54 protein-coding genes and 2 pseudogenes (1 of these 56 cut by a window edge) are annotated in these 57,283 nt (G+C 65.0%); 23 read left to right on the plus strand and 33 right to left on the minus strand.

From position 1 onward, the window contains the following. A partial coding sequence (locus BRX43_RS13375) for a GGDEF domain-containing protein (protein WP_164523604.1) occupies positions 1-359 on the plus strand: 359 nt, incomplete at its 5' end. A 59-nt stretch (positions 360-418) separates the two neighbouring features. Here the strand turns inward: BRX43_RS13375 and BRX43_RS13380 are convergent. From BRX43_RS13380 to BRX43_RS20905, 4 genes are all read right to left on the minus strand, one after another. Then, the gene (locus BRX43_RS13380; protein WP_125995603.1) at positions 419-652 is read right to left on the minus strand and encodes a hypothetical protein; all 234 of its coding nucleotides are present in this window, start codon (positions 650-652) and stop codon (positions 419-421) included. Between the two features lie 119 nt (positions 653-771). Further along, a complete protein-coding gene (locus BRX43_RS13385) occupies positions 772-2,676 on the minus strand; it encodes a methyl-accepting chemotaxis protein (RefSeq protein ID WP_206433210.1) in 1,905 nt (634 codons plus the stop codon). Continuing rightward, positions 2,666-4,825 carry a TonB-dependent receptor gene (locus BRX43_RS13390; RefSeq protein WP_346962863.1) on the minus strand — a complete coding sequence of 720 codons (2,160 nt, stop codon included), beginning with the start codon at positions 4,823-4,825 and terminating at the stop codon, positions 2,666-2,668. The genes BRX43_RS13385 and BRX43_RS13390 overlap by 11 nt, the downstream gene beginning before the upstream one ends. Further along, positions 4,708-5,193: a YfiR/HmsC family protein gene (locus tag BRX43_RS20905; protein ID WP_125995606.1), complete on the minus strand. Its 486-nt coding sequence runs from the start codon at positions 5,191-5,193 to the stop codon at positions 4,708-4,710. Before BRX43_RS20905 ends, BRX43_RS13390 begins: the two co-directional genes overlap by 118 nt. Before the next feature lie 254 nt (positions 5,194-5,447). On the opposite strand from BRX43_RS20905, the pseudogene BRX43_RS13400 reads away from it, so the two are divergent. Further along, positions 5,448-5,951 (plus strand): annotated as a pseudogene (locus BRX43_RS13400) (IS110 family transposase); the annotation flags it as partial. Positions 5,952-6,151: 200 nt separating this feature from the next. Here BRX43_RS13400 and BRX43_RS13405 read toward each other — a convergent pair. Then, positions 6,152-7,165 (minus strand): AI-2E family transporter, encoded by a 1,014-nt coding sequence (locus BRX43_RS13405; RefSeq protein ID WP_164523607.1) that lies wholly within the window; start codon positions 7,163-7,165, stop codon positions 6,152-6,154. Next, complete coding sequence (locus BRX43_RS13410) at positions 7,162-8,055, minus strand: YihY/virulence factor BrkB family protein (RefSeq protein ID WP_164523608.1); 894 nt, start codon at positions 8,053-8,055, stop codon at positions 7,162-7,164. The genes BRX43_RS13405 and BRX43_RS13410 overlap by 4 nt, the downstream gene beginning before the upstream one ends. Before the next feature lie 167 nt (positions 8,056-8,222). Between BRX43_RS13410 and BRX43_RS13415 the strand changes: the two genes are divergently transcribed. Together BRX43_RS13415 and BRX43_RS13420 are read left to right on the plus strand one after the other, a co-directional pair. Further along, positions 8,223-9,209, plus strand: coding sequence for an SMP-30/gluconolactonase/LRE family protein (locus BRX43_RS13415; protein ID WP_125995609.1), 987 nt, complete (start codon positions 8,223-8,225; stop codon positions 9,207-9,209). Continuing rightward, positions 9,206-10,981: a glycoside hydrolase family 15 protein gene (locus BRX43_RS13420; RefSeq protein ID WP_125995610.1), complete on the plus strand. Its 1,776-nt coding sequence runs from the start codon at positions 9,206-9,208 to the stop codon at positions 10,979-10,981. Before BRX43_RS13415 ends, BRX43_RS13420 begins: the two co-directional genes overlap by 4 nt. On the opposite strand, the gene BRX43_RS13425 is transcribed toward BRX43_RS13420, so the two are convergent. Genes BRX43_RS13425 through BRX43_RS13440 form a run of 4 tightly spaced genes read right to left on the minus strand, consistent with a single transcriptional unit; the run spans position 10,982 to position 14,259 of the window. Further along, entirely contained in the window at positions 10,982-11,785 is an 804-nt protein-coding gene (locus tag BRX43_RS13425; RefSeq protein ID WP_125995611.1) for a VOC family protein, read from the minus strand. Further along, positions 11,782-12,171, minus strand: coding sequence for a hypothetical protein (locus BRX43_RS13430; RefSeq protein ID WP_206433211.1), 390 nt, complete (start codon positions 12,169-12,171; stop codon positions 11,782-11,784). Before BRX43_RS13430 ends, BRX43_RS13425 begins: the two co-directional genes overlap by 4 nt. A gap of 58 nt (positions 12,172-12,229) precedes the next feature. Then, positions 12,230-12,688, minus strand: a complete 459-nt coding sequence (locus BRX43_RS13435; protein WP_125995613.1) for a DoxX family membrane protein — start codon at positions 12,686-12,688, stop codon at positions 12,230-12,232. Further along, positions 12,685-14,259 (minus strand): GMC family oxidoreductase, encoded by a 1,575-nt coding sequence (locus BRX43_RS13440; protein WP_125995614.1) that lies wholly within the window; start codon positions 14,257-14,259, stop codon positions 12,685-12,687. The genes BRX43_RS13435 and BRX43_RS13440 overlap by 4 nt, the downstream gene beginning before the upstream one ends. 94 nt (positions 14,260-14,353) lie before the next feature. Between BRX43_RS13440 and BRX43_RS13445 the strand changes: the two genes are divergently transcribed. Further along, positions 14,354-15,343: an SDR family oxidoreductase gene (locus BRX43_RS13445; RefSeq protein ID WP_125995615.1), complete on the plus strand. Its 990-nt coding sequence runs from the start codon at positions 14,354-14,356 to the stop codon at positions 15,341-15,343. 15 nt (positions 15,344-15,358) lie between these two features. Here the strand turns inward: BRX43_RS13445 and BRX43_RS13450 are convergent, their stop codons facing one another. The 8 genes from BRX43_RS13450 to BRX43_RS13485 all read right to left on the minus strand — a co-directional run bounded on the left by BRX43_RS13450 (position 15,359) and on the right by BRX43_RS13485 (position 24,621). Next, positions 15,359-15,853 (minus strand): YetF domain-containing protein, encoded by a 495-nt coding sequence (locus BRX43_RS13450; RefSeq protein WP_125995616.1) that lies wholly within the window; start codon positions 15,851-15,853, stop codon positions 15,359-15,361. A gap of 2 nt (positions 15,854-15,855) precedes the next feature. After that, positions 15,856-16,158 carry a cytochrome C oxidase subunit IV family protein gene (locus BRX43_RS13455; protein ID WP_125995617.1) on the minus strand — a complete coding sequence of 101 codons (303 nt, stop codon included), beginning with the start codon at positions 16,156-16,158 and terminating at the stop codon, positions 15,856-15,858. Further along, complete coding sequence (locus BRX43_RS13460) at positions 16,155-16,781, minus strand: cytochrome c oxidase subunit 3 (protein ID WP_125995618.1); 627 nt, start codon at positions 16,779-16,781, stop codon at positions 16,155-16,157. The genes BRX43_RS13455 and BRX43_RS13460 overlap by 4 nt, the downstream gene beginning before the upstream one ends. After that, positions 16,778-18,868, minus strand: a complete 2,091-nt coding sequence (locus BRX43_RS13465; RefSeq protein ID WP_206433212.1) for a cbb3-type cytochrome c oxidase subunit I — start codon at positions 18,866-18,868, stop codon at positions 16,778-16,780. Before BRX43_RS13465 ends, BRX43_RS13460 begins: the two co-directional genes overlap by 4 nt. A 4-nt stretch (positions 18,869-18,872) precedes the next feature. Further along, on the minus strand, positions 18,873-19,712 hold the full coding sequence (locus tag BRX43_RS13470; RefSeq protein WP_241214959.1) for a cytochrome ubiquinol oxidase subunit II: 840 nt from the start codon (positions 19,710-19,712) through the stop codon (positions 18,873-18,875). Between the two features lie 496 nt (positions 19,713-20,208). Further along, positions 20,209-20,964 (minus strand): helix-turn-helix domain-containing protein, encoded by a 756-nt coding sequence (locus BRX43_RS13475; protein ID WP_125995620.1) that lies wholly within the window; start codon positions 20,962-20,964, stop codon positions 20,209-20,211. A 47-nt stretch (positions 20,965-21,011) separates the two neighbouring features. Then, positions 21,012-21,686 carry an RraA family protein gene (locus tag BRX43_RS13480; RefSeq protein ID WP_125995621.1) on the minus strand — a complete coding sequence of 225 codons (675 nt, stop codon included), beginning with the start codon at positions 21,684-21,686 and terminating at the stop codon, positions 21,012-21,014. A gap of 49 nt (positions 21,687-21,735) precedes the next feature. Next, positions 21,736-24,621, minus strand: a complete 2,886-nt coding sequence (locus tag BRX43_RS13485; protein ID WP_125995622.1) for a TonB-dependent receptor — start codon at positions 24,619-24,621, stop codon at positions 21,736-21,738. Between the two features lie 179 nt (positions 24,622-24,800). Here BRX43_RS13485 and BRX43_RS13490 point away from each other — a divergent pair, with 179 nt between their 5' ends. The 5 genes from BRX43_RS13490 to BRX43_RS13515 all read left to right on the plus strand — a co-directional run bounded on the left by BRX43_RS13490 (position 24,801) and on the right by BRX43_RS13515 (position 31,047). Beyond that, positions 24,801-25,775: a hydroxyacid dehydrogenase gene (locus tag BRX43_RS13490; protein WP_125995623.1), complete on the plus strand. Its 975-nt coding sequence runs from the start codon at positions 24,801-24,803 to the stop codon at positions 25,773-25,775. 103 nt (positions 25,776-25,878) lie between these two features. Next, a complete protein-coding gene (locus BRX43_RS13495) occupies positions 25,879-27,141 on the plus strand; it encodes an MFS transporter (RefSeq protein ID WP_241214954.1) in 1,263 nt (420 codons plus the stop codon). A gap of 38 nt (positions 27,142-27,179) precedes the next feature. Continuing rightward, positions 27,180-28,238: an MBL fold metallo-hydrolase gene (locus tag BRX43_RS13500; RefSeq protein WP_125995624.1), complete on the plus strand. Its 1,059-nt coding sequence runs from the start codon at positions 27,180-27,182 to the stop codon at positions 28,236-28,238. A gap of 758 nt (positions 28,239-28,996) precedes the next feature. Beyond that, positions 28,997-29,998, plus strand: a complete 1,002-nt coding sequence (locus tag BRX43_RS13510; protein ID WP_125995625.1) for an alpha/beta hydrolase — start codon at positions 28,997-28,999, stop codon at positions 29,996-29,998. Then, entirely contained in the window at positions 29,995-31,047 is a 1,053-nt protein-coding gene (locus BRX43_RS13515; RefSeq protein ID WP_164523610.1) for a serine hydrolase, read from the plus strand. Before BRX43_RS13510 ends, BRX43_RS13515 begins: the two co-directional genes overlap by 4 nt. A 13-nt stretch (positions 31,048-31,060) precedes the next feature. On the opposite strand, the gene BRX43_RS13520 is transcribed toward BRX43_RS13515, so the two are convergent. Then, complete coding sequence (locus BRX43_RS13520; RefSeq protein ID WP_125995626.1) at positions 31,061-32,233, minus strand: crosslink repair DNA glycosylase YcaQ family protein; 1,173 nt, start codon at positions 32,231-32,233, stop codon at positions 31,061-31,063. A gap of 86 nt (positions 32,234-32,319) precedes the next feature. Beyond that, on the minus strand, positions 32,320-33,213 hold the full coding sequence (locus tag BRX43_RS13525; RefSeq protein ID WP_125995627.1) for a LysR family transcriptional regulator: 894 nt from the start codon (positions 33,211-33,213) through the stop codon (positions 32,320-32,322). Between the two features lie 93 nt (positions 33,214-33,306). Here BRX43_RS13525 and BRX43_RS13530 point away from each other — a divergent pair, with 93 nt between their 5' ends. After that, entirely contained in the window at positions 33,307-34,311 is a 1,005-nt protein-coding gene (locus BRX43_RS13530) for a quinone oxidoreductase (protein ID WP_206433213.1), read from the plus strand. 216 nt (positions 34,312-34,527) lie between these two features. Here the strand turns inward: BRX43_RS13530 and BRX43_RS13535 are convergent, their stop codons facing one another. Further along, positions 34,528-35,544: an aldo/keto reductase gene (locus tag BRX43_RS13535; protein WP_125995628.1), complete on the minus strand. Its 1,017-nt coding sequence runs from the start codon at positions 35,542-35,544 to the stop codon at positions 34,528-34,530. 149 nt (positions 35,545-35,693) lie between these two features. Here BRX43_RS13535 and BRX43_RS13540 point away from each other — a divergent pair, with 149 nt between their 5' ends. Genes BRX43_RS13540 through BRX43_RS13550 form a run of 3 tightly spaced genes read left to right on the plus strand, consistent with a single transcriptional unit; the run spans position 35,694 to position 38,081 of the window. Continuing rightward, positions 35,694-36,590, plus strand: a complete 897-nt coding sequence (locus tag BRX43_RS13540) for an AraC family transcriptional regulator (RefSeq protein WP_125995629.1) — start codon at positions 35,694-35,696, stop codon at positions 36,588-36,590. Between the two features lie 40 nt (positions 36,591-36,630). Beyond that, a complete protein-coding gene (locus tag BRX43_RS13545; RefSeq protein WP_125995630.1) occupies positions 36,631-37,548 on the plus strand; it encodes a GNAT family N-acetyltransferase in 918 nt (305 codons plus the stop codon). Then, a complete protein-coding gene (locus tag BRX43_RS13550) occupies positions 37,545-38,081 on the plus strand; it encodes a GNAT family N-acetyltransferase (RefSeq protein WP_125995631.1) in 537 nt (178 codons plus the stop codon). The genes BRX43_RS13545 and BRX43_RS13550 overlap by 4 nt, the downstream gene beginning before the upstream one ends. 23 nt (positions 38,082-38,104) lie before the next feature. Here the strand turns inward: BRX43_RS13550 and BRX43_RS13555 are convergent, their stop codons facing one another. Beyond that, complete coding sequence (locus tag BRX43_RS13555) at positions 38,105-39,268, minus strand: MFS transporter (protein ID WP_125995632.1); 1,164 nt, start codon at positions 39,266-39,268, stop codon at positions 38,105-38,107. Positions 39,269-39,281: 13 nt separating this feature from the next. Continuing rightward, positions 39,282-40,316: an aldo/keto reductase gene (locus tag BRX43_RS13560; RefSeq protein ID WP_125995633.1), complete on the minus strand. Its 1,035-nt coding sequence runs from the start codon at positions 40,314-40,316 to the stop codon at positions 39,282-39,284. A gap of 92 nt (positions 40,317-40,408) precedes the next feature. Between BRX43_RS13560 and BRX43_RS13565 the strand changes: the two genes are divergently transcribed. After that, positions 40,409-41,326, plus strand: coding sequence for a LysR family transcriptional regulator (locus BRX43_RS13565; RefSeq protein WP_125995634.1), 918 nt, complete (start codon positions 40,409-40,411; stop codon positions 41,324-41,326). On the opposite strand, the gene BRX43_RS13570 is transcribed toward BRX43_RS13565, so the two are convergent. Next, positions 41,306-42,718 (minus strand): PLP-dependent aminotransferase family protein, encoded by a 1,413-nt coding sequence (locus tag BRX43_RS13570; RefSeq protein ID WP_125995635.1) that lies wholly within the window; start codon positions 42,716-42,718, stop codon positions 41,306-41,308. The two genes, BRX43_RS13565 and BRX43_RS13570, sit on opposite strands and share 21 nt — an antisense overlap. Before the next feature lie 106 nt (positions 42,719-42,824). Between BRX43_RS13570 and BRX43_RS13575 the strand changes: the two genes are divergently transcribed. Continuing rightward, positions 42,825-43,667, plus strand: a complete 843-nt coding sequence (locus BRX43_RS13575; protein WP_125995636.1) for a PhzF family phenazine biosynthesis protein — start codon at positions 42,825-42,827, stop codon at positions 43,665-43,667. After that, complete coding sequence (locus tag BRX43_RS13580) at positions 43,667-44,272, plus strand: DJ-1/PfpI family protein (protein ID WP_125995637.1); 606 nt, start codon at positions 43,667-43,669, stop codon at positions 44,270-44,272. The genes BRX43_RS13575 and BRX43_RS13580 overlap by 1 nt, the downstream gene beginning before the upstream one ends. Before the next feature lie 40 nt (positions 44,273-44,312). Here the strand turns inward: BRX43_RS13580 and BRX43_RS13585 are convergent, their stop codons facing one another. The 4 genes and pseudogenes from BRX43_RS13585 to BRX43_RS13595 form a co-directional block, all read right to left on the minus strand. Continuing rightward, a complete protein-coding gene (locus BRX43_RS13585; RefSeq protein WP_125995638.1) occupies positions 44,313-45,344 on the minus strand; it encodes a zinc-binding alcohol dehydrogenase family protein in 1,032 nt (343 codons plus the stop codon). 80 nt (positions 45,345-45,424) lie between these two features. Further along, a complete protein-coding gene (locus BRX43_RS20910; protein WP_241214955.1) occupies positions 45,425-45,895 on the minus strand; it encodes an IS5 family transposase in 471 nt (156 codons plus the stop codon). 5 nt (positions 45,896-45,900) lie between these two features. Then, positions 45,901-46,221, minus strand: a pseudogene (locus BRX43_RS20915) (transposase); the annotation flags it as partial. A 211-nt stretch (positions 46,222-46,432) separates the two neighbouring features. Next, positions 46,433-47,347: an IS701 family transposase gene (locus tag BRX43_RS13595; protein WP_125995639.1), complete on the minus strand. Its 915-nt coding sequence runs from the start codon at positions 47,345-47,347 to the stop codon at positions 46,433-46,435. Between the two features lie 530 nt (positions 47,348-47,877). Here BRX43_RS13595 and BRX43_RS13600 point away from each other — a divergent pair. The 6 genes from BRX43_RS13600 (at position 47,878) to BRX43_RS13625 (ending at position 51,451) form a co-directional block, all read left to right on the plus strand. Continuing rightward, positions 47,878-48,198, plus strand: coding sequence for a hypothetical protein (locus tag BRX43_RS13600; protein ID WP_125995640.1), 321 nt, complete (start codon positions 47,878-47,880; stop codon positions 48,196-48,198). A 39-nt stretch (positions 48,199-48,237) separates the two neighbouring features. After that, complete coding sequence (locus tag BRX43_RS13605; protein ID WP_125995641.1) at positions 48,238-48,603, plus strand: CsbD family protein; 366 nt, start codon at positions 48,238-48,240, stop codon at positions 48,601-48,603. 8 nt (positions 48,604-48,611) lie between these two features. Beyond that, entirely contained in the window at positions 48,612-50,132 is a 1,521-nt protein-coding gene (locus BRX43_RS13610; RefSeq protein ID WP_125995642.1) for a PAS domain S-box protein, read from the plus strand. Then, complete coding sequence (locus tag BRX43_RS13615; RefSeq protein ID WP_125995643.1) at positions 50,129-50,317, plus strand: CsbD family protein; 189 nt, start codon at positions 50,129-50,131, stop codon at positions 50,315-50,317. The genes BRX43_RS13610 and BRX43_RS13615 overlap by 4 nt, the downstream gene beginning before the upstream one ends. A 35-nt stretch (positions 50,318-50,352) precedes the next feature. Further along, positions 50,353-51,234 carry a hypothetical protein gene (locus BRX43_RS13620; RefSeq protein ID WP_125995644.1) on the plus strand — a complete coding sequence of 294 codons (882 nt, stop codon included), beginning with the start codon at positions 50,353-50,355 and terminating at the stop codon, positions 51,232-51,234. 73 nt (positions 51,235-51,307) lie between these two features. Beyond that, positions 51,308-51,451, plus strand: a complete 144-nt coding sequence (locus BRX43_RS13625) for an entericidin A/B family lipoprotein (protein WP_125995645.1) — start codon at positions 51,308-51,310, stop codon at positions 51,449-51,451. A gap of 202 nt (positions 51,452-51,653) precedes the next feature. On the opposite strand, the gene BRX43_RS13630 is transcribed toward BRX43_RS13625, so the two are convergent. From BRX43_RS13630 to BRX43_RS13650, 5 genes are all read right to left on the minus strand, one after another. Beyond that, positions 51,654-52,277: a methyltransferase domain-containing protein gene (locus tag BRX43_RS13630; RefSeq protein WP_125995646.1), complete on the minus strand. Its 624-nt coding sequence runs from the start codon at positions 52,275-52,277 to the stop codon at positions 51,654-51,656. Beyond that, complete coding sequence (locus BRX43_RS13635) at positions 52,274-53,254, minus strand: aldo/keto reductase (protein ID WP_125995647.1); 981 nt, start codon at positions 53,252-53,254, stop codon at positions 52,274-52,276. Before BRX43_RS13635 ends, BRX43_RS13630 begins: the two co-directional genes overlap by 4 nt. Before the next feature lie 108 nt (positions 53,255-53,362). Then, positions 53,363-54,280 carry an NAD(P)-binding protein gene (locus BRX43_RS13640; protein WP_125995648.1) on the minus strand — a complete coding sequence of 306 codons (918 nt, stop codon included), beginning with the start codon at positions 54,278-54,280 and terminating at the stop codon, positions 53,363-53,365. A gap of 174 nt (positions 54,281-54,454) precedes the next feature. Further along, positions 54,455-55,993: a GMC family oxidoreductase gene (locus BRX43_RS13645; RefSeq protein ID WP_125995649.1), complete on the minus strand. Its 1,539-nt coding sequence runs from the start codon at positions 55,991-55,993 to the stop codon at positions 54,455-54,457. Next, positions 55,990-57,283 carry the 3' portion of an alpha/beta hydrolase gene (locus tag BRX43_RS13650; RefSeq protein WP_125995650.1) on the minus strand. It continues 59 nt past the right edge of the window, so only the last 1,294 of its 1,353 coding nucleotides appear in the window; the start codon falls outside the window, past its right edge; it ends in the stop codon at positions 55,990-55,992. Before BRX43_RS13650 ends, BRX43_RS13645 begins: the two co-directional genes overlap by 4 nt.

Raw genomic sequence — 57,283 nt, forward strand, 5'->3', positions numbered from 1 at the left:
GCGACGCGGTTCTCCAGGCGGTATCGGCGGAGATGCGCAATCGCTTCCGCGACGGTGACGTGGTCTGCCGCTATGGCGGCGAGGAGTTCACGATCATCGCGCCCGGCACGAACGCGACGGCGCTGCTTAACCGGGTCGAACAGGTGCGACTGGCGATCGCCGAACTCAATATCCGCGCCGGGGGACAGAGGTTGGGCGCCACCAGCATGTCGTTTGGGATCGCAACCTGGACCGATGCGATGGATCGCGATGGTACGACCTTGATCAAGGCCGCGGACGCGGCGCTCTACGACGCCAAGCGCTCAGGTCGCAACCGCGCCAAGGTCAGCCTTGTCGAAGCGCAGCAAACGGCCGCCTGAGGGGATTAGGAGTCACGCACAGACCTGACGCATGGGGCTTGCCTGGACCGACGCTCAGGCTAGCGCTTGAGAGATGAGCGGTCCCGGTCGGCGCGCGTGTGAAGGGCGGGCACGGCTTTGATGTCGCTGCCGTTGCCCGGCGTCGGCATCAGCGCATGGGGACGGTCGATGGCGTCGGCGAGCGTTGGATCTTCGTCGTACAGCCGCTTCGGGATCGCCCGGTCGCTTGCGTCGAGCAATCTGAGCCAGAAGCCATGACGAAACCAGAGGTCGAATGGGGTGTAGATCGTCATCGATAGCTGCAATCGGCCGGGCAGCCACACCAGCGGTCGCCAACTCCAATCCATGCACGATCCCGGAGACTCTCCGCCGATCATCCAACCGTCCGCGAATCAGGACAATCCATCACCGTTCACAATGCGGATTGGGTTTCATCCCTATCAACAGGCTCCGGCTGAATATCGATCGGCCGCTCGCCATGCAGGAGGTCTCTCGTGAAACGCTGGGCGTCCAGCGCAAGGGATTCGAGAGTCCGCTTCAGGATTTCGGCGGTATCCTGAACCTGTTGTACCGATACGAGGTTAGAATCCGCAGATGTGCGTATCTCCATGCCGGCTTCGGCCAGGACCTGGCTGCGCTCCTCGACGGCGCTGATGCGGGCATTGAGCTGTTCGATCGCACTGGTCTGCCCCCGCGACATGGCCGCGACGCGGCCCGCCCCGTCGTTCATGCTGTCGATCAACGTGCTTAGGCTCTCCGTACTAGTGACCACGGAGCGGATTTGCCCCTGGACCGCCTCGATCTTGCCGCGGACATCACCGGCGCTGTCGCCGGTCTGCGACGCCAGGGTCTTCACCTCGGCGGCTACAACGGCAAAGCCGGCGCCCGCTGGTCCGACCCGCGCGGATTCGATTGTGGCGTTCAGCGCCAGCAGGTTCGTCTGCTTGGCGATCGCCGTGATGACGCCGACGATCTGCTCGATGCTCTCGGCCTGCTGCCGTGACAGCGCGACCGTCTCGCGTGCATCGCGGGCATGTTCGCTGATCGACTTGGCGGCAAGGCTGGTGTCCGTGATCTCCCGGTCGATACTGTCGAAGGCACGCGCCAGCGAGTGGGTTTCCTGGCCCGCCTCGATCATCTCGCTGGCGAAGCTCTTGGAGATCGTGTCGACCTTCTTCGCCAGGTCGCGGCTGCTAGTGATCGCCTTGCGCAGCATCGAAGCGTTCGTTTCGAGATGCGCCATCGCGTTCTGCGCGCTGCGGATGATTCCCGTCACCTGACGCTCGAACGCCTCGGCGAGCCTGGTGAGCGTGGCCTCGCGATCCAGGCGCGCCTGCTCCCGGACCGAGGCGATCGCGGAGGTCTGGCGCTCCGTTTGCGCCAATGCCTGGCGGCGCATCTCCTCCGCCTCATGCGCGACCAGCCTGGCCGCCGTGCGCTCGGCCTGGAACGATGCCAGCGCCGTGACGACCAGGCCAAGCTCATCCCGGCGTTGCAGTTCGGCAAAGTCGATGTCGCGATCATCCAATACCGCCTCGGTCGCGGCCGCGATGCTCGTGATGGACGACACGATCGATCGCCCGACCACATAGGCCAGGGCGAGACTCATCGCGGTGCTCACCACCAGCGCCAGCAACAGCATGGCGATGGTGAGGCGGGTGGCGAACAACGCCCCCATGGCCCGGTGCTCGGCACGCGCGATCCCGCCAGCAGCGACCTGGCGGATCTGCGCGTCGATCCGCTGTGCGTTGAGGCGGAACGGATCGATCATCGCGGCCGTGCTGGCAAAGTCGATGCTCAGCATCGACGTCAGCACGTCGACCGTGCCCGAGTAACGCTCCAACTCCACGATCGCCGGTTGCAGCGATGCGGCCTGGGCATGGTGGCTGCGCTGGAACGTCAGCAGGTCACCGCGCACGCCCGCCAGTTCGCGGTGGATGGAGGCAACCTGGCGATCGATCATCAGGGCCGGCGTCGCTGCCTTGGTGACCAGCAAGTGATAGACGCTGAGGTTCACCGCATCGAAACGCCGGGTGATGCTATTCAACTGGCCGATGTCGCGGATGTCGCGATTGACGATATGGTCCACGCGTTGACCCGCGAACAGCAGGGCGGCGGTGCTGGTCAGGGCCATCGCGACGAACAGGATCAGCATGATCGCCGGCGTTGCCGCGACCTTGTGCGTGATCGAACGGTCGGCCAGCCTCAACCGCTGCTCGAAGCAGGCGGTGAGCTTCGACTGCCGCCGGGCGTGGCCGTTGACGGTCCACCCGCGCTCGCGCCACCCAGTCATTGATCGAAGACGCTTAGAGAGCAAGGCGTACTCCTGCGCGCGCGCGTCGGTCCGCGGGAATGGGAGAGAGGGCCGCGCCGCGCGCCAGCGTCAGGTTTTCGGCAGCCGCGAACAGTTCGACCGCCGGGGTCAGACGGATCGCTGCACGTCCATCGATGGCGACGGCATCGTCGACCGGAAACAGCAACAGTCGCGGCGTGGTCGAAAACGCGAACTGCCGCGTGGCCGAGGTATAGCGCGCCACGCCGCTGACCGACACGCGACCGGTCGTATAGGTCAGGGTGAGGTTGGCCTTATGCTCCGGCGTTGTCGATGCCGGCGACAGGGCGAAGGGGATCGGCAGCGTCGTCCCGGCAAGCTGGTCGTCGCTATGCGTCCAAGTATAATTCGCCCGCCAGACGAGCCTGGCCAGGCTGCCCGACGCGGCGATTTCGGTGCCATAGGTAGTGAAGTCGCCGACCGCCTGGAACCGAGCCACCAGCGACGGCGACGGCGTCAGGAACAATTCGGTCTGCAGGCCGTCGCCGGGCGATGCGATGGCGTTCTTGGTGCGGGTGGCGAAGGCCGTCGCCTCCAGCTTCACCTGCCCGATCGGATGGGAATACCCGATCTCGCCGCTCCAGACCGCCACGGGGTTGGTTCGAGGCGAGCCCGCGACATAGATGGGAACCGGGGACGGCGTGACGATCGGCAGGCGGATGCCGAAATCGACCAGCGAGGGCAGCTGGTATCCGCGACCGCCATTGATGCGCAGCAGGCCTTCCGCTCCGGTGTGAACGAGCAATGCCGCATTGAAGCTGAAGCGCGTGAAGGCCCGCGCGAAGGCGGCGGGATCGTCATAGGCCGGTTGGGCGATCTCACCCGACTGGTGCAGCCAGAGCCTGTCGAGACGTCCGGCCGCCGTCAGCGAGATCAGTTCCGCCGGGTGCAGATCGAGCATCGCATTGGCCGATGCCACGTCATAGGAGATACGGTCGGAAAACTGGTATTCCGAACGCAGTCTGTTGTTGCGATACTCGGTTCCGACCCGCAGCGTATGCGCGGCGCCCAACCGTACCAGGGACGAGGCCTGGGCGACGATGATGCGGTTCTTGAACGTGATCGGTGCCGTCGCATCCGCCATGGCGCCGACGCCATAGTCCGCGTCCAGCCAATTGACGTAGCCGCCCAGCGTCAGCCCGCCCCAGTTCGTGTCGCGGGCCACGGAGCCATGTATATTGTCACTGCGGAAACGCTGGTTCGACAACAACTGGCTCGGAAGATATTCGACCTGACGATTATCGGCATGCCCGCCGCCCAGCGTCAGGTCCATGCCGCCCAATGCCCCGGTCAGATCGGCGGTGAGCTGGTCGCTCGCGACGGCATTGATCATCGCCGGGGTCAGCAGCGTGGCGGGGATCGCACGCTCATCCTCCCGCGCGCGTGCACCGGCCAGCTTCAGCCCGATCGTCGAGGTGACGGGCAGCAGGAGCGAACCGGAGACTTTGCCGATGCCGTGATTGCCGAGTTCGGCGGTTGCCACTGCGGACGGCGCCTGCCCGCCGCGTCGCGTGACGATGTTAACGACGCCGCTTGCCGCGTTGAAGCCGAACAGGGCGTTGGCTGGTCCCCGGACCAGTTCGATCTGCTGGATTTCCTCCAGCTGGACGCTGAGCAGGTTCCAATCTGTCATGCCGTAGTGATCGAGATAGACCTGACGCCCATCGACCAGCACCAGCAGCCGGGCGTTATAGGTTTGCACCCCGCCGCGCACGGCGACATCCGTCTGACCCGCGGTCCAGCGGTTCACATCGATACCGCCATAGGTCTTGAGCAGGCCGGGAACGTCGCGTGCGGGGGATTTGGCGATGTCGTCACGGGTGATGATGATCGCCGATGCAGGCAGTTCGGATGCGCGCTGAGGTTTGCCCGTGACACTGGTGGTCACCGGCTCGCCGATCGTTTCCTGCAAAGCCTGATAATCGACGGCCTGCGCTTCAACGACGGCAGGGGCTAGAATGGCAGAAGCCGCGAGCAGGCCGCGCAGCAAAGGGGTGCGGGTCGACGCCGACATGATCAGATTTCCTTGACCAGCATGAGGAACGCCGATCCGAAGCGGATGTTGGCGGCCCGCGCCGCGGCCCTGCTGACGGTGATCTGGGTCTTCGGCACCGTGCTGATGCCGACGACGCATCGTGCCGACTGCACGCAAGCGGCATCGGACGAGATCGTCAGCACCGAGGATTTCGCGGCGATGGCAGCGATGTCCCCTTGCTGGGATCGCAGACCGGCCGTCACGAACGCCACATGGTAGCCGCTCAACGCCCCCATGGCCCCGATCGGCACCCGCCGCACCCGGATGGCACCGCGACCGGCGGCCAGGCCATTGCCGATGGCGCGCTCGATGGCATTTGCCTCTGCTTCGGAGGCGGCATTGCCGGGTTCGAACAGGATGGCGGCCGCCATCGTGCCGCTGGGTGGCGGCTGCAGGAAAGACACGACGCGTGCGGCAATCGGTACATTCAGTTCAGCGGACAGCGGCGTGGCGCTGGTCAGCGCCACTGCACAGCAACTCCAAATCCAAGGCTTAATCACGAACACCCTCCCACCATGGGCTGCGCATGACAGGGCGGGACTATCCAAATAGTTAACGCCGGAGCTACAATGCTATATTCGCTCGCAAAAACCGCAAACTGGCCGCCGGCGAGGCGAAGCGCATGCGGTCAGATCGTCCGCGTCTGGTGATGGGGTGGACGCCCCCCGACGGCAGCGATGTGCCAGAGTGGAGGTGTTGAACACCACTGAGGGAGGCCTCCGTGTCAGAGGTTACCACGATCGGGTTGGATATCGCCAAGCAAGTTTTCCATGCGCACGGAGCTGATGCTGCTGGCCGGGCGGTGTTCAGTGGCCGTCTCACGCGTGGCAAGCTGCTCGACTTCTTCGTCGCGCACTCGCGCTGCCTGGTGGCGCTGGAGGCGTGCGGCGGTGCGCATCACTGGGCGCGCGAGCTGCAGGCGATAGGGCATGAGGTTCGGCTGATCCCGCCGGCGGACGTGAAGCCATTCGTGAAGCGGCACAAGAACGATGCGGTGGATGCCGAGGCGATCTGCGAGGCGGCGCAGCGGCCGAGCATGCGGTTCGTGGCGGTGAAGAGCGAGGAACAGCGGGCGGCAGCACTGGTGTTCCGCACGCGCGACCTGGCGGTGAAGGAGCGCACCCAGATCGGCAACGCGATCCGCGGGCACCTGGCCGAGTATGGCTGGGTAGCGCCCAAGGGCGTTGCCCACCTCGCGGTGCTGGCGGACCCGCTCGAGGGCGGCGAGATCGGGGACACGGCACCACGACCCCACCACATCACGACATTCGAAAACGCAAAGTCAGGCGCAAAAGCGGTCGTAACGCGGAGATTAACGGACGGCCGAAGTAGGGAGGTGGAGAAGGGTACGAAGTAGGGAGGTGGAGAAGGGGGTGTGAATGTCCGGCTTTGGGTCATCCGGTTCTTCCGCCGCCGCCGTCTGTTTTAAGTCGACAGCAATTTCGTGATCCATCGGCTGCGGTCAAATTGGCCGCAGATGATGACTATCGCGGCGGTAAGCGGCACGGCGATCAGGGCACCAGCGATGCCCCAGACCCAGCTCCAGAACGTCATGGCGATGATGATCGCCAGCGGTGACAGGGAAAGCTGCTTACCCTGGAGTAGCGGATAGACCACGTTGCTGATGGTCATCTGCAGGATGACGAAACCGACGAGCACCAGGGTCGGCATCTGCCACCCGCCGAACTGCACGAAGGCAAACAGCACGGGTGGCACGATACCGACGATGTTACCGATTACGGGCACGAAGTTGAGCAGGAAGTTCAGGATACCCCATACCAACGCCAGCTCAAGCCCGGTCATCCACGACCAAAGGGCGGACGCAACACCCGTCAGGATGCTGGTGGCAAGTGTAGTGCCGAGATACCGACGAACCTGGCCTGATATCTCCTCGCTCACTTCTAGCATATCGCGACGCGCGCCACCTTCAAACATCTCGTACAACCGACGCCGCAGCCGTGGCACTTCGGGCAAACCCAGCATTACAACGATGCCGATAAACCCGACATAGGTGACGAAGGCATAGGCGCCGCTTGCCAGCATCTGCAACAGCCCCATGATGCGCTGGCGGTTGATGGTTCCCGCGATCGGCACGCCGCGATCAGCCGCCCAGGCAGCAAGATGGGTATAGGCCTTCTCGAGCCCAGCCCATTGCGCCGACATCGCTCCGATGACCTGCCCGATCGACAGATATACCGCCGCGGCGAAGGCAGCGAGGATTGCAATCAACGACAGCAGCGTCAGCGTATAGGCGATCCATGACGGCATGTAGCGCGCAAGCCAGCGCTTGAGCGGCCATAAGGCTGCGACGATGATCGCGGCAAAGGCGATTGGCATGATCACCGCAAACCCTGCCCGCAGTGCCGCAATGAGCAGGAGCGCGGTGATGATAGTCAGCATGCGATTGCGGTAGCGGTCCTGCACCAGGTCTTGAGTCATTTGGGTCGCTCCTCGATGCGGGGCCCGGAATCGGCCATGACTTCGGCATTGAGGCGTGCGCCGAGCAGCATCGCCCATGCCGAGACCATCAGCCACAGCATCAACACGACCACAGCCGCGAGTGAGCCATAGGTGTCGTCGAACCGCGCAACGTGCGCGACATAGGTTCGGAACAACAGCGTAGCGGTAAGCCACATCGAGACGCCTGCGATTGTGCCCGGCAGGACGTGGTGCCAGGCGATCGGTTGCTCCGCCGCAGGAGCGTAGCGATAGATCAGGATTAGCCCCGCGCCCGCACCCAGTGTCAGCGAGCCGAACAGCGTGACTGTCGAGACGAGGCGGGCCCCGGGAAGGCCATCGGGAACATAGCTTTGCAGGAATGCTAAGACGGACAGGGATATTAATGCGGTCAGCACGAGCGCGGCGCAGCCCAGCACCAGCACGGTCGACGCCAATTGTCGGCGTAGGCCTTGGCGCTCCCGCTCGATCCGAAAGGCGAGGTTGATGCCGTGAAGCAGCGAACGCCCGGCGCGACGCGCACTAAACAGCGCGATGACGATGGAAAGGAGGAAGGTCGTGATGGAGGCGCGATCCGTCGCCAGCGCGCTGTTCAGACCCCTGGCAACGATCTGCCGCGCATCCACCGGCATGATCGCCGTCAAGGTCGACAGATTGTGCGCCACTGTCGCGGCAGGCACGAAAAAGCCATAAGCTCCCGTGATCAGGCTGATCAGAGGGATTATCGCGAGAAAAGCGGCAAAGGCGATCGAGCTCGCTGCGATGCCGAAATCGTCGTGCATACCGCTACGCAACGTCCGCCACGACAGGACGGTCCAGCGCAGCATGTCCGGCGAACCCACCCGCAGATGCACGTCGGTCGCTCTGTTCACCCCCCAAGCCATGTCCTCGCACCTCGACCGATTTCGACGCCCGTGTTCGGGTAACGGACCCATAACGATCGTGTTCGATTTAGCTCCCATCGATTGCAGGAAGGACCCAAAGCGCGGTGACAAATGCATGACGCCGACCATCACGCGCTCATATCAAGGAGCTTGTTGTGAGCCCGGTTGACTTTCTGCCCTGCCGCTTGCTTCGGCGTCCTGGCGCCATCAAGCACGCCGATTGGTTCCGCAGCTGTCAGATCGATGACGTCCGGCTTGCCGAGGTGCTATCGGCGGACACGCCCTTGCTCGTGCTGCACGAGGGGGCAATTCACGCAGAGGGTCCAGCATGGCAGGCGTCGCACGGCCGCCTCCTGTTCTCCGATGTCCCCAACCGCCGGCTGAACGCATGGTATGAAGAAGACGGCCGTGTCGAAGTCGCGATCGACGCGACCTGGTTCATGAACGGTAACGCTGTCGCGCCCGATGGGACGGTCTGGCACTGCGAACACGGTCGCCGCTGTATCAGCCGTTCTACCGCCGACCTGACGGGGGGTCCCGAACCGTTCATCACCCACTTCGAGGGCAAGCGTCTCAACTCGCCCAACGACGTGACGGTGGCACCTGACGGATCGATCTGGTTCACCGATCCGATCTTCGGCATCGTCATGCCGAGCCAGGGCGCGCTCGCTGAGCCCGAGCTTGATCACCGAAGTGTCTATCGGTTCGATCCCGCAAACGGCGAACTGACACGGGTCGCCGACTTCGAGCAGCCCAACGGCGTCGCGCTGTCTGCCGACGGTGGGACGCTGTACGTGTCGGACACGTCACTGTCGCTCGGCGAGGTGCCGGGCTTTACGGCGGGCACGAAGCATGAGGTGCTGCGCTTCCGCCATCAGCCGGACGGTAGCTGGGGGGAGCGAACACGCTTCTGCCGAACCGATCACGGCTATCGGGACGGGTTCACGACCGACGCACGCGGCTGGTTATGGGTGGGTGCAGCCGACGGTGTCCACGTCTGGTCGGCGGATGGCGACAGGCTGGGCTTCGTACCCATCGACGCGACCGTCTCCAATCTATGCTTCGGCGGCTCCGACGGGCGGCGCCTTTTCATCGCGGCGGAAAGCCGCTTGCTCGCACTCGATCTGAAGGCTGACGCATGACCTCTCCTATCGCGGACTATGCCCTGATCGGTGATGGGCGCACGGCTGCCATGGTTGCCCGCAACGGTTCGATCGACTTCCTGTGCCTGCCGAATTTCGACAGCGACGCATGCTTTGCGGCAATGCTCGGCGATCAGGGCAATGGCTGCTGGCAGATCGCCCCGACCGGGTTCGTGACAGCCGTGGAGCGCCGCTATCGGGGCGACACGTTGATCCTCGAGACCGATCATTCGACCGATAGCGGCGCAGTACGGGTCACCGACTTCATGCCGTGGCACGACGGCGAACCGATGGTCGTGCGGATCGTCGAGGGTCTGTCGGGTGAGGTCGAGATGGCCAGCCTGCTGCGCCCCCGTTTCGACTATGGCCGCGTGCCGCCATGGATGCGGCCGTTCGACGGTGGCCTGTGCGCCGATGCCGGGTCCCATCAACTCGTCCTGCATGCTCCCTGTGCGCTGGAGGCCGCCAACGGTGATGCGCGCGCGACCTTCAGCGTGAGGAAGGGGGAGCGGCTCGTCTTCGCGCTCTCCTACGCGCCCTCCTATGCCGAGCTGCCAAAGAAGCCGGACACGACGCGGCTGTTGAAGCAGACCGACAAGGCGTGGCGCGACTGGATCGGCCGCTTCGATGCCCCCGATCGCTGGGGTGCGCCGCTCAAGCGCTCGCTTCTCACGCTCAAAGCGCTCATCGACCGGCGCACCGGCGGGTTGGTCGCTGCGGCCACCATGGGTCTCCCCGAAGTGCCGGGCGGCGCGATGAACTGGGACTATCGCTACTGCTGGCTACGCGATGCGACCTTCACGTTGACCGCACTGCTGAACGCCGGCTTCGCTGACGAGGCTGTACGCTGGCGTGACTGGATCCTGCGCGCGATTGCGGGTGATCCGAAGGACATGCGCATCATGTACCGGATCGACGGCGGGCGTCGATTGCAGGAATATGAAGCGACATGGCTGAAGGGTCATGGCGGTGCGAAACCGGTCCTGGTCGGCAACGCTGCCTCGGACCAGACCCAACTCGACGTGTATGGCGAGTTGATCGACAGCTTCCATGTTGGCACCCGCGCTGGCGTGGAGCGCACGCCGCGTGACATCGCGGTGGAGATCGCGCTGATCGAATATCTGGAGGGCGCCTGGGACAAGCCCGGTGCCGATATCTGGGAGAGCCGCGGCGACCCGGGCTGCTATACCTATTCGCAGGCAATGGCGTGGGTCGGCATCAACCATTTCGTCGAGAGCGACGTCATGCGGGCCGCCGCAGGCGATGAACTGGTTGGGCGCATGCGCGGCCTAAGGACACAGATCCACCAGACCGTGTGCGAGCGAGGCTACTCAGCCGGCGCGGGGCATTTCGTGCAGCGCTATGACGGCGAGACGCTTGATGCCTCGCTGCTCCTGCTGCCCCTTGTCGGGTTCTTGCCTGCCGACGACCCGCGTATCGCTGGCACGATCGCGGCTGTGGAGCGCGAATTGATGGAAGGCGGGCTCGTTCGCCGCAAGGCGGCGAAGGGCGACGGCCACGATGAAGGCGTATTCCTCGCCTGCTCATGCTGGCTTGCCGACTGCCTGGCGATGCAGGGCCGGTGCGACGAGGCAGCGACGATGCTTGACCGGGTGATCGGCCTTAGTAACGACGTCGGACTGCTGAGTGAGGAGTTCCACGTCCCCACGCGCCGGCTGATCGGCAATGTGCCACAGGCCCTTACGCACCTGGGCGTAGTCAACTCCGCCCTGTTCCTATCACGCCCGGTGGTGCAGCGTGGCGCAGTCTGATCAACCGCCGGTCTGATGGAGGTGCCCGTCCGGATCCCGTAACAGAGCCGGCGGGCCCTGATGCCAGACGATCCGCGTCGCTGCGACGTCGTTGACAGCGACGGGCTCGTGCGACGCGCCGGATGGTTGGTGATAGTGCAGCAGTTCGACATGAGGAGGCGCCGTGGGGGGCTGCATTGGCACCACATCGGCGACGGGGTTTTCCAGACCGTCGAGCGCCGCCTGTTCGCTGCCCTGGTTGAGCGTGGCATCGCCGCAGGTCAGGCCATGCGCGGTATAGAAGGCCTCGCTCGCTGGAAGATCGCTCACGACGATTGCGCTGTGATCGATACCGAGTATCCCGCGGCCGCGCCAGCCTTTCTCCGCTGCGTCCGGTAAGCTGAGCAATTCGAGCGGGTGCCCTTCTGGATCGCGGAACTTGATCGCGGTCGCGCCGCCCGAGGACGCCGGTAACGTCACTGGTCCAGTATCGCTGATCGGCCTAGCGCCGGCCGACCGGGCGCGTGCCCAGGCCGCGTCGGCATCGTCGGTGACAAGGGCGAGATGCTGGAAGCATTGCGACGCGGCGTTCGCGTTGTCTGGATAGGGCTGACCCGGAACGTCGTAGCAATCGAGCTCGACGACCGCTTCGCCCAACCGCAACGGCCAGCGCCTGCCCGCACCGGCGATGCCAAGGACTGCTAATTCATCTCCGTCGATCGGTCGCGGATCGCCAACGGTGAAGCCCAGCGCGGCATAGAAGGCGACGAGAACTTCGGGCTGCTGCGTTACCAATCGGAACGCGGCGATGCGGGCAAAGGTCATTTGAGTTCGCACGGTCCGACCCGGTCACGGTGTAGCTGCACCGTCATCAGGCGGCAGGGCTCGTCACCGATCGTGCCGGACTTGTGGCCCTTCTTGCCGTCCTTCTCGATGCAATTTTGGTCACCGCCGAACGAGAATTCGCCCGGTCCCTGCTCGATGCGCGTGCCGTCCATGGCTTCGATCCACCAGCGGCCCGACAGCACCACGATCCACTGCGGCGCCGGATTCTCGTGCCAATCACCGACCCAACCGACCGGCTGCACGGTGAAGACGACGGTGGCTTCGCCGCGCTCCATTTTGTCGTTCCACTGAGGATCGGCATTGCCGACGCCCTTCAGTTCGTAATCGGTCAGCGCGCATTCGCTGAAGCGGCTGATGCCGTTCACGTCGGTGTAAAGATGCTGATAGGGGACGGAGGGCTTGGGACCGGCATCGGACATGGTGTTATCTTCCGTAGGGATGGCTGGAGGCGAAGGGCGCATCGAGGAAAGGCTGGAGCCCTGCCCCGTCGGTGCCGACGATGAGGAGGAGGAAACCGGCGCCAAGCGACAGGTTCTTGAGGAAGTCCCAGAACAGGGTGCGTCCCTTGCCGCCCGGATCGGTGAAGAAATCGCCCGGCTTCCAGAACTGCTTGTAGAGCACCGCCGTGACGGCGCAGTAGCCGGCAACAACGAAGGCGGCGGCACGATCCGCGATGCCGAGCACGATCGCGCCGCAGCACACGATCTCGATGAAGAGCCCGACCATCAGCACGGCGATGGCGAGCCAGCGCGGCGAGAAGACCTGCTGCGCCTGGCTGACCGCGTGATCGAACGAGAAGATCTTGTCGAGTGCGCTGAACGGCAGGAACAGCATGACGATGCCGTAGCGCACGATCAGCGCGGCGACGGCTGCGGTCGTCACAGCCGGGCCTCGATGATGCTGGCGACGCGAAGGGCATTGGCGATGATCGTCAGCGTCGGGTTCACCGCGCCGATCGAGGGAAAGAAGCTGGCATCGGTGACGTAGAGATTTTCGACTTCGTGCGCGCGGCAGTCGAGATCGAGGACCGAGGTCGACGGATCGGTGCCAAAGCGGCAGGTGCCCGCCTGGTGCGCAGTTCCCGACAAGGGGATGTCCTTGCCGAGATAGAGCGAGCGTTCGATCAGCATGGCCGGCCAGCCGATATCGGACAGCACCTGTTCCAGCTTTGCCTTCAACCGTTTGAGAGACTTTTCATTGGTCTCGGTGACGTCGAGATGGACCTGCCCATCCTGATAATAGACCCGGTTCTCCGGTATCGGCAGATCCTCGGTCTGGAGCCAGAAATCCATCGAGTGCCGTGCCATCTCGGCAAAGGGCATGTCGGGCAGATGCTTCATGAGCGAGGCCAACGGCGCCTCGCCCTTGATCTGGTCGGCATGGCTGGTGGCGCACATCTGGATGAGGCCGAGCGGATGCGGATAGTCGGGATCGCCACTGTCGAAGTAGAAGTCGCTCAGCGCCAGCGTCTTCTGGAACACGGTCTCGTTGACGTGTTTCATCACCGCCATGACGATCGACATCTCGTGGCGCATATAGTTGCGGCCGACCTGATCCGAGCCGTTGGCGAGACCGTTCGGGTGCTGCTCGTTGGCGGAGCGCAGCAGCAGCAGCGCTGAAGAAAGTGACCCACACGCGACGACCACCGTGTCCGCGCTATAACGTTCCTGCCGGCCGTCACGCTGGACCAGGATCGACTCCACCCGGCGTCCACTGGCATCCGTGTCCAACCGCTCGGCATAGGCCCCGGTCAGGAGCGTCACATTGGGGTAGTCGCGGATGGTCGGGTCGACGCACATCACCTGCGCGTCCGCCTTGCCGTTCAGCAGGCATGGAAAGCCGTCGAAATAGGAGCAGCGCATGCACACGCTGGTGGGCGTCGCGAAGCCGTCCTCCTTCTGGTCGAGCAGAATGCCGAGCGGCAGATGGAACGGGTGTAGCCCCAGCCCGGTCAGCTTGTCGGACAGCTCCTGCACCTTGGGTTCGTGCTTGACCGGCACGAAGGGGTAAGCGGTGCTGCCCGGATCGAGCGGGTCCTCGCCGCGGCGGCCATGGACATGAAACAGGGCCTCTGCCTCGTCGTACCAGGGCGCGAAATCCTGATAGGAGAGGGGCCAGGCAGGAGACACGCCACCAGCATGCTCGACCTCGTCGAAGTCGCGCTCGCGGAGACGAAACAGCGCCGAGCCGTACACCTTGGAATTGCCGCCGACATTGTAGTGGAGCTGCGGCGCGAAAGTGCCGCCATCCTTGTTCACCCACTGCTCGTCGGCCTGGTACTTGCCCTCGACGAACACCGCCTGACCGCTCCAGTTGGCCTCTTCGCGCGGCAGATAGTCGCCGCGCTCCAGGATCAGGATGCGCTTGCCCGTGGGAGCGAGCCGCTGTGCGAGTGCTGCACCGCCCGGCCCGCTGCCGATTACGATGAGGTCGTAGTGAGTGTTCTCGGCCATGCACGTATCCGCTGCGAAGTGATGCCATCATGGCAGAGGCCGGAACCCCGTTGATCGAGGGCTGTTCCCAACCTCGATCAATCAGGAGCCAGGCATGAGCAAAGTCGTCGTTGTCACCGGAGCCGGGGCAGGAGTAGGGCGCGCAACCGCCGAAAAGTTCGCGAGCGAAGGCTATGACGTCGCGTTGCTGTCACGCGACCCTGAACGACTGGAACGCGCAGCCGAGCAGCTGCGTCGGCACGGCGTTCGTGCCCTGCCGATCCCAACCGACGTCGCCGATGCCGCTGCAGTTGAGGCTGCAGCTGATCGCACCGAGCGCGAGCTTGGGCCGATCGACGTATGGGTCAATGTCGCCATGGCAACCGTCTTCGCGCCCGTCGCGAAGCTGACGCCCGAGGAAGTCGAGCGCGGCACCAAGGTCACCTACCTCGGCCAGGTCCACGGCATGATGAGCGCACTGAAGCGGATGCGAACGCGCCGTGGCACGATCGTCAACGTCGGCTCCGCGCTGGCTTACCGATCAGTGCCGCTCCAGTCGGTCTATTGCGGCGCGAAGGCGGCAATCCGGGGCTTCACGGACTCGTTGCGCTCCGAGATCATCCACGACAAGATCGACGTGCACCTGACGATGGTCGACCTTCCGGCGGTCAACACACCGCAGTTCGACTGGGCCTTGAACAAAATGGGCAAGAAGGCGCGCCCTGTTGCGCCGATCTTTGAGCCCGAAGTCCCTGCGCGAGCGATCTTCTACGCGGCCACCCACAAGCGGCGCGACGTGTGGCTGGGCTTCTCCTCGGTGAAGGCGATCCTAGGCAATCGTGTCGCGCCGGGACTGATAGACCGCTACCTCGCCAAGGCTGGCTATAAGGGGCAGCTGACGGACGAGCCTGCGCCGGCTGATGCCCCCTCGAATCTGTTCGAGCCGGTGCCCGGTGATTACAGCGCCCACGGCCGCTTCGACGACAGCTCGCGTCGCCGCAGCATGGAGTTCTTCACCGATCGTCACCGTACGGCCTTCTATGCGCTTGGGCTCGCCGGGCTGGGTTATCTAACGCACCGGGCCGCCAAGCGCCTGGACATCTGACACCCGCAGGGAAGATCAGCGTTTCAGGACGGTGATCTTCCCGCTTGGTTCAAGCGTGACCTGGCGTGCGTCGTTCACGCTCGACATCCCGGACCGACGCAGCGCTTCGTCAAGGTCAGCCTCAGACACCGAGTGACGTAGACGGGCGCCTTGATCGGCCTTGCCCTCCTTGAAGATCGTGATGGCTTGCCCCTCCAGAAGGCGGGACATGGCCGGGAAGCGCGCCGCCAGATGCGCCAGCAGCCAGTGGAGAAGCAGGAACACGGTGGTTGCCGCAAGCGTGCCCAGTAGCGGTGCGCTCCCGGTCAGCGCCCGGCTGAGGTTCGAGCCGATCACGATCGATACGACGATGTCGAGCGCCGACCATTTCCCGAAGATGCGCCGGCCGACCACGCGAACCGCCAGAAGGCCGTAGGCCAGTACCAGCACTGCACGCGCGCATTCCTGTGCCACGCTCAGGTCCTTGCCGTTGCCGAAGATCGATGCGCAAGTGGTTGCGATCCCCTCCATCGCTACATCATCCGGTCGCGCAGGTTGAACATGATCACCAGCGTGCCCGACACCATCAGCGTGACGATGAGGCTCGCAAACAGCACCAGGAGCAGATCATCGCGTGACGACTTGGCAAGGCTGATGTGGAGGAAGCAGCGGAACTGCACGATCACCTGCACGAGAGCCAAGCCCAGGATGATCCCAAATGTCGTGCCGGCCGCAGCCAGTGGCCATTTGACGACCGCGAAGGCGGCAAGCGTCAGTGCCAGGGCCAGCGCATAGCCGATCAGATACGTTCGGGTTTCGCGACGACGCTCGTTCACAGCACATGCCCCTGAAGATAGACGACGCTCAGGACGGCGATCCAGATGACGTCGAGGAAATGCCAGAATAGGCTAAGGCGCAGGATGTTGATCTTGACCCGCGTGTCGAAGCCATAGGCAAGGACCTGCCCGCCCATCACCAGCATCCAGACGCATCCCGCCAGGACGTGGAGGCCGTGAAGCGGCACCAGCGCGAAAAACGCCGACAGAAAGGCGCTTCGCGTGGGGTAGGCGCCATCCGAGAACATGGTGGTGAAATCATGCATCTCCATCGCCAGGAAGGCGACGCCGAGCAGGAAGGTGATGCCCATCCAGGCAAAGACGGGGCGCCGGGCGGCGTCGTATTTCATAGCAAGCACCGCCAGTCCGATCGTGAGGCTGCTGGTTAGCAGGAGCAGCGTTTCGGCGAAGGCGCTGCCGAGCTTGAACTCGCTCGCCGGGGTGGGGCCACCGGCTGTTGCCGCCACGGCGGTGCCGTAGACGGCAAAGAGCAGCGCGAAGATGATCGCATCGCTCATCAGGAACATCCAGAAGCCGAAGATGCCGCTCTCGGCATTGGCATTCGGATCCTGCTCGGTGCCGCCCAGATTGATGCCGGCGTGGCGAAGCGAAGGCTGGGTCATGCCGGGATCTCCGCCAGGCCGGTGTTGCGATGCGTCAGCTCCAGCGGACGCGGCGTTGGATCAGCCGCATCGATCGCTGCGTGCCAGCGATGCTCGGTCGCGGTAACTTCGGCCGCGGAGATGGTACGGTCGCTGTCACGCACGAAGCTGCGCAGGATGAGCGCCGAGACGACCGCCTGCATCGAGAGGCCGGCCAGCCACCACATATGCCAGACGAGGCCGAACGCGGCCGCCGTCGCACCGATACCGATCATCAGCCCGGTGATGCTGTTCTTGGGCACGGTGATCGCACCGTAATGGGCGTGGCGCTCGTAATACCCATCCTTGCGCTTGCCATCATAGAATGGATCGCGCCCCCCGACATGCGGTATGACGGCGAAGTTGTATTCCGGAGGAGGTGCCGAGGTCGACCATTCAAGCCCGCGACCATCCCAGGGATCGCCGGCGAACACCCGGTTCTGATCGCGTTCGCGGATGCTGACGACCAGCTGGATCACCAACGATGCCAGCGCCGCGAGCAGGATCAGCGCGCCAAAGCCGGCGACGTAGAGCCAGGGACGGAATTCGGGCTGGAAGATCTCGTGCGTCCGCCGTGCCATTCCGCTGGCACCCAGCACGTAAAGCGGCATGAAGGCGAGATAGAAGCCTGCAACCCAGCATCCGAAGGATACCCGGCCCCAGCGCTCGTTCAGGCGGAACCCGAAGGCCTTGGGGAACCAGTAGGTATACCCTGCGAGCATACCGTAGAGCAGACCCGGGATCAACATGTTGTGGAAGTGCGCGACCAGGAACAGCGTGTTGTGGAACACATAGTCGAGCGGCGGGATCGCCAGGATGATCCCGGTGAAGCCGCCGATGACGAAGGTGATCATGAACGCCAGCGAGTAGAGCATCGGCACGGCAAAGCGCACCTCGCCGCGGAACATGGTCCAGATCCAGTCATAGATCTTGACCCCGGTCGGCACCCCGATCGTCATCGTCGCGATGCCGAACACCGCGTTGATGTTCGCGGACTGCCCCATGGTGAAGAAGTGGTGCACCCAGACGGTGAAGCTCAGCACCGCGATCGCCATCGTCGCCAGCACCAGGGAGACGTAGCCGTACAGCTCCTTCGACGAGTAGGTCGAGACGACCTCGGAATAGACCCCGAAGGCGGGCAGGATCAGGATGTAGACCTCGGGGTGACCGAACAGCCAGAACAGGTTGGCGTAGTTCATCATGTTGCCGCCGAGATCGTTCGTGAAGAAGTGAAACCCGAGATAGCGGTCGAGTGCGAGGAGCGCGGTCGCGACGGTGAGTGCCGGCATCGCGAACAGCATCAGGATGCTGGTGCACAGGCTCGTCCAGCAGAACAGCGGCATCCGCATGTACGTCATGCCGGGCGCGCGGAACTTGAAGATGGTGCAGGCGATGTTGATCGCCGCCAATGTCGAGCCGATCGAGCCGAGCGTCACCGCCCATATCCAATAGTCGGGGCCGACGTCCGGGCTGAAGGCGAGACCGGTGTAAGGTGGGTAGCCGCTCCACCCGCCGGTCGAGAACTTTCCGATGACTAGGCTGATCATCATCAGGATCGCGCCGCCCCCGGTCAGCGAAAGCGCCACCGAGTTGGCCCAGGGGAACGCCATGTCGCGCGCGCCGATCTGGAGCGGCATGACATAGTTGATGATGCCGGTGAGGAAGGGCATCGCCATGAAGAAGATCATGATCGAGCCGTGGGTGGAGAATAGCTGCGAGAAGTGGTCGGACGACAGGAAGCCCGGATTGCCGACCGCCGCAGCCTGTTGCATCCGCATCAGCACCGCTTCGATCAACGCCCGTGACAGCATCACCAGCGCGATGACGACGTACATGATGCCGATCTTCTTATGATCGAGACTGGTCAGCCATTCGAGCAGCGTGCTCCAGCGCCGATACCGGGTCAGCAGTGTGACGGTGACGACGAAGCCGATGATGACGAGCGATGCGGCACCGGCGCCGATGATCTCGCTGGCGGTGGGGTTCTCCCAGGCGCGTACGAACGGCAGATCGTGCCAGGTGAAGCGGCCGAGGACTTCGGGCCAGATCGGAGGGTGAGCAGCTTGCACGGGCTCAGTGCGCCTTTCGTGTGGCGGGATGTTGACCGGAATGGGGGTGCGAAGCTCCACCCGTCGCGGTCACGACATAGTTGAAGAAGTTGCCTGGGACGCGAGAGTATGTCTCGGGCCCGGTGGTGTCACGGCGCGAAAGCCTCGCCCAGGTGGCGGCATCGAGCGCCTTGGTCCCCTGCCGGGCGTGGGCGATCCACGCCGCGTAGGCATCCGGGGTCATGCTCACTATGGGGAATTTCTGATGAGCGAACTTGCCGCCGTTGAACTGGACGTTCTCGCCGAGATAGCGCCCGGGATGATCGGCTGCGAAGTTCAGCCGCGTCCGCATCCCCGCCATCGCATAGATCTGGCCGGCGAGCTGCGGTAGCAGGAGCGACTGCATCACCGTGCCGCTGGTCAGCTCGACTGCCACCGGGCGTCCCGCCGGGATTGCAAGCTGGTTCACCGTCGCAACGCCCTGATCGGGATAGATGAACACCCACTTCCAATCGAGCGCGATCGCCTGGACGCGAACCGGCGCCCCTCGTCCGGTCAGCCGGGTATAGGGATCATCCTTCTGCGTCGCTGGCCAGAGCAGGAAGGCGAGCAGGATGACGATGCCGATCGGCGGTATCCAGATGAAGCCTTCGAGTGGCCAGGAGAAAGCCCATTTCGGTCGATAGGCGTCCTTGGCGTTGGAATGCCGATAATGCCAGGCGATCAAGGGCACGAGGATGACCACCGGGACCCAGACGAACAGCAGGATACCTGATACGACCAGCAGCAGGTGCCGTTCGTGACTGGCAACCGGCCCCTGCGCGTTGAGGATGCCGTGGTCGAGTGCCGCGCAGCCCGACAACACCGACAAGGCGAGGATGGCGAATCCCAGTCGGGCGAACCTCATCGTAAGCGGCGGATCGTGGCGCGTCGGTGTTCCCGATCGTTGCGTGAATAGTACAGCCACAAAGTCCCTTCGACATCGACCGGCGACGCCCGAAACGCGCAGCCTCGCGAGTCATCGACGTCCGCTGACGCCGCGATCCGCGGCGTCTTCCATCACGCTATGACGCGAGTTGAATCGAGTGAAAAGGCTACTTGGCGGATCCTCTTGGGCCGCCTCGGCTTAAGCTTTATTGTACCGGCGCGCCCCAAACGGCTCTTTTCTGAAAAAGTCAGCGCAGCCAACTAACGTCGGCCATGCCCACCCACTCATTCGAAAGCGCCCATAGCGGAGATGCCCGACCGACCCGCATCGCGTGATTAAACCGGTGTCGCGAGATGAACTAACGGCAGAAAGAGGGAAGCACTAAGGAAGCCTCGAATGACCGCATATGGGTCACATTTCTTGGTCGACTTAATCAGGTCGCATGCGCGATCGGGATGCGGTAAATCGCCTCTGCGTCGCCACCAAGCGCACGGCACAACTCAAGTCCAGACCGCAGCAATCGCAACGCGACTTCCGCCCCGCGGCGCTCTGTCAGACGTGCTTCGGGGCCTGCAAGGCTGAGTGCCCCGACGAGCCGGTTGCCATGGCCAATTATCGGCACAGACGACGAGGCAACGTGCGGCGTCGTGGCGCCGGCGGTATAGATGGGAAGTGGAGGCAGATCAGGATTGGTATCTGGCCAGTCGGCGAACAGTCGCAGCAACTGCGCAGAGCCGGCCTGATCCATCGGTCGCTGCGTACCCGGGGCAACGTCGAGCCGCAGGCTGTTGGACGAATTCACGCGAAACAGGCAAAGACGCACGTCGCCGTGACGAACATAGAAGGTGGCGGTTTCCTGCGTCTCTGCCGCAAGCTTGGCGAGCACCGGCATGACATGCTGCTCGAGGTCGGTACTCTCCTGATAGATGGTTCCAAGGCGCACCACGCCGCTGCCGAGCTGGTAGCGGCCGTCGTGCAGGCGCACGAGGAGGTTGTAGCGTTCCAGCGAAATCGCGAGCCGCATGATCGTGCTTTTGACCAAGCCCGTGCGCTCCGCGAGTTCGGCCAGGCTCAAGGCCTTGTCGCCGGTGCGGAAACAGGTGAGCAGCTCGAGCGCCCGTTCCGCCGCGGCAACGCCTTCCAGCGCGGGTCTGTCCTTGATACCCCGGTCTCTGATGATCGTCGCCATGCTGATCCCTTCTCCGCCCCGATAGCGGGACGGAGCGGGGTCTGTCATCACACGCCTTCACATCCCAGCCGCTTCAAGGTTTCATCGACCCAGGCGCGCGGGTTCTCGCCACGATGGATCTTCTCCATCTGCGCGGTTTCCGCCGCATGCTTGGCCGACGCCGCGGCAAGGACCAGGGGGGCCTCGTCGATGGCGACGGTGACGATGCCATCGTCGTCGCCGAGCAGCAGATCGCCAGGATGGATCACCATACCGTCGATTGCGATCGGGACGTTCACCTCACCAGGACCATCCTTGTAGGGCCCGCGATGCGTCACCCCGGCCGCGAAGACGGGAAAGCGGCCCGCGCGGATCGCCGCAACGTCCCGGATCGCACCGAAGATGACAATGCCGGCGAGACCGCGGCTTTCCGCATGAGCCACCATCAACTCGCCGATCAGGGCGTTGGTGAGGTCACCACCGGCATCGACCACGACGATGTCGCCCGGCTGAGCGATATCGAGCGCCTTGTGGAGCATCAGATTGTCCCCTGGTCTTGCCTTGACCGTTACGGCAGGGCCGGCGAGTACACCGCCACCGTGCATCGGCCGGAGCGCCGCCCCGCCCGCCGTCATGCGGCTCATGGCATCGCTGACGTTGGCGACGGGTAATGCGGCAAATTGCCGGACGAGTTCCGGGTCGATGCGGCGGGGCAGGGGAAGGACACGAAAGCCAATCGTCATGACGTAAAGCTCCTGCCGACCGCACGCCCTCGTGCGGCCGGGATCGGGATCAAAAGTTGAAGCGGAAGCCGACGCGGAACAGGCGCCCGGTGGTGTCGTAGAGGCCGGTATTGGTCGCGAGCGCGATGGTGCCGTCACCGGGCGCAGCGGGCGGATCGGTGTCGAGGACATTGCGGACGTTCAGATAGAATTCGGCGCCTCGGATGCCGACATCCTCCAGCTTGTAGCCGATCTGAAGATCCCAATAGGCCTGAGCTTGGATGTTCTGCAGGTCTATCGCTGCCGGACCGCGGGTCACGTCGTAACGGCCACCGCCGATGAAGCGAACCTGATTGAACAGGTTGAAATTGCCCTTGTAGAAGTCCGCCTGTGCGTTGAACCGCCAGTGCGGATTGGCGCTGATGCCGACCTCGCCTGCGCGGTCGATCGCGGCGGAACCCGGCGTGGTCGACGAAAGCTTGCCGACATATGATACGACGGTGCGCAGGTTCAGCGTCGCATCGGTTTCCATCATCGAGGACAACGGCACGCGGTAGCTGGCCTCGACGTCGACGCCGTTGGTTTCCAGTTCGGACAGGTTGATCGGAAAGGCGGTGAGGCTGAGCAGGTTGCCGCCGGCGTCGCGCTGCACGAGGCTGCAGGCAAGCTGGTTGCCGGTAAAGCATTGGTCCACCGTCTGCTGCGGCGTCAGCGTGCCGATCGCGTCCTTGATCTTGATGTCGTAATAATCGACCGACAGGTTGAAACCGGGGATCATCGGTGGCTGGAGCACCGCGCCCAGCGTCAGCGTGTCCGCCTTTTCGGGCTGAAGTTGTGCGTTACCGCCGGTGGTGACGAAGATGCCGGACAGGCGGATGTTGTTCTTGAACGGATCGACGATCGTGGCTGATTGGGTGCGGCCGCTCGTGAAGAGTTCGGACAGATTGGGTGCCCGGATATCGCGCGAACGGGTGCCGCGCAGGCGCAGCGCATCGAACGCCGTCCAGCTCAGGCCTGCTTTCCAGGTCGTCACACCACCGCTGGTCGAGTAGTCGGTGTAGCGAACCGCTCCGTTGAAATCGATCGACTTGGCAAAGGGCAGGTTGTGCAGCAGCGGGACGACGGTTTCGACATAGCCTTCGCGCACGTCGTACTTGCCGGACCAGGGCTGCGGATTGGCGAACAGGAAGGCACCGGCGCGTGACAGCGCGTCGACCGCCAGCTCGGCCGTCTCCTTGCGATATTCACCGCCAGTGGCGAACGAGATTGGACCCGCCCAGCCTTGAAACAATGTGCCCGATACGTTGAATGCGGCGACATCCTCGGTGAAGACCGAGTCTGTGCGGCTGGTGCCACGCGTATAGGCCAACGCCGCTGCCGATGGAGACCCTTGGCCGAACACGTTGAACGGTGCGCAGCCATCGTTCGCATTGGTCAGCGTCGATCGACAGACGATCTGGCCGCTTGCCGGATTGACCACCGAATCAGCGGCGCGGGTGAAGTTGGCCGTGATCTCGTTGTTCAGCACATCGGTGCGCTGATTGGTGCGGCCATGCTGGTAATAGCCGTTGATCTTCAGCCCGCCGACTTTCGCATTGAAGCCGCCGACGAACCGGCGCGTGTCGGTGGTAACAGCGACATCGGTCAGGCCGCCTTCGACCGACCAGCGCAACATCGTCAGACTGGTTACGGACGGATTGGCGCCAAGCAACGCGCGGATTTGCTGCGGCAGATAGGCATTGTCGCGACGGATGGTGATTGGGTTCTGCACCTGGTGGCGATTGGTCGAGGTCGAATAGCGCGTGTCGGTCCAGCCATATGACGCCTCGCCGAAGACAGACAGGTTCTGGGTCAGGTCATATTCGGCGCGGCCGAAGGCCGACCAGCGTTCGAGCGGGCGGTTGATCTCCTGGAATAGCTCGGTGTTGACGCCATCGCCGCCAATTTGTTGGGTGGCGGTGGAGTAGGAGCCGAAGCTGTAGGGCAGCACTGTGCCGCCAGGGCCGAACTGCAAGCCCCGGAATAGCGCGTTCTGCGCTGCCGTGCCACCATTGCCGGTCAGCAACGTGCCACCATAGGTGCCAAGATTGCGCACGTCCTCCGCCAGGATCTGGGAGGGCCCGCCAGCCGGCCCATTGATCAGGTTGGTGCCGCGCCGGGCCCAGTCGCGCTTACCCTCCAGAATGCCGTCGTTCTTGTAATATTCAGCGCTGGCAATCAGGTGCAGGCGGTCGCCGGCGGTGCTGATGCCGCCGGTCAGGATGGCCCGCTTCTCGGCATTGTCGCCTTCGCTGGAGATGCCCGAGGATACTTCGCCCTTGAGACCTTCATATTTGGTGTCGAGCACGAAGTTGACCACGCCCGCGACCGCATCGGACCCGTAGGCAGCGGAGGCGCCGCCCGTCACGATGTCGACCCGTTGGATCAGGCCCGCGGGCAACAGGTTGACGTCGACCGTGCCGAACTGGCTCGCCGCGACGAAGCGGCGACCGTCGAGCAGCGTCAGGGTGCGGACGGCGCCAAGGTTGCGTAGGTTGAGGAAAGATTGCCCGCCGCCCTGCGTGCCGCTGGCGCGCTGCGGACCGGAGGTCGCGGTGAGGGCGGGGAGGTTTCGGAGCGACTCAGCGAGCGTTGACGGCGCGCTTTTCACCAGCTGCTCGGAATTGATGACCGTGACGGGCGTCGGCGTGGTAAAACCGCTGCGACCGATCCGCGATCCGGTGACGACGATGTCTTTTTCCTGCTCGGGTGCCTGCTCGGGCGTCGCCGTGCTGTCCGGCGCGACTTCGGCGGTTTGGGGAGCCTGGGTCTGGACTGCCTCGGGTGCGATTTGCGCAGGCGTGCTTGGTTCAACCGCCGGTGCGGTCTGCGCAAAAGCTTCCGGCATCCAGAGACAAACGGCGCTGACGCCGACCAGCAAAAGATGACGCGTATGGGCGATGCGGCCGATGGGCATGTGCCTCTCCTGATTGTCATGCGAGCTTTGCGCCCGTCAGCAATGGCTTGTAGCGGAGGCATTATAAAACGCAACGTCGTTTCAGAATAAAGTTGCGAAGTCAGAAATGGTGATTATTGTGAGATCATGAGCGGGGAAGCCGCCAAAGGGAGAGGGATGTGACCAGGCAGACAAGCGGGATGACCGCGCTGATCGTAGGGCCGCTACTGAGCGATGCCGCGATGGCGAAAGCGGCAGCGCACGACCTGACGCTCGTGCCGCTCAAGCCTTATGCGGAAGCTGGTGAAATGATCGCCGCAGCGAATTCGATCTGCGCGCAGGCAATCATCGTCCGCATGGGCGTCGTGTCGCGTGCAGTCATCGAGTCAATTCCAACGCTTCGGATCATCGCCAAGCATGGCGTCGGCGTGGACGGTATCGACCGGGACGCGGCATCGTCGCGAGGCATTCCGGTCGTGGTGGCGGGCGGTGCCAATGCGCAGTCGGTCGCCGAGCAGGCGCTTGCTCTATTGATGAGCGTCGCCCGATCGACCGCGTGGTTGGATCGACGGGTCCGGGCCGGTCATTGGGACAAGCCAACCTATGCCGGCATGGAAATCACCGGCAAGACCGTTGGTCTGGTCGGACTGGGGGCGATCGGCCGCGCGTTCCTCCATCTGCTGGCGCCGTTCGGCGGAGCGGTTCGCATCTATGATCCATATCTCAGCGATGCGAAGCTTCCCGCCGGCACGATCCGCTGCGCCACGGTGCGCGAGCTGCTGGAGCAAAGTGACATCGTCAGTCTGCACTGCCCGCTGACCCCCGACAATCGCGGCTTTGTCGATGCTGCAGCGCTCGGCGCGATGCGTTCCGGCAGCATCCTCCTCAACACGGCACGCGGCGAACTGATCGACGAGGCGGCGCTGTACGAGGCGCTGCGTATCGGCCCGCTGGCCGGAGCCGGACTGGATACGTTCGCCAGCGAGCCACCGGCTGCCGATCATCCGTTCTGGACGCTCGACAATCTCGTCGTCAGCCCGCACGTCGGCGCCAATACCCGGGAGGCGCGCGTCAGGGTCGGCATGAGCGTAGTGGACCAGATCGCCAGCTATCTGACAGCCGGCACGATCCAGCCTCGCAACTTGGTGAATAGCCTGGCCGCGACGGCCGCCTGAACATTCTGTGACGCCAGCCCGGAAGAGGCGGCACGCAGGTCCTGGAGAGGATTTGGTGATGATGAGCCGTGAGGGACTTCGAGACCCCCTGGAAGCGAGGGTCATGCGCAAGGTGACCTGGCGGCTGCTGCCGTTCCTGATGCTCTGCTACCTTCTCGCCTTTATCGACCGCGCCAATATCGGCATGGCGTCGCTGCAGATGAACGCCGATCTGGGCTTGAGCAGCACCGTCTTCGGCTTCGGCGCCAGCCTGTTCTTCATCGCCTATTTCCTGATGGAGGTGCCGAGCAACCTCATGCTCCAGCGCGTCGGTGCGCGGCTATGGATCGCACGGATCATGGTGAGCTGGGGCATCGTCTCGGCGGCCATGGCTTTTGTGTGGAACGTCGAGTCTTTCTACGTCATGCGCTTTCTGCTCGGCGCGGCGGAGGCCGGCTTCTTCCCGGGCGTGATCCTCTACCTGACCTACTGGATGCCGCCGCTCTACAGGGGCCGAACATTGGCCTTGTTCGCGGTGGCGATCCCCTTGTCGAGCTTCATCGGCTCGCCGCTTGGCGGGGTCCTGCTGTCGCTCGACGGCGTAGGTGGCCTGCACGGTTGGCAGTGGCTGTTTCTGTGCGAAGGGCTGCCGACGATCCTGCTTGGCCTGGCGTGTCTGCGCGTGCTCACCGACCGTCCCGCTCAGGCCGAGTGGCTGGACCCGGATGAGAAGCGCTGGCTGAGTGCCGCAACTACCGCCGCCACCGACGGCCGGCCGATGGTACACGGCTCCGCCTGGGGGCTGATCCGTACGCCGGCCTTCTGGGCGATGGTGCTCGCCTGTTGCGGCGCGTCGGCCGCTGGCAGCGTGCTGGGGGTGTGGCAGCCGCAATTGCTCAAATCCTATGGTTTGACCAATCTCGAAACGGGACTGGTCAATTCGGTCCCGTACGGCGTGGCAGCGATCGCGATGGTGCTGTGGGGACGCCATTCCGACGCCACCAACGAGCGGCGCTGGCACACAGCGCTGCCCCTGCTTCTGATCGCGGCGGGCGTATTGGGTACCTTCACCCTCACCGGGCTTGCGCCAACCGTGCTGCTGCTCACCTTCGTGCTGATGGGCGCCTACTGTTTCAAGGGGCCTTTCTGGAGCATGGCGTCGAGCTGGCTGTCCGCCGGTACCGCGGCAGCGGGCATCGCCGCGATCAACGCGACATCCAACCTGATCGGAGGTGGCCTGATGGTGAATGTCTACGGCCTGATCCACGCCCGGACCGGCAGTCACGTTCTCGCACTGATGCCGCTTGCTGGCTTGACCATAGGCAGCGCACTGGCCGTGATCATCGTCGGGCGGCAAGCGCGCGCCCAGCCGGTGGTGGCTGCATGAGCCGCCACGATCAGGATCGACGTGCAGGGAGATCGAAGATGAAGACCTTGCAACATGTCCTTCTCGCCGCGACAGCATTATTGACGGCACCTACCCTGGCACAGGACCGCGCTATCTCACCAAATGGTGGTCGGCCCGAGATCCATGATGTCGAGGAGATGCGGCGGATCGGCGGCTATACTGCGCCCGGCGCACGTGCCTATGCGGATCTGGCCGCGCAGGCTGGCGGCAAGGTGTGGCCAGTGACCCTCTACTATCGGTGTCAGGCGGTCCGCGAACGACGTCCATTGAAGGCGCCGGCACCGAAGCCGATCGAAGTCTTCGATCACGTTTATTCGATCGGTACGGCCGAGAACAACATCTGGGCGATCGATACCGACGACGGCATCCTGCTGCTCGATGCGCTGAGCAGCGAGGCGGACGCGCGCGATGTCATCGTCGCCAACATGAAGACGCTGGGCTTGGACCCCAAGCGTATCCGCATCATCGTCATCACCCATAATCACTTCGATCACTTTGGCGGCGCGGCCTATCTGAAAGCCTTGTCGGGCGCGAAGATCGGCATGAGCCGCGCCGACTGGACCGGCAAGCCGATGATGGGGACGCTGCCTGTGAAGGCAGGTGATGATTTTTTCATTGAGGACGGTCAGACTATCACTCTTGGTGGCCGGTCCGTCACCGCCCTTCTAACACCAGGGCACACACCTGGGACGATTTCCTTGCTGTTCCCGGTCAGCGATCACGGCGTACCGCACATGGCGTCCCTATTCGGGGGGCAGGGTTCGCCGCGGGATGTCGCCGCGCTCATGATCTTTCGTCATTCGCTCGACCATTTCGCCGATTACACCGACCGGATGCAGGCCGATGTCGTGCTGTCCAACCACACGGTGGGCGATGATGGCCTCACCCGGGTGGCCGCTTTGCAGCGGCGACGCGCCGGTGAGCCCAACCCTTATGTTGTCGGTCGGGAAGGCGTGATCCGCTATGACGCCGAATGGCGCGGCTGCCTCAGTGCCGATATCGATCAGGCGATTGCAGGAGGTGGTATCAAGCCGGGCACTCGCGCTATCAAGCAAACCGGCGGAGGCGCGTGGTGAGCATGTGCACCCTCCCGGGCGAGATCATCGCGCATGTCGTGGCGCACTGTCCCGGTCGTACGGATGAGGCTCTCCAGCCACGCTTTGGTATGAGCTATAACACGTGGCGCAAGATCGCTGCTGGCAAACCGATCAGAACCACCGTCGCGGCTCGGTTGATCGAGCGGGTCAAGGCAGAGGCGCAGCCACAGGCTTAGGTATGCAGCCATGAAGGTTCATGAATGTCCAAAGTTGGGTGGCTTAGAAAGTCGCAGGAATAGCTGCTTCTGGGTCACTTCGGATCGCCTTCGGTTTCCCGCTGCGTGGCGTTCGATCACTTGTACACCTGTACACCCTGTTGTACCCCTAACTGTGCAACTCGCCGACAGACGGGCTGCACGGCGACGCAAATTCAATGACTTAGCGCGCGGGTATAATAGGTCAGGAATCCTGTCTCCCCGACCATCCGCAGCTAAGTCTTTGATTTCGCCTCTTAACGACGGCGCTCAGGGACGGCTGTACCCCTTGGGGTGGCGGAATGGGCTTTTCGAACGTGGCGCTGCGCGGCAGTCGCTACTGGTGGCGCACCACGGTAACCGGGTCTAACCGTCCTGTGCTGTCGAGACGCCGAGCGGTTACGCGGATTGTTGATCTCCAGGCCATGAACGGGCGTTGCAACGAAGCTACGCGCTATCGCGTGAGCTCCGATCGCGACGTCCCCGCCTCGATAGAAGAAGCGCTTGCAGGGATATTGGCATCGCGACCGGTGTTACCCTTTGATGCTTCGTCCCTTTCTCGCTGCCGCCGCCTGTTCGGCCCTGCTTTCAACCGTTGCCTCGGCGCAAACCGCGCCGCTCGGTGCCGATCTGGAGCGGTTCGACTATCCTGCCCCCGTGCACTGGTTCGAGGCGAGTTCGCAGGGCCATCCGGTTCGCATGGCCTTTCTCGACTGGCCCGCGACCGCCACGCCCAACGGCACGACGGTTGTCCTGCTCCACGGCAAGAACTTCTGCGCCGCGACCTGGGGCGATACCGCGCGCGGGCTGGCGGCCGCAGGCTACCGCGTCATCGCGCCGGACCAGATCGGCTTTTGCAAATCTTCGAAGCCGAGTGGCTATCAGTACAGCTTCCACGCCATGGCCGCGCTGACGGCGGCGCTGCTCGACCGGGCCGGGGCCGGCAAGGTCGTGCTGGTCGGCCATTCGACCGGCGGCATTCTCGCCACCCGCTTCGCGCTTCTGTACCCTGAGCGGGTCGCGAAGCTGGTGCTGGTCAACCCGCTCGGCCTCAACGACACGCTGAGCGAAGGCGTGCCCTATACCGACCTCGGCAAGCTGCGTGCCGAGGAAGCCAAGACCGACGCGTCGTCGATTAAGGCCTATCAGCTCCGCAACTATTATCATGGGGTCTGGCGGCCAGACTACGACCGGTGGGTCGCCATGCTGGCCGGGCAATATGCCAGCCCCGATGGTGACACGGTGCGCGATGCACAGGCCCGTCTGTCCGATATGATCCAGACCCAGCCGGTCGCGGCCGAGCTGCCGCGCTTGGCGGTTCCGACCACGCTCATCATCGGCCAGCGCGACTTGACGGCCTTTCGGGCGAACAGTGCGCCCGAGGGCCAGCGTGCGCGCGTCGGCACCGTGCCGCAGGCCGCCGAGGAGGCGGTGAAGCGCATCCCCGGCGCGCGCCTGATCCGCCTGGACGATCTCGGCCATTCGCCACAGGTCGAGGCGCCCGCCGAGTTCCTGCAATCGCTTCGCTCTGCGATGACGCCGTGAAGCGATATGCCTGCGCGCTGGCGCTTCTCCTCGCCAGCGGTTGCGATGCTGCCCCCGCACCACGGCAAGCGGCCGTGTCCGGCCCGGTCGAGACGCGCGGTTTGGACAGCGCCATCCTGGCCAACACCGTTGCCCAAGCCAGCCGTCTTCCCCGGCTCCGCTCGCTGCTGGTCCTCCGCGACGGGCAGGTGCTGGCCGAGCAGCGCTTCAACAGAGGGCCGCCGCTCGACCGGCCGGTCAACATCAAGTCCGCGTCCAAGTCGGTCCTGTCCGCATTGGTCGGCATCGCGATCGCGAAAGGCGTGCTGACCGGCATCGACCAGCCCGTGCTGTCGGTGCTTGGCAGCGATGCGCCGCTCGATCCCGACCCGCGCCTTGCCCGGCTGACCGTCGAGGACCTGCTGACGATGCGCGCGGGACTGGAGCGGACGTCGGGTGAGAATTACGGGCGCTGGATGTCCAGCCGCAACTGGGTCCGCTTCGCCCTCGCGCGCCCGTTCGTCGATGAGCCGGGCGGCGCGATGCTCTACTCGACCGGCAACACGCATCTGCTGTCGGCGATGCTGACCCGCGCGTCGGGACGCGACACCTACGTCCTGATGCGCGAGTGGCTGGCGGAGCCGCTCGGCATCACCATCCCGCCATGGTCGCGCGATCCGCAGAGCATCTATTTCGGCGGCAACGATATGATGATGTCGCCGCGCAGTCTGGCGCGGTTCGGCGAACTCTATCGCCTGGGCGGCGTGATCGACGGACGGCGGATCGTTCCCGCCCGCTGGATCGCGGAAAGCTGGACTCCTCGCACCGTATCGCCGTGGAGCGGCGGGCAATATGGCTATGGCTGGTTCGTCGGCACCAGTCGTGGCCATCCGCTGCGCTTCGCCTGGGGCTATGGCGGGCAGATGCTGTTCATCGTGCCAGACCTGAAGCTGACGGTCGTCATGACCTCCGATCCCAGCGGCGCGCGGGACAATGGCCATATCGCCGCGCTCCATGCGCTGCTCGACGACGGCATCGTGCCCGCCGCCGAGCGGGGTGGAGCAACGTGACGGGCGAAGACGCTCAACCGCGATGCACGACCGCGCCGATGCGGACGGCGTCCAAGCCGAGCCATGCCGCCATCCGGTCCAACTCAACCTGAAGCCGGGGCAGCGTATCGGCGGGCGCTCGCGGTTCCAGCGTGACGCGGTGCGCGAGCAGCAGCCCGGCCTGCCGATCCGCTTTCAGATCGACCCTGCCGACCAGCGCCTCGTCCATCAGGAAGGGCAGCACGTAATAGCCGTGCGTGCGCCGGTCCTGCGGGACATAGATTTCGATGCGATAGTGGAAGCCGAACAGGCGTTCGGTGCGGGACCGCTCCCAGATCAACGGATCGAACGGCGCGAGCAAGGCAGCGCCGCGCACCCGGCGCGGCACGGTCGCGTCGCGATGCATCCATGCCTTCTGGCTCCAGCCTTCGACCCGCACCGGCACGAGCACGCCATCCTCCGCCAGATCGGCGATGGCGTGATCGGCTTCGGCGGGTTTCAACCGGAAATAGTCGCGCAGGTCGCTGGCGGTCGCGACGCCCAGCGCACGAGAGCTCCGTTCGATCAAGGCGCGTTGCGCCGCCTCAACCGGTGGCGTCGGGAGCGCCAGTACCGCTGGCGGGATAACCCGCTCGGTCAGGTCGTACAGGCGCGCGAAGCTGCCCCGCCGGGTCGCGGTGGTGATCTGCCCGGACCAGAACAGCCATTCGAGCGCGTGCTTGACGTGGCTCCATTCCCACCAACCGCTGCGGCTGGACCCGTTCTCGAAGTCGGCGGCTGTTAGCGGGCCTTCGGCGGTGATCCGTTCGAGCACGGCGTCAGCCTCGTCCCGACGCTCGGTCGCGAACCGCCGCAGCGCCTGGTAGCCGATCTCGCCCCGCTCAGCCCGCGCCATGCGCCAGCGGAGCAGGGGGTGGAGGTCGAGCGGCAGCAACGACGCCTCGTGCGCCCAATATTCGAACATGCGCCGCTGCCGTTTCGGCCCCCACGCATCGCCCTCCAGCAAAGCTCGGTCATAGCCACCGAGCCGCGAGTACGCGGGCAGATAGTGCGCTCGCGTCAGCACGTTGACGCTATCGATCTGGAAGAGGTTGAGCCGCTCGGCGGTGCTGCGCAGGTGACGAGCGGACGGGTTGACGGGACGCGGACGACCCAAGCCCTGCGCCGCCAGGACGATCCGACGCGCTTCGCGGTTGGAGATGCTCATGTCCGACGAATTCGACCTTGGAAAGCGGCGCGTCAATCTGGCGCTCCGGTGATGGATGGACCGGCTTCAAGCGTTATCGCTTTGCTTCATCCTTCGTCGCTAAACGCCGAAACCGCCATCTCGACAAAGGCGCGCAGGCCTGCCGTCATGCGACGATCGGGCAGGCGGACAAGCGTCAGCGGACGAGGTTCGGGCGCGTGATCCGCCATGACCGGGATCAGACGCCCCGACGCCAGATCACTGTCCAGCGTCATCTGGGATTGCAGGATGATGCCATAGCCCGCGACCGCCGCTTGCCGTAGGGCGGCCGCGTGGTTGATGCGCAGGCGCGGCGGGGGCAGCGGTACGACATGCGCACCACCCGGACCGACCAGCGTCCATCGATCGTCCGCACCGAATTGCGCGAAGCCGATCAGCCGATGTTCGCGCAAGTCGTCGGGCGTCACCGGATGACCGTAGCGCTCCAAATAGGCCGGCGCGGCAGCGAGCATCAGCCGATAGGGAGCGAGCGGATGGGCGACCAACCAGTCATCCTCCAGCGCGCCGATCCGAAAGGCCAGGTCGAAGCCTTCCTCGATCAGGTCGATCTTGCGGTCGCCCAGCACCAGTTCCGCCTGCATGTCCGGAAAGCGGTCGAGATAGGCGGCCAGCAAGGGCGCGACCCGTTCGGTGCCGAAGGCGACCGGTGCGGCGATGCGAAGCCGACCGACCGGCGTCTGCGCCACCTCGGCACCCACCGCTTCGGCGATCGCGACATCCGCCAGCACGCGACGACAGGATTCGGCGAAGCGTCGACCGGCCTCGGTCGGCGACAACCGCCGGGTCGTCCGGTGCAACAGACGGGCGTCGAGCCGCGCTTCCAATGCATTGACGTGCTTGGCCACCATCGTCGCCGAGATGTCGTGCGCCTTGGCCGCGGCGGTGAAGCTGCCGAGATCGACGACCGATACGAAGATCGCCATGCTGGTCAATCGATCCATTGCAAACCCCTGGTTTGAAGATGTCACATCCTATGCGGCTGTTTCGGCTACGGTCCAGCAGGCATCCCCCAGTCATTGACAACCGGGACAAGGATGATCGGCGATGGGCGTGTCGAGGATAGGGCGGTGAAGGCGTTGTTCTTCGACCGGTTCGGGGGACCTGAGGTCCTGCGCTATGGCGCTCTTCCGGATCAGGCGCTGTACGCCGGTTCGGTCTTGGTCGAGACCAGCGCGGTCGGCCTGAACTTCGCCGACATATATCGCCGCCAGGGGGTCTATGTGCTGGACGGCGAGGCGCCATGGATCGGCGGCTATGAGGGGGCGGGACGCATCGTCGCGGTCGGGACCGGCGTCGAGCGCTGGCGGGTCGGTCAGCGGGTCGGGTTTCTCGACGTGCCGCGCGCCCATGCCGAACGGGTCTGCGCGCCCGCCGACCGTCTGGTCGCGCTGCCGGACGATATCGACGACCGCACGGCCGCCGCGCTGTTGCTGCAAGGCGTGACGGCGCAATATCTGGTTGAGGATAGCGGCAGGCTGGCTGCTGACGACCGGGTGCTGGTGCAGGCCGCGTCCGGTGGTGTCGGGCGGCTGGCGGTCCAGATGGCCGTGGCGTTGGGCGCCGAGGTCCACGCACTGGCCTCGACCCCGGCCAAGCGCCAACAGGCGCGGTCGAATGGTGCAAGCGCGGTTTATGGCTATGACGATTGGGTGGCGAAGGTGCGGCGGGCGACCGGAGACGGCGTCGATGTGGTCTATGACTCGATCGGCACCACGCTCCACGACAGCCTCGCCGCCTTGCGTCCCGGTGGCCGTGTGGTGATCTTCGGCAAGGCGGGTGGTACGCCGCCTGTGATCGATCCGCTGTCGCTGATGGAGCAGTCCAAGGGCGTCGTCGGCGGCGATCTTTGGACCTATCTGAACCGCGCGGAAAGCCGACAAAGCCGCGCCGACCGGCTGTTCGCGGCCTTGCGGGCCGGCACGATTACCGCGCCCGCCATCACCGCCGTCCCGCTGAGCGAGGGAGCCGCCGCTCATCGCCTGCTGGAAGATCGCAGCTTCGCGGGCAAGATTGTCCTGATCCCCGACGGTCCACGGTAACGATGATCGCTGGTGGGGGCCTGCCATGCTCAGCTATGATGCACGGCATACCCTACGATTATGAGATCGCGGCGCGCCAGGCATAAGCATTTGGTTTTCCAGTCTCTGCTTATACTGCCCGGACAGGCCGTATTCCGCTCAAGCGATCGCTGCCCCTGAGAGGGAAGGTCGGCGCGGTGGGACGGTCGCAAACCCATCCCGCCGAACCTGCGACCGTCAGGCGCGATAGCCGCCCTGGCGCTCCAGCATCCAGCCGGGATATTCGGCCGGCAGCTTGGTCACCGCATCGAGCGCGGCGAGATCGTCCGCGTCGAGCGACACCTGGGTCGCGGCGATATTGTCGGTGAGCTGATCGACCCGCTTGGCCCCGACGATCACGCTCGTCACCACCGGCTGGTGGAGCAGCCAGGCAAGCGCGACCTGCGCGACGGTGCAGCGCTTCGTCTCGGCGATGCGGCGCATCTCGGGGATCACCACCGAGCCGCGCGTCCGATCGACCGGCGGGAAGTCGAAACTCGCGCGCCGGCGATCCGCCGCCTGACCCTCGCCATCGTACTTGCCCGACAGATAGCCGCCCGCGAGCGGGCTCCACACCATCAGCCCGATCTTCTCCGACCGCAGCATCGGCACGATCTCGCGCTCCAGGTCGCGGCCGACCAGCGTGTAATAGGCTTGGAGCGACAGGATCGGCGCGAGCCGCCGCGCCTCGGCGATGCCGACCGCCTTCATGACCTGCCACGCCGCCCAGTTGGACAAGCCGAGATAACGGACGTGACCATGACGGACGAGCGTATCAAGCGCCTCCAGCGTCTCCTCGATCGGCGTCGCGGGATCGAAGCCGTGGATCTGATAGAGGTCGATATGGTCGAGGCCGAGCCGCTGGAGGCTCTGCTTGCACTGGCTGAGGATGTGGCCGCGCGACGCGCCGCGTGCATTGGGACCATCGCCCATCGGACCCAGCACCTTGGTCGCGATGACGACATCGTCGCGGGCGACGCCCAGGTTCTTGAGCGACTGGCCGAGGATGCGCTCGCTCTCACCGCCGGCATAGACATTGGCGGTGTCGATGAAGTTGATGCCGGCATCGAGCGCGGTCCGGACCAGCGCGTCCGCCTCGTCCTGGCGAAGCTGGCCGATCTGGCCCCAGATGCCCTCGCTGCCGCCGAAGGTCATGGTGCCGAGGCAGAGTTCGGACACGAACAGGCCGCTATGGCCGAGTTGGCGCATACGCATGGGATGATACTCCTGTTGGAATGGATGAGCCGGAGATACGCCGCGAACGTTCGGCACCGCGACGCCGATCCGATCAATGTCCTGCCCGATCCTATCAAAGTAATGCGTAGACGGTGCTTTTGGCGCGCGGCGAAGCTATGATCTCTGCCATGACGACGCTGTCAGACCTTGCCCAACTGATCGAGCGCCATTGGTTCGTCCATGGTCGCGAAACGCCGATCCCGGGCTTGCTCATCACCCGCGCGGAGGAGCCGACCGGCATCATCCGCACGGTCTATCGGCCGTCCTTCTGCCTCGTCGCGCAGGGTGCGAAGATGTCGATGCTGGGGCCGACACCCTATCATTATGCCGAGGGCCAATGCCTGCTCGCCTCGGTCGACCTGCCGGTCACGTCGCGCATCATTCGAGCGAGCGCGGCGGAGCCCTATCTGGCGCTGTCGCTGGCGATCGAACCGGTGACCGTGGCCGAATTGGTGGCGGAGCAGGCGGGCGTGCCGGGCCCGGCCGCCGCCTTCAACGCGCTGGCGACGAGCGACCACGATCCGGCGCTGCGTGATCCTCTCAGGCGTCTGCTCGAACTGCTCGACCATCCGGCCGACCAGGCGGTGCTCGCCCCGCTGATCCGGCGCGAGATCGTCTGGAGGCTGCTCGGCGGCGCGCTGGGACCGGCGCTGCGCCAAATGGGTCTGGTCGACACCCATGCCGCGCGGATCGGCCGCGCGACGGCGTTCATCCGCGACCATTATGCCGAGACGCTGCGCGTGGCCGACCTCGCCGCGCTGGCGGGCATGAGCGTCCCCGGCTTCCACCGCCACTTCAAGGCGGTGACGACGATGACGCCGGTGCAGTTCCAGAAGCAGGTGCGATTGCAGGAGGCGCGCCGCCGCCTGATCGCCGCGGAGGAGGTGGCACGGGTCGGCTTTGCCATCGGCTATGAAAGCCTGTCGCAGTTCAGCCGCGACTATCGCCGGCTGTTCGGGGCACCGCCGGGGCGGGATGCGGCAGCGATGCGCGCGCAACTGGTGCCGGAGCCTGCACTGCCCTGATACTTGACTCCGTCAAGTAAGTTGATCCAGCATGGCGGACATGGAAGATGCAGACGTCACCGCCATCCGCCGGTTCAACCGCTTCTACACCCAGACGATCGGCGCGCTCGACGCGCGGTTCCTCGGCACCGAGGCGAGCCTGCCCGAAGCACGGTTGCTGTTCGAGATCGCCACGCACGAGCCGGTTACCGCCAGCGTGTTGCAGGACGCACTGGGCATGGACGCGGGCTATCTCAGCCGCCTGGTCGCGCGTTTCGAGAAGCGCGGCTGGATCGTGCGCGTGCGCCGCGACGACGACGCCCGTGCGCGTGACCTGCGGCTGACCGAGGCGGGACGTGAGGCCTTCGGCACGCTCGACCACCGCCAGAGCCATGCCGTCGGCGATCTGCTCGGCACCGTGGACGGACAAGCGCGGCGCGATCTGGTCGAAGCCCTGACGCGCGCGCGGCTGCTGCTGGATCCCGCATCGGGTGGACCGTTCGTGATCCGGCCTTTCCGCATCGGCGAGCCCGCGCTGATCGCCGCGCGCCAGTCGCTCCTCTATGCCGAAAGCCATGGCTGGGGTCGCGAGTTGGAGGTGATCGAAAGCGAGGTGACCGCGGCGTTCCTGCGCGACTTCGATCCGGTGCGCGAGCAATGCTGGGTCGCCGAGATCGACGGGGTCATGGCGGGCGCGGTGTTCGTGACCGACGAAGGGGATGGCATCGCCCGGCTGCGGCTGCTGCATGTCGAGCCCTTCGCCCGCCGCCGGGGTATCGGCGATGCGCTGGTCGGGGCTTGCGTCACCTTCGCACGGGAGACGGGCTATCGCGCGTTGACGCTCTGGACCCACACCGTGCTGGAGCCCGCGCGCCGTATCTATGCGGCACAAGGTTTCGTATGTGTCGAGACGGCGATGCATGAGCGGTTCGGCGTTCCGCTCCAAGGTGAGACCTGGCGGCTGGAGCTGCCGGCATGACCGGCAGCCTGACGATCCGCCTCGCGACCGAAGCCGACCTTGGGACGCTGCGCGACCTGATGACATTGTCGATCGATCGCGGTCAGGCGGCGGTGCTGACCCCGGCGCAGATCATGGCCAGCCGCTCCGTGATGGGGCTCGACACGCAATTGGTGCGCGACGGCACGTACTTCGTCGTCGAGGACCATGGCGTGCCGGTCGGCTGCGGCGGATGGAGCCGGCGGGCGACGCTCTACGGCGGCGACCATAGCACCGACCTGCGGGACCCGGCGCTGCTCGATCCCGCGAAGGACGCCGCCCGTATCCGCGCTATGTACACCCACCCGGACCATGTCCGGCGCGGGATCGGCCGGATGATCCTCGACCGCTGTGAGCAAGCGGTACGGGCGGAAGGGTTCGCCGCCGTCGAACTGATGGGCACGGCCGGCGGCGTGCCGCTCTACGCGGCCTACGGTTACGAGCCAGTTGAGCGCGCCGATACCCATGTCGATGGAGTCGTCGTGCCGCTGACCCGGATGCGGAAGCGGCTGTGATCCAGGGCTGATGCCGCCGCCCGTCAGGTCGGGCAGGCCTTGGCGTTCGGCCGACGCCGGAACGCCAGCAGCATCGCCAGCGCCACCGCCGCCATCACCGCGCCCGCCAGCGACACGGTGGGCAAGCCCAGCCCGGCCCCGATCACGCCGCCGCCCAGCGCCGCGCCGATCGCATTGCCAAGGTTGAAGGCACCGATATTCATCGCGGAGGCGAGGTTCGGCGCGTCCGAGGCCGCATCCATCACCCGCATCTGCAAGGGCGGTACGATCGCGAAGCTTGAGATGCCCCAGATCAGGATGGTGATGGCGGCGGTCACCGGCCATTGCATGAGAACCGTGAAGGCGAGCAGCGTCAGCGCCATGATCGCCAGCATGGTCATGAGTGCCCGGTCGACCGAACGGTCGGCCAGCCGCCCGCCGACGCCGTTGCCGATCGTCGCGCCGACGCCGAACAGCATCAGCATCGCGGTGACATAGCCGGTCGAACCATGCGTCACGTCGCGCAGGATCGGCACGATATAAGTGAACACGGTGAACACGCCGCCAAAGCCGATCGTGGTCAGGGCCAGCGCCATCACGACCGGCCCGCGCGTCAGCACCCGCAGTTCGGCGCGCATGTCGCCGCCCTCCACAGCCGGCAGCGGCGGCAGCGCGAGCCGCAGAGACAGCATCGCGATTGCGCCGACGCCCGCGATCCCGGCAAAAGCGGTGCGCCAGCCGATCGCCTCGCTGACCCAGGTCGCCGCCGGCACGCCGCCGATGGTGGCGACGGTCAGCCCGGTGAACATCGCCGCCACCGCGCCCGCGCGCTTGTCCGGCGGCACGAGGCTCGCGGCGACCACCGCGCCGACGCCGAAGAACGCGCCGTGATTGAACGAAGTGACGACCCGCGCCGCCATCAGCATCCAATAGCCGCCCGCCATCGCCGACAGCGCATTGCCGAGCGTAAAGATGCCCATCAGTGCGATCAGCAGCGTCCGCCGGTCGATCCGCCCGGTGGTGAGCGTCATCAACGGCGCCCCGATCAGCACGCCCATCGCATAGGCGCTGACCAGCAGCCCGGCGGCGGGGATCGACACCTGCAGGTCCGCCGCGATCACCGGCAACATGCCCATCGGCGCGAACTCGGTCACGCCGATGCCGAAGGCACCGACCGCCAATGCGAGCAATCCGAGGTTGAACTTCATGATCGTAGCTCCCTCAAACCATCGGCGGCGCGAGGCGGGCGAAGCCCTCCTGTTGCCGGTACGGGGTGTGTGGATAGGGCGGCAGCACGTCGCTCGCCGCATCGAGCGCGGCAACCTGCTCGGGCGTCAGCGCCCAGCCGACCGCGCCGAGATTGTCGCGCAACTGCGCCTCGTCGCGCGCGCCGATGATGACCGACGATACGGTCGGACGTCGCAGCAGCCAGTTGATCGCGACCTGGGGCACGGTCTTGCCCGTCTCCACCGCCACCGCCTCCAGCGCGTCGACGACGCGGTAGAGATGCTCGTCCTCGACCGGTGGCGCGAACTGCACGGTATCGTGGAGGCGGCTCCCCGCCGGGATCGGCCGTCCCCGCCCGATCCTGCCGGTCAGCCGCCCCCAGCCGAGCGGGCTCCAGACCAAGGCACCGACGCCCTGATCCGCCGCCAGCGGCATGAGGTCCCATTCATACGCTCGGCCGATCAGCGAGTAATAGACCTGATGCGCAACGAGGCGCGGCCAGCCATGGCGATCAGCGAGCGCTTGCGCCTTCATGATCTGCCAGCCGGGATAGTTGGAGACGCCCGCATAGCGGACCTTGCCGTCGGCGATCAGCCGGTCAAGCGTGCCCATCACCTCCTCGGTCGGCGTTGCCGCGTCGAAGGCGTGAAGCTGGAGCAGGTCGATCCGGTCGGTGCCGAGCCGCCGCAGCGCCGCCTCGACCGCGCCGATCAGCCGCGTCCGCGACGCGCCCCAGTCCTGCGGGCCGTCACCCATCGGCAGGCCGGTCTTGGTCGAAATGAGGACGGCATCGCGCCGCCCCTTGATCGCTTCGCCGAGCACCTGTTCCGACGCGCCGTCCGAATAGACGTCGGCGGTGTCGAACAGCGTCACGCCCGCGTCGAGGCAGATGTCGACCAGCCGCCGCGCCTCTGCGGCGTCGCTTGTACCCCAGGCGCTGAACAGCGGCCCCTTGCCTCCGAACGTGCCGGCGCCGAACGACAGCGCCGGAACGCGCAGGCCGGACGATCCCAATTGGCGATATTCCATGACACCTCCTTTGCGAATGTCATTCGTCAGGCGCATAGATGGACGGTGAAGCACGGTGGCGAAACCGCCCGCCGGTGCAAAGGATCTATGCCTTGGATGCAAAGGTGATAGGCAATGATGATCGCGCCCGGTCACTCGCCCTGTTTGCGAGCGTGGTGGAGGAAGGCAGCTTCTCGGCGGCCAGCCGCACGCTCGGGCTGACGCCGTCGGCGGTGGCGCGGGCGATCGACCGGATCGAGGCGCGGCTGGGCGTCCGGCTGCTGCTGCGTTCCACCCGCGCGTTGACGCTGACCGCCGAGGGGCAGGCCTATCTGCTCGCAGCGCGGCGCATTCTCGCCGATCTCGACGATGCCGAGCAGCAGATCGCCGACCAGGGCGCACCGCGCGGACGGCTGCGGATCAGCGCGGCGCTGGCGCATGGCCGGTTGTGCGTCGTGCCTCTGCTCGGCGAGTTCGCGCACGCTTATCCGCATATCATGATCGATATCGCCCTGACCGACACGCTGGTCGATGTTGCGGCGGGTCAGGCCGATGTCGCGATCCGCTTCGGCCCGCTTGCCGACAGCGGACTCACGGCCCGGAAGCTATCCGAGGCGCGGCGAGTGATCGTGGCGTCGCCCGATTATCTGGCGCGGGCGGGCACGCCCAGGGTCCCGGAGGATCTGCACGCCCACAAATGCCTGAACTTCAGCTTTCGCCGCGCCGAACCGATCTGGCCGTTCCGCCGCGACGGCAAGGATTTCGCGCTGAGTGTCGAGGGCGGCATCGTCGCCAACAATGGCGAGACGCTGGGTCATCTCGCCGCTGCCGGCGTTGGCGTCACCCGCGTCGGCCGCTTCAGCGTCGCGGCCGAGATCGCTGACGGGCGGCTCATGCCATTGCTGGAGGATTATAATCCAGGCGACGTCGAACTGATCCACGCGATCTTCGTCGGGGGGGCCACTACGCCTGCACGGGTGCGGGTGTTCGTCGACTTTCTGGTCGAGCGCTTAGCCAGCCGGTTCGAGTAGCGGGCGCGAAACGGCCTTTTTCAGAAACGCGTACAGCCGGTCGTCATCGCTCATGGCGACGTTGAAGCGCATGTGATCGCGCCAGCCGCCACTGGTACTGAACACCGGCCCCGGCGCCAGCACGATACCTTCCGTGATCGCCCGCCGGGCAAGCTCAACGGCATCGACGCCGTCCGGCAATCGCGCCCACAGGAAGATGCCCGCCGCCGGATCGACCCATGGTTCGATACCGGTGGCCCGCAGACATTTCGCCACCCTGGCCGCAGCCCGGGCCAGCCGGGTCCGGACACCGTCAACGTGGCGCCGATAGCTGCCATCGGTCAGCACCGCGTGCAGCAGGTTGGCGGTGAGCGGACTGCCCGCCATCGACGTCGCGATGCGCAAGTCGGCCAGCCCTTCGATCCAGTCGGGTCGCGCCGCGATATGGCCACAACGCACCGCGGCGGACAACGACTTGGAAAAGCTGCCGATCCGGATCGTCCGATCTAGGCCGTCGAACGCCACCAGACGCGGCGACGGCGTATGTTCGAAGTCGGCGAAGATATCGTCCTCGACGACGACCATGTCGTGCGCCTCGGCGATCTTGAGCAAACGGTGCGCGGTGGCGGCGGCGAGGGACGCGCCGGTCGGGTTATGGACGCTCGAGTTCGTCAGGTAGAAACGCGGGCGATGCGTGGCGGCAGCCTCTGCAAAGGCAGTGACGTCTGGCCCGGTCGGCGTCATCGGCACACCCACCACCATTGCCCGGTGTGCCCGGAGCAGCGCCAGGAAGTTGAAGTAGCAGGGATCGTCGACCAGCACCGTATCGCCGGGCTGGAGCAGGAAACGGCACACCAGATCGAGCGCATGGGTGCCGCTGTCGGTCAGCAGGATTTGGTCGGGTCCGGCCTCGATCCCCTGATCCGCCATTCGCCGCGCGAGCAACGCCCGGAGCGGCGGCGAGCCCAGGGGTGACGCGTAGCCCGCCAGCGTGCCGTCATCGTCCGATCGCGCCACCCCGCGCATCGCCTTGCGAAGCGCATCGCCCGCCAGCCAGTCGTCGGGCAACCAGCCGCATCCCGGCATCAGTTCGTGGCGGCGCTCCCCCAGCGACTGGCGCAGCATCCAGAGCGGGTCGACCTCACGTTCCTTCGTATTGGCCAGCCGATCCAACGCCAGCGGAGCCAAGGGCGCGACGACATAAAAGCCCGATCCCGGTCGCGAGCGAATGACGCCCTCGGCGGCGAGGCGATCATAGGCCTCGACCACCGTCGAGCGCGCGACGCCGCTCGTCTCAGCCATGGCGCGGATCGACGGCAGCCGTGCGCCCGGCGTCAGCGCGCGGGCATCGATCCGGTCACGGATCGCGCGGACCACCATGCCGGTGCGGGTTTCGTCGGGGGCGCTCGCCATCGTACTGCTGTTCTCACCAATACAGTTCGGCGCGATCGTACCGATGTGTATCTGTCAGCGCCAGTTGTCGTGCGATACGACGGGTCATCATCAACAGGAGATGCCCGTGACCCGCCTCTTCCGCCTAGTCGACGTATTCGGCACCGATCCGCTGACCGGCAATCCGCTGGCCGTCATCGCCGATGCGGAGGGTCTGACGACGGCCGAGATGCAGGCGATCGCAAGCTGGTTGAACTTCTCCGAGACGACCTTCCTGCTGCCGCCGGTCGATCCGTCTGCCGACTATCGCGTGCGCATCTTCACCATGGCGCACGAACTGCCGTTCGCCGGGCACCCGACCTTGGGGAGCGCCCACGCTTGGCTCGAAGCGGGCGGGCAGCCGAAGCAGGACAGCGTGATCGTGCAGGAATGCGGCGTGGGGCTGGTCACGATTCGGCGCGATGGCGATGAGCTTGCTTTTGCCGCTCCACCGCTGCTGCGCGGCGGCACGCCGACCGAGGCCGAGATTGCTCAGGTCGCCGAGTTGCTGCGGATCGACCGCTCGGCCATCGTCGATGCGGCCTGGGCGGACAATGGCCCCGGCTGGATCGCGGTCATGTTGGAGTCGGCCGAGGCAGTGCTGGCGGTCGAACCGGCGCGGTACCACCCTGAGCATATCGACATCGGCATCGTCGGGCCGCATGCGCCCGGCAGCGAGGTCGCGTTCGAACTGCGCGCGCTCTTCACCGACGCGCATGGCGGGCTGATCGAAGACCCCGTTACCGGCAGCCTCAACGCCTCCGTCGGCCAGTGGCTGTTCACCAGCGGTAGGGCCAGCGGCCGCTATGTCGCCGCACAGGGCACGCGCCTCGGGCGGAGCGGGCGTATCCATGTCACGCAGGACGAGGCTGGCCAGGTGTGGGTCGCCGGAGCGACGCGGACTTTGTTCTCCGGGCGGACGCAAGGGTGATGCAGGTCGCGGTCCTGACCTTCGACGGCTTCAACGAACTGGATTCATTCGTGGCCGCCGCGATCATCAACCGGCTGCGCCCGCATGGCTGGGCCGCGCACATCACGGCGCCGACCGAGACGGTGACGTCGTTGAACGGCGTCACGGTCCACCGTCAGCGGCCACTCGAATTCGTCGAGGAAGCCGATGCGGTACTGATCGGGAGCGGTGTCCGCACGCGTGAGATTGCCGCTGATCCGGCGATGCTCGCCCGGCTTCGTCTCGATCCGGCGCGGCAGTTGATCGCTGCGCAGTGTTCAGGGACGCTGTTGTTGGCCAGGCTCGGCCTGATCGGCGATTTGCCAGCCTGCACCGACCTCACCACCAAGCCATGGGTGGTGGAGGCCGGTGTCACGGTCATCGACGCACCGTTCGCCGCTCATGGCAATGTCGCGACCGCGGGCGGTTGTCTTGCCGCGCCCTATCTCGCCGCATGGCTGATCGCGCGCGGAGGTGAGCCCGAACTGGCGCGCGAGGCACTTCGTTACGTTGCGCCGGTCGGCGAGAATGCGCGCTTCGTCGACCATGCCATGGCGGTTGTCGAGGGCGAGTTGGCGTTCGCCTGACCCGCCCGCGCGCTCATCTCTCCGGGGACCGCCTTGGGCTTCAAGCCTCCTGGCCGTCCCAGCTTTCCAGGACGATCTTGCCGCGCGTGGTGGCGCTCTCGATGCGGCCGTGCGCCTCGATCAGGTTGGCGGCATTGATCGGCGAGAGCGTGTCGGTCGCCGTGGTGCGAATGCGCCCTTCGTCCACCAGTTCGGCCACCGCGTCCAACAGTCGACCCTGCTCGCCGACGTCCGGTGTGTCGAAGAGCGACCGGGTGAACATGAATTCCCAATCGACTGACACCGCCTTGCGCTTGAAGGCGACGACGTCGAGGCTGGTGGGATGGTCGATCAGCGCGAAGCGCCCCGGCGGCGCGATCAGCTCGGCGATATCGGCCAGATGGCGGTCGGTGTGGGTGGTCGAGAAGACGAAGGCGGGCGCGCCGATCTCCAGCGCGGCGATCTGCGGTGCCACTGGCCGGGAATGATCGATGACATGATGTGCACCGAGGTCGCGCACCCAGCCTTGCGTCTCGGCGCGCGAGGCGGTGGCGATCACGGTCAGGTCGGTGCGGGCTCTCGCGATCTGGATCGCCGCGGAACCGACGCCGCCCGCGCCGCCGATGATCAGGACGGCGCGGGCGCCGCCGGCCGGCTGGTCGTCGACCTTCAACCGGTCAAACAGGGTTTCCCAAGCCGTAATCGCCGTCAGCGGCAACGCCGCCGCCTCCGCGAAGCCGATGCTGCGGGGGCGATGACCCACGATCCGCTCGTCGACCAGCTGATATTCCGCATTGCTGCCGTCGCGCATCAGATCGCCCGCATAGAAGACCTCGTCACCCACCTTGAAGCGGCTGGCCTCCGGGCCGACCGCTTCGACCACGCCCGCCGCATCCCAACCGAGGACGCGTTCGTCGCGCCCGTCGAACGGCGCGGCGCCGGCGCGAACCTTCGCATCGACCGGGTTTACCGAGATGGCCCGAACTGCGACCAGAATGTCGCGCCCGGTCGGAACGGGTCGTGGCAGTTCTACGTCGACCAGGGCATCGGCTCGGTCGATTGGGCCGGGTTGATGATAGGCTATGGCGCGCATGGGTCTTGCTCCTTCTGCTGACGCACGCGAGATAGGGACGGCGTCAGCTTATGTCGTAGGCAAAAAAACGCCCATAGTGTCTAGGCATCGTGGACAAAGGGTAGCCACAGCAAGACTGATGCGAGGCTGACGAAGCCGATGTAAAACTCGGCGGTTTTGTCATATCGGGTGGCGACCCTTCGCCAATTCTTGAGTTTGTTGAACAGTCGCTCGATCTGGTTGCGCCAACGGTACTTGACCCGATCATGCGCAGCCGGATTGCGACGGTTGCGCCGAGCCGGGATTACGGCCTCGACGTTTATGCTGGTCAGGGTGTCGCGAACCGCGTCGCTGTCATAGCCTTTATCAGCAAGCAGAGCGTCGATCCGGTCAGCGATCATGCGTATCAGAGGGCCGAAGCCTTGCGTATCGTGCGCCTGGCCCGGCGTCAGGACGAAGGCGAGCGGGCGACCTCTGGCATCGCAGCGGGCGTGGAGTTTGGTGGTAAAGCCGCCGCGCGATCGGCCAAGCGCCTCGGCCTCGCCAGTCCCTTTTTTATGCCCACGGCACAATGATGTGCCCGGATGACCGTACTGTCGATCATGTCGGCCCGGCCATCGCGTTCCACCGCACCGGCCAGCGTTTCCAGCATGGCGTCGAACACACCCGTCGTCGCCCAGCGACGGTAGCAGCGGAACACGCTGTTCCACTTGCCATATTCCTCCGGCAGATGCCGCCACTGCGCACCCGTCCGCGCGATCCACATCATGCCCTCGGAGAAGGGGCGGTTGTCACCAGCGGGACGACAGCCACGTCCGCGCTCGGCCGGTAGCAGCGGCCCAATCAGCGACCATTCCTCATCCGACAAACCGATCCGCTCGCCCAAGCCTGCCTCCAAAAGGCAGCCTTGAATCAGTGGCCAATTACGCCGTCAAGCTTTGTCCACGATGCCTAGCATTACAGTTGCGTTTTTGATCGGACATGCGCGCGTCGAGCGGCAGCTTGACGGGCGCGTCGCCAGCATGACCATGCGATGACGTGACGAGGCGCGATGCGCCGCTGTGCCAGCCTGATGACGATACGGCGGATTTCCTGGACGGACCAGCGGATCAGGTCCGTGGTATCGTCCAGGGTCTTTTTGGGGGCGTGGCATTGGCGCGGGTGCGGATGGCCGCCAGCATCGCGAAGGCCAGCATGACGAGCGAGACGTGCCGGTGCCAGCCATGCCAGGAGCGGGTTTCGTTATGGTCGAGGCCAAGTTCGTTCTTCGCCGTCTCGAAGCTGTCTTCGATGTCCCAGCGATGCCCTTCCACCCCGACGAGGGTTTCGATGGTCGTGCCGGCCGGGCACCAGGTGGTGAAGAAGGCGAGGTCGTCACCGGCGCCGTAGACCGCATCCGCCGCGACCCAGGCAAACGGCATGTCGGCGGCGATCGCGCGCTCGATCATTTGCACCGCCAGCGCCGGCTTGGTGGCGAATGCCGTGCCCTCCGGCACATGCGCGGCCGCCAGGCGGGCCGGGTCAGCCGTCCAGCTCTTGGGCAGGTAAAGCGCCCGGTCAACGAAAGCATGGCCCCTGGTCGAGACATAAGCGGCGAATACGCCGATCTGGCAGTTGGTCACCTTGCCGGCCGACCCGGTGTACTGGCGCCCCACGCCGCATGACGCCTTGCCCTGTTTCAGGAACCCGGTCTCGTCGATGACCAGCACCGCATCATCGGTGCCAAGATGTTCGACGGCATAGTCGCGCACGATGTCGCGCAGCGCATCCGCATCCCACCGCCCGCGCCCCAGGATCGCCTGCTGCCGCCATGGCCCGGCATCGCCCGCCGCCTCGGCACGCATCCACCCGGTCTTGCGGCGCTCGTCCCCCAGCAAGCCATCCAGAAAACTGTTCGCCGATGCTGCCACACGCGCCTGGCTGAACAAGGGCCGCATCCGCGCCTTCACCTCGCGCAGCGATGATGCCCAAAGCTCCAGCGTCGCCTCGATCGATGCCCCCGTCACCACGACCTCCCTCGTCATGGTCACCCATTGATTCAGAACACGATCAAGAACGCAACTGTAATGCTAGCAGCCGAGCTGGTCGGCCAGATCAGTGAAGCTGTTCGCCTTCCGATTCCGATCTTCCCGCTGATGAGGTCGCGCCAGCCCATTCGGGCAAGCTGCGGCGTCGGAGCCATGTAGCAGAAATGCACTACATCATAGGTATATGGGCACGATATGACCGCGGTTTACGCGATGCTAACCTCAAGGCATGAGCGAGCAATCTGATCCATATTCCGACCCTATCGAACGTGTTGGCGCGGAGGAGCGAGATTACCTGCTTGCTCGTGCCGCGGCCCACCGGGCAATGGCGGAAGGGTCGAACGAGGCAGGACCAAGGCTGATCCATTCCCGCCTGGAGGAGCTCTACCGCGAGAGAGCTGCCACGCTCGGCCTGGTAGGTCAGGACTAGCAACTGGTACAACGATACCAGGAACACGCATCACTGCCGTGAGTTAGTGCGTCCGGACCGGCCGTTTTTCGCTGCAGGGGTCCAGGAGGACCCACCGATGCGATTGCTGGCCATGGCGCTGATTGGCGCAACCACTTTGACGGCCTGTGCGGCACCTGCCACCCGGATATCCGCGGGCCTGCAGCGCTACGGTCTGGACGAGCCGCGCTCGGATTGCGTCGGCGGCCGCCTGCAGAACGACCTGTCGCTTGGCCAGCTGCAACAACTCGGGCGTGCTGCGGCCGCCTATCGCCAAGAAGATAGCGATCCAACGAAGCTGACCGTCAGCGACCTTGTGCGCGTAGCGGGTGAAATGAAGGATCCCGCCATTGCATTGGCGGTAGGCAAGGCCGCCGCAGGCTGCGGCGTGCTGCCCTGACCCACCTTGCCTACCTCTAATTTCACAAGGGATCCGAAGATGAACAAGGACGAATTTCAAGGCGGCGCACGCTATGTCGAAGGCAAGGTCGAGAAGGCGATCGGCGATGGCGTCGACAGCCGCGACTGGACAGTCGCTGGCATGGTCGATCAGGTCGCAGGCGCGGCGCAGCATGGTTATGGCCGCGCCCGTTCCATCGTCGAAGATGCCATCGATGGCGCCCCCGATCTCGCCGAGGAGGCCGGCGACCGTGTGAAGATAGCGGCCGGACGCCTGGCCGACACGGCCGAGCGCGGTGGCAAAGCGGCCGCACAGACGGTGCACGACAGCCCGGTGCTCTGGGCTGTGGCCGCAGCGCTCGGTGCCTATGCGCTCGCCTGGTTCGTCCATGGTCGGCGGGACTGACGCAAATCATGACCGAGGCATCGTTCAAGACCCTGAGGGAAACGGCTGATCTGCGCCATTTGCGTCAGATCATTGTCGGTCTGGACGAGGGCGTGATCCTGATCGACCCCGATCAGAGCCTGCTCTGGGCCAATGATGCCGCACTGGCGATGCACGGCGTCACTGATATCACCGATCTGGGTGCGACGGTGGACGAGTATCGTCGTCGCTTCCAGTTGCGTTATCGCAACAACCACCGCGTCGAAGCCGATGACTACCCGGTTGAACGTGTCGTGGCCGGGGACTCCTTCTCCGAGGTGGTGGTGGAGGTGACTGTCGCCGGCGAGGACGAGCCACGCTGGGTACATCAGGTGCGCAGCTTGGTGCTCAACGATACGGACGATGGCGAACCGGCCTGCCTAGTGCTCGTCATCCAGGACGTGTCCGCACGGTACGAGGCGGAGGATCGGTTCGAGCAGTCGTTCAACGCAAATCCGGCACCGGCGGTCATCTGTCGGTTGCGCGACCTCCGCTTCGTCAAGGTCAACCAGGGATTTCTGGAGATGACCGGCCATGGGCGCGACCAGGTGCTGGGCAAAACGGTTTACGACGTCGACGTGCTGCGGAAGGCCGATCAGCTTGAACTGGCCAAGGAGCGGCTGAACGAGCGACGTACCATTCCGCAGATGGAGGCCGAACTGGCATTGCCGAGGGGTGGCACCAAACTGGTCATCGTCGCGGGCCAGCCAATCGATATGGGCGATGAGCCCAGCATGTTGTTCACCTTCGCCGACCTGGAGCCTCGGCGCCAGGCGCAGGACGCGCTGCGTCATAGCGAGGACCGCTTCACCCGCACCTTCCAGATGGCACCGGTGCCAATGGCGATCGGCGCGCGCGATGGGCACGTGCTGTGCGAGGTCAATGCCAGCTTCACCACCATGACTGGCTATGCCGGAAGCGAGATCATCGGCCGACCGCTAGGCGAGGTAAAGCTTTGGCAGAGCGACGCGATCCGGCGCCATATCGAAGCGGTGATCGATGCCGGCGGCGACCTGCGGGGGTATGAAACCTGTATCCACGCCAAGGACGGTGCCCGGATCGACTGCATCGTGTCGACGGAGGCTATTCGGCTCGGCGACGACACCTGCGTCCTGTGGGCGTTCCAAGACATCACCCAGCGCAAGGCGACCGAGGTCGAGCTGGTCGAAGCAATCGAAGCGGTGATGAAAGACACCAGCTGGTTCAGTCGCACCGTCATGGACAAGCTGACCCGGCTGCGGGCGCCGCAGAATGCCGCCGACGGTCCGGGGCTCGACGATCTGACCTCGCGCGAACGCGACGTGCTGGCGCTGATCTGTCGCGGCCATGACGATAAGACAATTGCCCGAACGTTGAAAGTCGCCAGCAACACAGTGCGTAATCACGTCGCGCGCATCTACGCCAAGATCGGCGTCAACCGCCGTCTCGCCGCCGTGGCCTGGGCCCGTGCTCGTGGTTTCGATGGGGAGGGTGTCGTGATTGACACCCATGCTGGAGAGAGAAGGCCATGACCAAGCGGCGCACCTCCAACGGCCAGCCGTCCGGCGACGTCAAGGCCGCCAGCGTTCGCGAGGCCAAGGCCTCCGTCCACGAGGCGATCGGCAAGCTGATCGGCGACGATGCGGCAGAGGCTCAGGGCATCGCCGAGAAACATGCCGCCCGGAGCGAGCGGAAGAATTCCCGATCGCCGCGCTGATTGCCCGGCGATCCATTGTTCAAACAGGAGTGAATATGGCTACCAAGGTTACCACCGGCGTCTTGCCGGCCGATGAGGCATATGCCAGCAAGATGCCCACCCGACTGTCCTGGGGCGCGATCTTCGCGGGCGTCGTCATCGCGGTTGCAGTGCAGCTCGTGCTTGGCATCCTGGGGGCGGGCATCGGTCTGACCATGGTCGATCCGGTTCAGGGCACGACCCCTGGCGCGGCGGGGTTCGGGATCGGTGCCGGCATCTTCTGGCTGATCACCACGGTTCTGGCGTTGGGGGCGGGCGGCTATGCCGCGGCGCGCGTGGCCGGTGTATATGAACGGTTCGACGCGCTGGTCCATGGCTTGGTCGTCTGGGGCGTGACGCTGATCCTGACGCTCTACCTGCTGACCTCGGCGGTCGGCGGCATCATCGGTGGCGCATTCCGCACCGTCGGCTCGGTCGCCGGTGCGGCCGGTAGCACCGTTGGTGCTGCGGCTCCGGCGGCCGCATCGGTGGCCGGCATCGACCCGTCCGACGTCCGCAGCGAAGCAGCTGCCTATCTGTCCGATGCGCCAAGCGACCCTGCGCAGATGACCTCGGAGCAGGCGCAGAAGGAAATCGCCAAGGAACTGCCGACCTTGGCGCGCGGTGGCGTGGAAGGGGAGCAAGCAGAAAGCCGGATCGTCGACATCGTCGCGGCGCAGCGCAAGATCAGCCGCGCCGAAGCGCAGGCGCAGGTGACACGGGCCAAGCGGCAGTTCGTCCGCACCAAGGATCAGGCCGTCGCCACCGCCAAGTCGGCGACCGACAAGGCTGCGGGCGCGGCTGCAGGCACATCCTTCGTGCTGGTGCTGGCGCTGCTCGTCGGCGCCGGAGCGGCAGGTTTCGGCGCGACGGCGGCTACCCGCCGCAAGTTGCGCTGAATGTTGGTGGCGGGCTCCAGCGAACCGGGTCCGCCACGCCCTATCTTCGACAAATCTATGGAAAGGCAGAGTGATGAGCAAGAAACCGGGATTGAGCCTTGTGCTGGCGACCATCATCTCGCTGAGCGCATGCAACACGGTAAACGGTGCAGGCAAAGATCTGAAATCCGCAGGCTCGGCGGTATCGGACGCATCGGGCGAAAACAAGAAGAGATAGGTCAAAAGATGTGCCTGTGATCACGGGCGCATCCCATATTCTTTGACGTACGAGACAGAGCAGATCGAACCGCGGCTTTTTGTAACGCAGGGCGGATTTCGCTTTTAACAGCGAGCGGATGTCTGAAGTTGTGCGGCACGTTGAAGGTGTAGAATGTCTGCTACTTGGTCTATGCAGGCGGGAAGTTAACGCATTGTCGTAGTCACTTTGTGCCAGTGACTACGATCAGCGGATCGCCCGTGCTGCCATCGGCCAGCACCTCGGTTTCCACCGCGGCGAACTTGGACCGCTCCATGTACAGGTGGATCAAGCGCGCCTGTCCGGCCATATCGAGCGCCCGCCAGATACGTACGGCTTTCGTCGGAAAGCAGCGGTTTGAATAGCTGACGGCGAAAAGCCCGCCCGGCCGCAACACGCGGCGAACCTCAGCAAAGACCTCTACCGGTCGCTGGAGATACTGAATCCCGACGCAACACAGAGCTACATCGACGCTACCATCGGGCAGCAGCAGCGCGGGTGTAGCATTTAGATCGGTGATGAACCATCGGTCGAGGCGATCATTGGCCCGCAACTCGGCTGCGTTCATGCCGTGGCCGATAACTTCGGCGGTTGCGAGCGCCGCCGGCAGGTGGCTGATCCAGCTCGACATCAGATCGAGCACGACAGCGTTCGGAGGTATGACGCGGGCGTAATAGGCGGTCAGGGCCGCGACCGCGTCATCGTCGATGTGCGAGACGAGGCGTGGGGGCGCATAGAAGGCGAGATCGTCGCCTTCATCCTGCTTGTCGAACGCGTTCGCCGGCAGTTCGACGCGTAAGTCGCTCACGCGAAGCCGACGACGGCATGCGGAACATAGGGCGCTTCCAGCCGAGCGATCTCTGTCTCGGTAAGGCCGACCGCGAGCGCGGCGATCGCGTCGTCGAGATGTGCTTGTTTGGAAGCGCCGATGATCGGTGCCGATACCTCGGACTTGGCCAACACCCAGGCAAGTGCGATCTGCGCGCGAGGCACGCCACGTTCTGTCGCGACTGTTGCAACCGCTTCCACGACCTTGCGATCCGCCTCGACGGTATGGGCGTAGAGCGTCTTTCCGAATTCGTCAGTTTTCGACCGCTCCGTCTGATCGTTCCAATCGCGCGTCAAGCGGCCGCGGGCCAGCGGGCTCCACGGAATGACCCCGATTCCCTCCGCCTCGCACAGCGGTAGCATCTCGCGCTCTTCCTCGCGGTAGAGCAGATTGAGGTAATTCTGCATCGTCGCAAAACGGGTCCAGCCATTGGCCTCGGAGACGTGGAGCATGGTCGCGAATTGCCACGCGTACATCGACGAGGCGCCGATGTAGCGCGCTTTGCCTGCCTTCACGACGTCGTGAAGTGCCTCCAGCGTCTCCTCGATCGGCACCTCATGATCGAAGCGGTGTATCTGGTAGAGGTCGATGTAATCGGTGCCGAGCCGTTTCAGGCTAGCGTCGATCTCCGCCATGATCGCCTTGCGGGACAGGCCTGCACCGTTCGGCCCGGGCCGCATGCGACCGTGCACCTTGGTGGCGATCACGACCTCGTCGCGGCGCGCGAACTCCTTGAGCGCGCGGCCGACAATTTCTTCGGACGTGCCGTCCGAATAGACGTTGGCGGTGTCGAAGAAATTGATCCCAGCCTCGACTGCCTTGCGCAGGAGCGGACGGCTTATCTCTTCGTCGAGTGTCCATGCGTGGTTGCCGCGATCCGGTGTACCGTAGGTCATGCACCCAAGGCACAAGCGTGACACGTCGAGGCCGGTGCTGCCGAGTTTCGTATATTCCATGTGCCGTCTCACGCTGGGGGTTCGACGAATTGAACGGGCGGGAGGACGATGTGCTCCATGTTCTTGATCATGCGTGGAGTTGTATGGGTCGGAACGCTGGCAGGCTCGTCAGCAGTCCCCAATCTGCATGGCAAGCCTTTGACCCGATAGCCATGCGGCCTCGACCCGAGGGCCCAGCAGCCAGTCGCCACAAGCACCAAGCTTGATCTCGGCGTTCCAAATCGCACCGCGGTCCAAAGCTGTAGCTTTTGCATATCGCCAACGATGGGCACTGGTCGCGATGGCCTTCATCCGGTCGGTGCCGATATGGGCACTCAACGCTGCAAGTAGCGCCTGCTCGATTATCTCTGGTTGATCTTCAAGATGCTCGCGTGACCACTCAGCTGTGGCTTGAAGGACCCAGGCCTCGGGTCCGGTGCGCCCTGGCTTTGTCGAGTTGCGGACGGCCGAGCCGATGATGCCAAGATCTGTCAGCCGGTCACTGTCGATGAGCAGTGGACTATCGAATGCCGCCATGACCGTCCAACACGGATCGGAAACCGCAGAGCGGGCGGCGTCGGCTATCGATGCGTCATGCTCACAAGCCAAGGCTGGAACCTGTTCGGCTGGGATCGACAGAATGACAGCGTCAAATACGTCTCCGTCCAATCGCCATTGACCGTCATAATGAAGCGCGTCGATGCGGGTATTCCATCGGACATCGCACTCATCTGCCATCGCTCGTATCGGCGTGTTCATCGACGGCATACCGACCCAGGCATCATCACCGGCCGGCGGCCAGGATGCGACCTGACCGGCCTCTGCCCAAAGTGCGACCCGTGCGATGAAGGCGGGATCGCGAACCGTGAAGTACTGGGCGCCGTGATCGAACGACGCTTCACCGAGCGGCGTGCTCATCCGGCGCGTCGACATCCTCCCGCCAGGACCACGCCCTTTGTCAAACAGCACCGAGGAGTGACCCTGCTCGTGTAGCTTCTGCGCACAGGATAGTCCTGCCATCCCCGCTCCGACGATACCTATCCGCATCCTGCTCCCATCCGACTATATGGCATCCGACCTCTTGGCGGCCTCGGTGGTGATGAAACGACGGGGCGGGTCAATGGAGCCGACTGGTGGACGATGTCATGATAGGCGCGTGTCGAACTTCGATATCTCTCACGAACCGCCGGATCGAATATCCTTATGAGGAACACCGTTTGTCTACCGTGATGCCGTAAGAAACCGGTCTGCCGTTCTCAGAGACAAAGCCATGATGGTCAGTGCCGGATTAGCAGCTAATGCGCTGGGAAACACCGAATTGTCGCAAATCAGCAGGTTGGGGATGTCGAAGCTGCGTCCGTCGCGATCGACCACCGCCTGGTCGTCGGAGTCGCCCATCCGGCAGGTGCCGATCGTATGCGCGGAGCGATCGACCGCGAAGATGTCGCGGGCGCCCGCTGCCTCCCAGATTGCGGTCATTGTCCCGCGCGCATGACGATCGATCGCGCGTTCGTTGGCGTGATAGCTGAAATCGATGCGCGCTTTACGATGCCCGAAGCCATCGACCTCGTCCGACAGCGTCAGGCGATTGTCGGGATGCGGCAGGCAGTCGCCGTTGATGCCGATCCCGGCCATGCCGTTATAGCCGCGCAGCAACTCTTGCAGTCGCGGACCCCACATGCCCGCACCGCGCGCCAGTCCGTTGGCGAGGTTGACCGGGAGCACGCCGAGGCTCTGGATGAGGTAGCCGCCCGCGAAATCGGCATCGGCGGGGCGTATCATATCCTCGGTGATCAGCGAGGAGGGATAGCCACGGTTCATCCGCATCGTGGCGTCGAAGCTGCCCCAGACCTGCGTCGCGACATGGGCCATGAAGTTGCGCCCGACCTGCCCGCTGGAATTGGCCAGGCCCAGGTTCAGGAGAAGACGGGGCGTCTCCACTCCGCCGGCACATAGGAATACCGCGCGACAGCGTTGGCGGCGGTCCTCACCATCCTGATGATAGACCACGCCGCAGATACGGCCCGCACCGTCGAACTCGAATGACAGGACGCGCGCTCGGGCACGCACCTCTGCGCCGTGCGCGATCGCGCGCGGCAGATAGGTGGTATCCATGCTGGTTTTGGCGGCGTTGCGGCATCCTTGGTGGCACGTGCCACAGTTCACGCATGCCTGTCGCTGTCCCCAATATGGCTGATCGCGATCGCGTGAAACTAACGCTGCGGGCGCATCGGTGACGGTGATGCCGATTGCTTCGCAACCACGTGCCATAGCATCGGCCGAGGCGTTGCGCGCGACCGGTGGATAGGCATAGCGACGCGCATCGTCCCAAGGATAATGTGCAGGGCCGGACACGCCGGTGTCCGCCTCGACACAGGCGATATAGTTGATCAGCTCGCCGTGCGCGACCGGCCAGTCGGCACCTTCGCCGGTCATTGTCTTGAGTTGAAGGTCGCGAGGATCAGGACGCGGGCAGAATGCACCCCAGTGTAGCATTGACCCGCCGACGCCCATGCCGGAATTATTTGAACCAAAGGCGGTCGGATCGTCCCCTCCGCTCAGCCGCTCTTCCATCCAATAAATGTCTGCGGCGAGTTCGTCGGCGACATGCTCATGCGGCTGGAAAGCGCGGCCTGCCTCGAGCGCCACGACCGACAGCCCCGCCTCGGCAAGGCTGGCGAGCAGTGGCGCGCCACCAGCACCGGTGCCGATGACGACCGCATCGACCGTATCATTGCCGGAATAGGGAGCGCGACTCATGCATTCACCTCCGCGGCGATCTGCCAATGTTCGAGGTCGTTTGCGGCGGTACGGCTATAGCCCTGCTTGCGAGGGCCATCGCCACCAACTGCGAAACCGTCATAGCCAATCGCAGCCATGGCTGCGGGGGTGGCGATCCATTGTCGCGCGATCTCGGCCCGCACATCTTGAAACCACAAGGTCATTTGAGTGGGCGAGAGGCGATCGGCGGTGGCGACGATGCCAACCTCACCGCCGTCGATGCGGGTCAGCCAATCAAGCTGCTCCGCAAACGACAGTGCGGCGAACCCCCCGGTCAGTGCATCCAGTGTCGCCAGCCCGTACGCCCAGGCCTGTGGGTCAGCGGGCAGCGCGGCGAAGCGCCAGCCATCACCCGCGCCGTGGACCGCTACCCCGATGCGACGCGCAAGCGCACGGTCGGCACCAGCATCGGGTAGCACATGCGCAATGAGCGCGGCCACCATATCGAGCTGCGCCGCCGACCATCCCGAGGCGTCGTCAGACAGGGGGCGGGTACGCTCCAGCATCGCTGCGCGGGTGCGCGCGCTGACGCGTTCCGAACCGAGCAATTGCGCGAACCCGACGGGCAACGCTGCTCCGGCAACCGCATCGACATGTTCGGCTATGAGCGCGGCGAGCGCGGCGGGCTGTTCATAGGGGATCAGGTGCGCGGCATCCGAGACGACGTGTACCGTGGCATTTGGATAATGCGGCAGGTTCAGCCGTCGCTGTGTCTCCTCACCAAGGTCACCGTCCTTGCCCCCCGCGACGATCAACGTCGGAATCGTTATCTGCCCTACGCGCGCGCGCCAATCCTCGTTCGCGCCGCGCTCCAGCCAGGCGAGCCAAGCCTCGCGGCTCGAGCGCATGACATCGGCGATCGCGCGGTCGCGTAGGGAAGGGGGAAGCGGTCGCGCGGTGTTGGCGTCGACAAATGCTCCCGCATCATCGCGCGCGACTGCGCCATCGGCGACCCAGCCGATCATCTCGGCGCGGCGCTGCTCATTGATCGGCTCGGGTGCGGGCGGGGAGGCGGCGACCAGAACGACCCCCAATATTCCCGCCAGTCCTACTTCGCCTGCAACGGCGCGCGCGGCTACCAGCGTGGCGATCTTGCCTCCCATGCTGTGCCCGACGAGCACGCATGCGGTCAGGCGGTGCGCGCGAACCATGTCCGCCAAATCGTCCGCCATCGCGGCGACATCGGCATAGCCGTCATCGGCGCGAGCGCCGAATCCGGAGAGATCGAGGGCGAGGCAGGGCTGATCGGGCAGGTGGCTGCGAACCAGA

It is taken from the genome of Sphingomonas sp. S-NIH.Pt15_0812 (assembly GCF_003951315.1).
Lineage (GTDB): Bacteria > Pseudomonadota > Alphaproteobacteria > Sphingomonadales > Sphingomonadaceae > Sphingomonas.

Bases quoted from the DNA above. Each gene is read 5' to 3' on its own strand.
- BRX43_RS13475 (WP_125995620.1), bottom strand. From the start codon at position 20,964: ATGGCGACGATCATCAGAGACCGGGGTATCAAGGACAGACCCGCGCTG.
- BRX43_RS13500 (WP_125995624.1), top strand. From the start codon at position 27,180: ATGAAGACCTTGCAACATGTCCTTCTCGCCGCGACAGCATTATTGACG.
- BRX43_RS13555 (WP_125995632.1), bottom strand. From the start codon at position 39,268: ATGAAGTTCAACCTCGGATTGCTCGCATTGGCGGTCGGTGCCTTCGGC.
- BRX43_RS13460 (WP_125995618.1), bottom strand. From the start codon at position 16,781: ATGACCCAGCCTTCGCTTCGCCACGCCGGCATCAATCTGGGCGGCACC.
- BRX43_RS13480 (WP_125995621.1), bottom strand. From the start codon at position 21,686: ATGACGATTGGCTTTCGTGTCCTTCCCCTGCCCCGCCGCATCGACCCG.
- BRX43_RS13595 (WP_125995639.1), bottom strand. From the start codon at position 47,347: ATGACGAGGGAGGTCGTGGTGACGGGGGCATCGATCGAGGCGACGCTG.
- BRX43_RS13425 (WP_125995611.1), bottom strand. From the start codon at position 11,785: ATGACCTTTGCCCGCATCGCCGCGTTCCGATTGGTAACGCAGCAGCCC.
- BRX43_RS13390 (WP_346962863.1), bottom strand. From the start codon at position 4,825: ATGCGTCGTCGGCATCAGCACGGTGCCGAAGACCCAGATCACCGTCAG.
- BRX43_RS13420 (WP_125995610.1), top strand. From the start codon at position 9,206: ATGACCTCTCCTATCGCGGACTATGCCCTGATCGGTGATGGGCGCACG.
- BRX43_RS13495 (WP_241214954.1), top strand. From the start codon at position 25,879: ATGCGCAAGGTGACCTGGCGGCTGCTGCCGTTCCTGATGCTCTGCTAC.
- BRX43_RS13640 (WP_125995648.1), bottom strand. From the start codon at position 54,280: ATGCGGATAGGTATCGTCGGAGCGGGGATGGCAGGACTATCCTGTGCG.
- BRX43_RS13560 (WP_125995633.1), bottom strand. From the start codon at position 40,316: ATGGAATATCGCCAATTGGGATCGTCCGGCCTGCGCGTTCCGGCGCTG.
- BRX43_RS13635 (WP_125995647.1), bottom strand. From the start codon at position 53,254: ATGGAATATACGAAACTCGGCAGCACCGGCCTCGACGTGTCACGCTTG.
- BRX43_RS13585 (WP_125995638.1), bottom strand. From the start codon at position 45,344: ATGCGCGCCATAGCCTATCATCAACCCGGCCCAATCGACCGAGCCGAT.
- BRX43_RS13380 (WP_125995603.1), bottom strand. From the start codon at position 652: ATGACGATCTACACCCCATTCGACCTCTGGTTTCGTCATGGCTTCTGG.
- BRX43_RS13580 (WP_125995637.1), top strand. From the start codon at position 43,667: ATGCAGGTCGCGGTCCTGACCTTCGACGGCTTCAACGAACTGGATTCA.
- BRX43_RS13570 (WP_125995635.1), bottom strand. From the start codon at position 42,718: ATGGCGAGCGCCCCCGACGAAACCCGCACCGGCATGGTGGTCCGCGCG.
- BRX43_RS13485 (WP_125995622.1), bottom strand. From the start codon at position 24,621: ATGCCCATCGGCCGCATCGCCCATACGCGTCATCTTTTGCTGGTCGGC.
- BRX43_RS13405 (WP_164523607.1), bottom strand. From the start codon at position 7,165: ATGACTCAAGACCTGGTGCAGGACCGCTACCGCAATCGCATGCTGACT.
- BRX43_RS13615 (WP_125995643.1), top strand. From the start codon at position 50,129: ATGACCAAGCGGCGCACCTCCAACGGCCAGCCGTCCGGCGACGTCAAG.
- BRX43_RS13525 (WP_125995627.1), bottom strand. From the start codon at position 33,213: ATGGATCGATTGACCAGCATGGCGATCTTCGTATCGGTCGTCGATCTC.
- BRX43_RS13540 (WP_125995629.1), top strand. From the start codon at position 35,694: ATGACGACGCTGTCAGACCTTGCCCAACTGATCGAGCGCCATTGGTTC.
- BRX43_RS13535 (WP_125995628.1), bottom strand. From the start codon at position 35,544: ATGCGTATGCGCCAACTCGGCCATAGCGGCCTGTTCGTGTCCGAACTC.
- BRX43_RS13445 (WP_125995615.1), top strand. From the start codon at position 14,354: ATGAGCAAAGTCGTCGTTGTCACCGGAGCCGGGGCAGGAGTAGGGCGC.
- BRX43_RS13645 (WP_125995649.1), bottom strand. From the start codon at position 55,993: ATGAGTCGCGCTCCCTATTCCGGCAATGATACGGTCGATGCGGTCGTC.
- BRX43_RS13510 (WP_125995625.1), top strand. From the start codon at position 28,997: ATGCTTCGTCCCTTTCTCGCTGCCGCCGCCTGTTCGGCCCTGCTTTCA.
- BRX43_RS13530 (WP_206433213.1), top strand. From the start codon at position 33,307: ATGATCGGCGATGGGCGTGTCGAGGATAGGGCGGTGAAGGCGTTGTTC.
- BRX43_RS13545 (WP_125995630.1), top strand. From the start codon at position 36,631: ATGGAAGATGCAGACGTCACCGCCATCCGCCGGTTCAACCGCTTCTAC.
- BRX43_RS13450 (WP_125995616.1), bottom strand. From the start codon at position 15,853: ATGGAGGGGATCGCAACCACTTGCGCATCGATCTTCGGCAACGGCAAG.
- BRX43_RS13620 (WP_125995644.1), top strand. From the start codon at position 50,353: ATGGCTACCAAGGTTACCACCGGCGTCTTGCCGGCCGATGAGGCATAT.
- BRX43_RS13440 (WP_125995614.1), bottom strand. From the start codon at position 14,259: ATGGCCGAGAACACTCACTACGACCTCATCGTAATCGGCAGCGGGCCG.
- BRX43_RS13610 (WP_125995642.1), top strand. From the start codon at position 48,612: ATGACCGAGGCATCGTTCAAGACCCTGAGGGAAACGGCTGATCTGCGC.
- BRX43_RS13600 (WP_125995640.1), top strand. From the start codon at position 47,878: ATGCGATTGCTGGCCATGGCGCTGATTGGCGCAACCACTTTGACGGCC.
- BRX43_RS13490 (WP_125995623.1), top strand. From the start codon at position 24,801: ATGACCGCGCTGATCGTAGGGCCGCTACTGAGCGATGCCGCGATGGCG.
- BRX43_RS13625 (WP_125995645.1), top strand. From the start codon at position 51,308: ATGAGCAAGAAACCGGGATTGAGCCTTGTGCTGGCGACCATCATCTCG.
- BRX43_RS13520 (WP_125995626.1), bottom strand. From the start codon at position 32,233: ATGAGCATCTCCAACCGCGAAGCGCGTCGGATCGTCCTGGCGGCGCAG.
- BRX43_RS13550 (WP_125995631.1), top strand. From the start codon at position 37,545: ATGACCGGCAGCCTGACGATCCGCCTCGCGACCGAAGCCGACCTTGGG.
- BRX43_RS13605 (WP_125995641.1), top strand. From the start codon at position 48,238: ATGAACAAGGACGAATTTCAAGGCGGCGCACGCTATGTCGAAGGCAAG.